The organism is Phytohabitans flavus, from assembly GCF_011764545.1.
GTDB classification, from domain to species: Bacteria; Actinomycetota; Actinomycetes; order Mycobacteriales; family Micromonosporaceae; genus Phytohabitans; species Phytohabitans flavus.
On record NZ_AP022870.1, the window covers coordinates 5,718,474 to 5,774,975 of the forward strand.

Genomic DNA, 56,502 nt, shown 5'->3' on the forward strand with positions numbered 1-56,502 from the left:
CGACGGCCGCCTGTTGGGCGTTGAGGCGCTCGTGCGGTGGCGCCACCCGAAGCTGGGAGTGCTGGGACCGGACAAGTTCATCGGGCTGGCCGAGGAGACCGGGCTCATCGTGCGGCTGGGCAGCTGGGTGCTCGCCGAGGCGTGCCGGCAGGCCCGCCACTGGATCGACCTGAGCCCGAAGGCGCCGTTCGTGAGCGTCAACCTCGCGGTCCGGCAGGTGCGCGGCCCCGGGCTGGTCAATGAGGTCACCAGCCTGCTGCGGGAGCACGACCTCCCGCCCGGCCGGCTTCAGCTGGAGATCACCGAGAGCGCGATGATGAACGGCGCGGACGAGTCCGTCGACATCCTCCGCTCGCTGGCCGACCTCGGTGTCCGGATCGCGATCGACGACTTCGGCACCGGCTACTCCAACCTGTCGTACCTGCGTACGCTGCCGGTCTGCGAGCTGAAGGTGGCTGGGTCCTTTGTGGAGGGACTGCGGGCACCCGCGGCCGAGCCGGCCAGCCTGACCGACGAGCGCATCCTCGCGACGCTCGTGTCATTGGCGCACACGCTCAATCTCACGGTGACGGCCGAGGGCGTGGAGACGGCGGCACAGGCGGACCGGCTGCGCGCCATCGGCTGTGACGCCGCGCAGGGCTGGCACTTCGGGTCGCCGATGCCGCCGACCCATGTAGACGCTCTGTTGTAGTTCCGACAGTGCCGTCACACGGGCCGTCACACGCCCGGCCCGCAGATTCGATGGCATGTCTCAACACGCTAGACGCACGATATCGACGCTGGTAGCCGTGGCAGCGGCTTCGGCTGCGATGCTCGGCACGCCGGCCTCGGCCGCGCCGAGCCCGCCACAGGTGCCGGCCGCCGTCCTCGCGCCGCCGCAGGTTACGGGTACCTCGGTGCAGCTCTCCTGGACCGACCAGTCACCCGACGAGGACGAGTTCTGGGTGTTCCGCCGGAACGCGGCCGGTGGGCCGTTCACCTTCGTCACGTCGGTGACCTCCACGAGCAAGGCCGGGACCGGCTCGGTTTACGCCGCGGCGGACACGATCCCGGCCGGGAGCCGGCAGTGCTACGCGATCACGACGAGTATCGTGTTCGGCCGCACCGGTGACGAGTTCTCCAACGAGCAGTGCACGAGTGCGCTGCCCCGGCTGCCCGTACCGCCGGCCGGACCGGGCGGCTTTCACACGGTCGACCTGCCAGGCCCGCTACCGCAGCAGGGCGCCATCCACGGGACCGACCCGGCGGGGGTGGTCGGCCGGGACGGTCGGGCGATCTTCGCGACCCACGCTCACGGAAGCAGCGACAAGCGGCACCTGCGGGTGTCGTACTGCCGCGACGAAGCCTGCGCCGAGGTGACCACGACCCCGTTCGACACGCTCGGGGAGACCGGGTACGAGCCGGCGATCGCCATCGGCAGCGACGGCCTGCCGGTCATCGCCTACGCCAGCCACCGGGCCAGCTTCGGCGGCACCACCACCGCGTACGACCTCAAGGTGGCCAGGTGCTCGACCGTGACCTGCACCAGCGGCGGCACGCGGTTCGTCGACCGCCCGTCCAACGTGCAGGGTGGCATCGCGATCGCCATCGGCCCGGACGGCTTCCCGCTGATCTCCTACCTGGATGGGCCGTCCCTCGGGCAGCCGGCCAAGGTCAAGGTGCGCCACTGCCTGGACCACGCGTGCGCGAACTCGCGGGAGTCCGTGGTGGACGCCGTCGACGCGGACGAGCGGAGCGGCACGGCGATCACCATGCTGCCGACCGGCCAGGCCCTGGTGGCGTACACCGACGGCGCGCCGTACGGCGATCTGAAGGTGGCCCTCTGCCGGGACGGCGACTGCGCCGTATCGACCAAGGTAACTGTGGACGCCTCGGGGACGGCCGGTAGCGAGCCGTCGATCACCGTCGGCCGTGACGGTCTCGCGATCATCACGCACGAGCGCAACGACCCGGACCGCAAGGTTGTCGTCTCGCACTGCGTGAACGTGCTGTGCACCGCGACGACCAACAGCGTGCTCGACACCACCGGCACGGTCGGCGGCACACCGTCGATCACGATCGGCGCGGACGGCTTCCCGGTCGTCGCGTACGCCCACGGGACGGGTCCGTCGCTGCGGGTGGCCCGGTGCGAGAACCTCGCCTGCACGGCCGCGACGAGGTCGACCGTCGAGACGAGCCCCTCGCTCGGGTCGCTGCGCCCGAGCGTCGTGGTCGCACCTGACGGCCGGCCGATGGTCGGCTACTGGCGCGAGTCCGAGGCCGCGCTGCGCGTGGTGGACTGCGGCAACGTCCTGTGCCGTCCGCCGTTCAGCTGACCGATCCGAAAACCGCAAGCCGGCCGCGCGGGCCTCAGCCCGCGCGGCCGGTCCGCTATTCGTGTTCGTGCAGCAGGTCGACCATGCGGGCGGCCTGGGTGTCCCAGCGCCACTCGCGCTCGACCCACGCCCGGCCCGCCGCGCCCATCTGGCCGGCGAGGTCGCGGTCGGACAGCAGGGTCGCGACGCGGTCGGCGATGGCGTCCAGGTCGCGGCCGCCGACCACGTATCCAGTCTCGCCCTCACGGACCGCGTCCGGCGCGCCACCCGAGTCGCCGGCCACCACCGGCAGGCCGGACGCGGACGCCTCCAGATAGACGATGCCCAGGCCCTCCACGTCCAGGCCGCGCTTGCGGGTGCGGCAGGGCATCGCGAACACGTCGCCGGCCGCGTAGTGGGCGGGAAGCTCCCCGGCCGGTACCGAACCGGTGAAGACGACGCCCTCCATGCCGGCGGCGAGCCCTTCCAGTGTGGACCGGTACGGACCGCCACCGACCACGAGCAGCGCCGCGTCGGGCACCCGGCGGCGGATCGCGGGCAGGGCACGGATCAGGGCATCCTGGCCCTTGCGGGCGACAAGGCGGGACACGCACACGACGACAGGGCGGTCGCCGAGGCCGTGGCGGCGCCGGATCTGGGTGCCGTCGACCTCCGGGTGGTACGCGTCCACGTCGACGCCGGGCGCCAGCCGCCGCAGGTCGGTCAGGCCGTGCAGCGCCTTGTCGAGCCGCACGCGGGTGTACTCGCCCAGGTAGGTCACCACGTCGACGCCCCGCGCGATGCGCCGCAGCAGGCCACGCGGGCCGGGCAGCGCGGCCCAGCCGATCTCGTGACCATGGGTCTGCGCGACCGCGCGCGAGATGCCGGTGCGCCGCCACAGCCCCGGCGCGAGCAGGCCAAGCGGCGCCGCGGCGCCGAACCAGACGGTGTCACAGCCAAACGCCCGCGCGATCTCCGCCGAGCGCCGGGCCGCGCGGCGGGTGGGCAGCAGCATCGAGGTCGCCTCGCGGACCACCTCGAACGGCTGCTCGGCGTCGAACTTCGCGGCGCCCTCCCAGGTCGAGGCGTACACGACGAGCGAGCCGGGCGGCTGCCGGACGGCCAGGCCGTGCACGAACGACTGGATGCCGCCGGGGCGGGGCGGGAAATCGTTGGTGACCAGGAGCGTGGTCATCGCTCGCCGCGCGCATATGCCCGCGCCGCCGCCATCCGCTCCACTGTGGACGGGTGGGAGGCGGAGTACAGGTACTCCCAGCGGGGCGGGTCGGGGTCACCGAGGTTTACCGTGGAGAGCCGGCGCTGCATCGACTCGAACGTGCCCGGGTCGCCGGTCAGCTCCAGCGCGTGCGCGTCGGCCCGGGCCTCGACCCGGCGGGAGACGAGACTCTGCGCCGGCGCGGCGACGATGCCCGCGAGGCTCACCACCGCGAGCATCAGCGCGAGCGCACGGGGCTCGCCTATCGAGTCGACGCCGGCCGTGCGCAGCAGCCACCCCAGCCGCCGAGCAGGTAGAGCGCCACGACCGCGGCGGCGGCACCGAGCGCGCCGAGCAGGCTACCGGTGAAGACGTCCCGGTCCTTGGCGTGCCCCAGCTCGTGCGCCACAACGCTCGTCACCTCCTCCGGCGGCGCCTCGCGCAGCAGCGTGTCGTAGACGACGATCCGGCGGGTGGGGCCGAGGCCCGACACGTACGCGTTGACCGCTCGGGTGCGGCGCGAGGCGTCGGCCACCAGCACGTCCTTGACCGGGACACCGTCGCGCTGGGCCAGGCTCATCAGCTCGGTGCGCAGCGGCCCTTGCTCCATGGGGGTGAACTTGTTGAAGACCGGCTCCACGAGTACCGGAAGGATGAACGAGAGCAGCACGACGAGCGCGGCCGCCCCCGCGGCGCCGAACGCCCACCACCAGCGCGGCGCCAGCCGCGTGATCGTGTAGAAGCCGAGCAGGGCGATCGCGGCGATGATCGCGCTCACCGCGTACGACTTCAGGACGTCGACGGCCCAGCCGGCCCAGGTCTGGGTGGAGAGGCCGTAGCGAACCACGATCGTGTGACGCCAGGCGGCGAGCGGGAGCGTGATGATCTCGGCGACGAGGACTACCGCGAGGCCGCCGAGCACCGCGCGCGCCACCCAGTTGTCACCGAATGGGCGCCCCACCAGCTCGACAAGGCGGCTGCCCAGCGGTGTGAGCCCCAGCGCGAGCGTGACCGCGAGCCCGAGCAGCATCGCCCCATATGACCCCGGGCGCAGTGCCGAGTGAAACTCGCGACCCTTTCGCACCTGCTCCTGCGGCAGGTCGCGGAGGGCGTCGAGCTGATCGGCGCGGGGGCGGGCGGGCGGTGCCACGGCACCAACAGCACGGCCGCGACCAGCAGCGCCACGACGAGCCCGCCGAGCGCGACGGCCGCCCAGAGCCTAGGGGTCATGCGAGCCGATAGTAGTGGTTAAGCCACGTGGCGCCGCCGGCGTCCGCCGGGCATGAGGCGCAGCCGGGGGCGGGCCGGCTCGGAGATGACCTCGACGTCGAAGCCGGCGCGGGCGAAGGTCTCGATCGCGCGGCGCTCGTCGCCGGTGAGGTCGGCGCGCTCAGCGGGAGTGTCGAGCAGGGCGCTCAACATGCACCCGCCGCACGCGGCTCCCCGAACCGCGCAGGTGTCGCAGTCGATGAGCATGGGTCCCCTCCTCAGGGTGGGCCGTCTGGCACCGTCCGTGACATCGACGCTATGCGAGGGGTACGACAAAACTGATTACACGCGGGACAGGCGGCGTAGGAGGGCGTCGGCACCCAGCGGATACGCACCGTGGCGGCGCACCCCGTCGGCCACCTCGCGGTCGGAGGAGACCACGACGACGGGCCGGCCCGAGGGCTCGGCGCGGACCAGGCGGCGGATCAGCTCGTCGGCCGTCTCGCCCTTGCGAGAGAAGAGCACCCGTACGTTGCGCGGCGCGGGCGGCAGCCCATGCACCCGCTCGGCGCCGTCGAAAACGACCGTCACCTCGTCGCCGGTCTGTGCCGCGATGCCGCCGAGGCCGGTGATCAGGCGTTTGCGCTGCTGCTCCAGCGACATCTCACCGAAGCCGCGCTTTGTCACGTTGTAACCGTCGACCACCAGATGGGCCCGAGGCAGGGCGAGCAGCTGGTCGAGACGGGCGGGGTCGTCGGCGTCCAGCGCGCGGGTGCTGGAGACCTCGCCGGGCCGGTCCGCGAACGTGTCGGCCACGAAGTCGGCCGGTCGCCGCTCGGCCGGGTCCAGCGCCAGCTCGCGGCGCAGCCCCACCGCGGCCTGGCCGATCGTCTCCAGCAGCAGCCACAGCCGCGCGTCGTCGACGGCACGCGCCTCCTTGGCGGTGGCCCGCGCGTTGCCGGCGATGGCTTCGGCCTCGGCGAGCTTCGCGCGTACCCGCCGGAGTTCGGCGTCGTGGTCGGCGGTGGTCCGCGTAGCGCGGCCCCGCTCGGTGGCCAGCATCTCGGTGGCCTTGCGCTCGCGCGCCTGCGTCTCGCGTAGCGCGCGGGTGGTCTGCCGCGCCTCCTCGCGGATCTGGCCCAGCTCCTCGCGGACGCGGGCCAGCTCGTCGCGGAGCTTCTCGGCCTCGACCTTCGCGACCGCGCGGTCGTGCTCGGCACGGGTGGCGCGATGCTCGGCGTCGCGGAGCAGCTCGGCGACGGCCGCGCTGTCGGCCTCGGCACGGACCGCCTCGCCAGCGGCGGAGACCAGGTCACGCCAGTTGTAGGGGCGGGCCAGGTAGGAGAGCGCGGCCACCTCGACCGGGTCGGCGGCGGCCGGGCAGACCCCCTCGAGCACGGCGGCGCCCAGCTCGCCGGCCTCGTCGAGCACCCGGCTCGTGATCCGCTGGCGGAAGAGCGGGTCGCCGGCCAGCTGCGTGGCGATCATGGGGCCGCCGTGGCGGGCGCGGCGGTTGGGCGCGAACTTCGCCACCCGGCGCAGCGCTACCGGCACCTCGTCGTTCGGGAGGGTGGGCAGGGCCGCCGCGGTCAGCGCGATCACCCGCTGGCGGACCGGCTCGGGCAGCACCGGCTCCGGCTCCGGCACTTCTACAACCGGGTCACTAGTGGGCATATCACCCGAAACGGGCTCCGACCCCCCATGAGCCGCGCCACCTGCGGGGCGGTCGTCGGGCGGAACCGGTACGGACATCCCACAAGTGTCCCACCACCAGCGCCATCCCCGCCCGGTCACGCAGGCGATCTTTTCCGGGTACCACTCGGATGTCGTACCTGTGTTCTACCGTGCCGCGCGTGACGAATGTGGACTACGTGCAGGGCACGCTCGACACCCTGCTCGACGATCCCGCCGCCCTCTCCCTGCGCGAGACCACGTTCGTCGTCGTCGACCTGGAGACCACCGGCGGGGCGCCGGACGGTGGCGGCATCACCGAGATCGGCGCCGTCAAGGTGCGCGGTGGCGAGGAGCTGGGCGTGCTCGCCACGCTGGTCAACCCGGGGGTGCCGATCCCGCCGTTCATCACCGTGCTGACCGGCATCACCCAGGCGATGACCTTCGAGGCGCCGCCGATCGAGCGGGTGCTGCCCAGCTTCCTGGAGTTCATGCGGGATGCCGTGCTTGTCGCGCACAACGCGTCGTATGACGTGGGCTTCCTCAAGGCGGCCTGCGCCAAGCACGGCTACCGCTGGCCCAACCCCAAGGTGCTCGACACGGTCGCGCTGGCCAGGCGGGCGATGACCCGCGACGAGGTGCCCAACCACCGGCTCGGCACGCTGGCCGCCCACTTCCACACCGTCCGCCAGCCCACCCACCGGGCGCTCGACGACGCGCAGGCCACGGTGGAGGTGCTGCACGCGCTGATCGGCCGGTTGGGCAGCTTCCGGGTGCACACGGTGGGCGACGCGATCGAGTTCGCCAAGGCGGTCACCCCCACTCAGCGGCGCAAGCGTCACCTGGCCGAGGGACTGCCGCACGTCCCGGGGGTGTATATCTTTCGGGCCGGCGACGGCCGCCCCCTCTACGTCGGCACGTCCGGCGACATCGCGACCCGGGTGCGCAGCTACTTCACCGCTGGCGAGAAGCGGGCCCGGATCTCCGAGATGCTGGCCGCGGCCGAGACGGTGGAGCCGGTCGAGTGCGCCCACTCGCTGGAGGCTGAGGTCCGCGAGCTGCGCCTGATCGCCGCGCACGCCCCGCCGTACAACCGGCGGTCCAAGTACCCCGAGCGGGTCGTCTGGCTGAAGCTCACCGCGGAGGCCTACCCCCGCCTGTCCCTGGTCCGCGCGGTGGCCGAGCCGGAGGCGGCGTACCTCGGACCATTCAGCTCGCGGCGCTCGGCCGAGCTTGCCGCGGCCGGGGTGCACGACGCGGTGCCGCTGCGGCAGTGCACGCTGCGCCTCTCGACGCGCACCAAGACGGCCGCCTGCGCGCTGGCCGAGTTGGGCAAGTGCCCCGCGCCGTGCGAGCACCGGATCTCCACAGCGGAGTACCTGGAGCGGGCCGCCATGCCATTCCGGGACGCGATCACGGGCGACCCCGGGCCGCTCGTCGACCCGCTGCTGGCGCGTATCCGCAAGCTTTCCGAAGCTCAGCGGTACGAGGAGGCGGCCGTGGTCCGTACCCGCATGGCGGCCCTGCTCAGGGCGACCGTGCGCATGCAGCGCCTCTCCGGGGTGACCGGCATCGCCGAGCTCGTCGCGGCCCGCCGCCACAGGTCGACCGGTGGGTGGGAGCTGGCGATAGTGCGGCACGGGCGGCTCGCCGCGGCCGGCGTGTCACCCCGCGGGTGCACCCACGGTCCACGATCGACATGCTCCGGCTCACCGCCGAGACCGTGGTCGAGCCCACCGCGTCCACTGAGGAGAGCGAGCGGATTCTGTCCTGGCTGGAGCGGCCGGACACCCGTCTGGTGCAAATGTCCGCTGGTTGGGCGTCACCCGTCCGAGGGGCAGCGCGCCTTCGTGATCTTCTCATTCGCGCCGAAAAGGCGGCTTCCGGTAAAGACTCGACCGAAAGCTCATGAGTAAGTAACCATTCGTACTACCGAGACTCACTTAGGCTGTTAGGCAAGTGCATTCCTGGGAGCCAACGCCCGGTTTACGGCATGACCGCGTGAGGGAGGTGTCTCGGTGGACGTCGACGCCGGCCACGGCGCCGCAATCGGACGTGCCCTGCCGACACAGACATCCGACCTTCCCCTCGCGACTCGGTTGCGTTCCTACCTGTCGTGGAGTTCGTCCTCCGACGACGACCCGGTGACGGTGCTGGCCAGGACCCACCGCACCATCCACCCGTATGCCGACGCCGGCGTGCTGCGGCGCGGCTACGCGATCGCGGAAAACATGCACCGGGGGCAGTTCCGCAAGAGCGGCGAGCCCTACATCACCCACCCGCTCGCCGTCGCGCAGATCTGCGCCGAGCTGGGCATGGACACCATCACGCTGGTCGCCGCCCTGCTGCACGACACCGTCGAGGACACGACGTATACGTTGCAGGCGCTCGACGGCGACTTCGGCCCCGAGGTGGCCCACCTGGTCGACGGCGTGACCAAGTTCGACAAGTCGTTCTACGGCAAGGCGGCCGAGGCCGAGACCATCCGCAAGATGATCGTCGCGGCCGGCAAGGACGTGCGGGTCCTGATCATCAAGCTCGCCGACCGCGTGCACAACATGCGTACGCTCGACGCCCGCTCCCCGCCTCCCGCGCCCGCATCGCGCGGGCCACGCAGGAGGTGCTGGTCCCGCTCTGCGACCGGCTCGGCATCCAGGCGCTCAAGCGCGAGCTCGACGACATCGTGCTGATGCACCTCCACCCGGAGGAGTTCGAGCGGATCGACCACCACGTGCGCAACCGCCCCGACTGGGCGGGCTACCTCGACACGGTCGTCTCCGACGCCCGCGTCACGCTCAAGCGCGGCAAGGTCACGGCAAACGTCGCGCCCCGCCCACGGCACTACTACTCGATCTGGAAAGACACCGTGGCCGGCAGTCACCGCGTCCCGTTCGACCTGCCCCGCATCGCGGTCGTGGTCGACGGACCGGAGGGTGACTGTTACGCGGCCCTCGGCGCGATCCACGGTCAGTGGCGGCCGGTGCCGGGCCGGTTCAAGGACTTCATCGCCTCCCCCAAGAACAACCTGTACCGCTCGCTGCACACCACCGTCATCGGGCCGGACGAGCGCACGGTCGAGGTGCTGATCCGCACGGAGTCGATGCACCGCGCCGCGGAGTACGGGGTAGCCGCCAACTACCGGTACAAGCGCCCGTCGGACCACAACGAGTCGGTGCGCCTCGACGAGCTGGCCTGGCTGCGGCGGGTGCTCGACTGGGAGCAGGAGGCGGCCGACGCGGCCCAGTTCCTCCACTCGCTGCGGTGTGACCTCTCCGAAGCGCAGATCCTCGTCTTCGCCGACGGGCGGCAGGTGCTGCTGCCGGCCGGCGCCACCCCGGTCGACCTGGCCTACGAGCTGTCCGCCGAGACCGGCGACCACTGCCTCGCCTCGAAGATCAACGGTCGTCTCGCCCCGCTCGCCTCCGAGCTACAGGACGGCGACGTGGTGGAGATCTTCACCGAGGCCGCGCACGGGCCGCAGCGCGAGTGGCTCGACTTCGTCAAGTCGCCGCACGCGCAGATGCAGATCAACCGGTGGTTCGCCGACCACGAGGAGCCGGGCATCAGCATCACCGACAAGGTGCGGCTGGGCCGGGCGACGATCGGGCTGGCGCTACGCAAGCACAACCGCGGCCTCGCCAGCGAGATGCCGCTGCGCACGCTCGCCGACGACCTCGGCTACCCCGACCTGGAGACGATGCTCGTCGCGGTGGTCGACCGGACGATCTCCCCCGACGACGTCGTCGACCAGCTGATCGCCCTTGTCGATCGGCGCGAGTAGACACCCGGCTAGCCTGGCAAAGTGAAAGCCATACGCGCCGCTACCTACGGAGTGTTCTACCGGCTGCCCGTCGGCATGCGCCGGTGGATCGTGCGGCGGGCCGTCCCCAAGTACGTGGTGGGAGCCGTCTGCCTGGTCCGCGACTCTGATGCTGACGGCGAGCGGCTGCTGCTGCTCCGCCAGCCGCCCGGTCGCGGGTGGAGCCTGCCGGCCGGCCTGCTGGAGCGGCGCGAGGCGCCGATCGTGGGCGCGGCCCGCGAGCTTGCCGAGGAGTCCGGCATCAGGCTGCGGCCGGAAGAGCTTCGCCCTGCGGTGCCCAACGCCATCGTCCACGCGCGGGGTTGGGTCGACGTCGTCTTCGAGGCCTCCGTGCCGGCGTCCACGACGACCCTCGAGGTGGACGGCGCCGAGGTCTACGAGGCCGCCTGGCACCGCCTCGACGACCTGCCCAAGCTGACCCGGGCCACGGCCAAGCTGCTCGCCTACTACGGCATCGGCCCGCTCACCGACCAGCCCGGCCCGTGGGCAGCGCTGAAGCCGTGAGTGACGTCTGCGCGGTGATCCTGGCCGCCGGCGAGGGCCAGCGGCTGCGCCCGCTCACCGCCCACGTGCCCAAGGCGCTCTGCCCGGTCGGCAACGTCCCGCTCCTCGACCACGCGCTCGCCCGCGTCGCCCGGCTCGGCTTCGCCGATCCGGCCACGGTCGCGGTCAACGCCAGCTACCTCGGTGACCAGGTGGTCGCCCACGCCGGAGGGCGGGCGCACGTCTCACCCGAAGAGCACCCATTGGGTACGAGCGGCGGGGTGGGCAAGCTCCGGACCTGGATCGACGGCCGGGGCGCGCTGGTGGGTAACGCCGACGCCTACCTCGCCGGTCCCGGGGCGGATCCCGGGGTGCTGCTGGACGGCTGGGACGGCGAGACGGTGCGCCTCTTCGGGCAGCCCGCGCCCGGCCAGCCGTACGGCTTCGCCGGCCACCGCTTCGCCGGCTTCTCGCTGCTCCCCTGGCGGTACGTACGCGACCTCACGCCCGAGCCCGCCGAGCTCGTACGCACGGTGTGGCGGCCGGCCGAGGCCGAGGGCGCGCTCGAGGTCCTGACGTTCACCGGCACGTTCCTGGACACCGGCACGCCCCGCGACTACCTCGCGGCAAACCTGCACGCCGCCGGCGGCGGCACCCTGATCGCCGAGGACGCAACGGTAACCGGTCCGGTCGGTCCCGCGGTGGTCGGCGCCGGCGCGGTCGTGGAGGGCGCACTGACCCGAGCGGTCGTCTGGCCAGGCGGCTACGTAGCCCCGGACGAGCACCTAGTAGACGCAATCCGCGTGGGCCGCACCCTGACAGTCCCCAGTTGATCAGGGAGTTGGTGGGCGTGTCGGCTGGTGTGTCGCTCCATCAAGTCCCTGATCAACTGGGGGACTAAGCGACCGCGCGGAGGGGCGGTCGGCCGGCGGGAGGCCTGCCGCCCGAGGCAGCCGGCACCCGTTCGTCCGAAGCGGGCTGCGGCCTTTCCTCCGAAACGGGCTGCGCCCCCTCCTCCGCCGCGGGCGCAGGACCGTCGTCCGAGGCCGGCGGGGGGCCGTCACCGGTGCCAGCGGGAGGACCGGCCGGCTTGGGGCGGGATGACAGCCACCAGGCTATGACCGCGGCGGCGACGGTGGTGCCCAGCGCGATGCCCCAGCCGCCCGGGCCGAGCGGCGACGAGCCCAGGAGCTGGCTCAGGCCAGGAATCTGTACGGCGGCGGCCAGCAGCAACAGCGAGGCCACGCAGGCGGTGGCCACGACCTTGTCGAGGCGGCCGGCCACGATGGTCTGGCCGAGCTGGGCACCGACCATGGCGACAAGCGCCACAGTGGACGTGTTCATGAGCGGGCCGGTAAACCGGGCGAGCGTCCAGGCCACGGCCGTCGCCGCCGCCGTGATCACCGCGCGCTGCCGGATGTCCCGGTTGAGTGCGGGTCCGAGCGAGGCGTCCGGGCCCTCGGCCAGCAGTGCTTCGGCCGTCGCCCCAGCTGGCGGCCGGGCGGCCAGCGCCAGCGCCGGTACGACGTCCGTCAGCATGTTGACCAGCAGCAGCTGCCGGGTGTTGAGCCCCGGGCCGCCGAGGATGCCGGCACCCACCGTGAAGCCGACCTCGCCAAGGTTGCCGCCGAGCAGCAGGGCCAGCGCGTCCCGGACCGACGACCAGAGGATGCGCCCCTCAACGACCGCGTCCACGACGGTCTCGATCCGGTCGTCCGTCACCACCACGTCAGCCGCGTCGCGGGCGGCCGGTGTGGCGCGCGAGCCGAGGGCGACGCCCACGTTCGCGGCGCGGATGGCCGGCGCGTCGTTGGCGCCGTCGCCGGTGACCGCGACGATCTGGCCGGCACGGCGCAGGAGGCGTACGAGGCGGACCTTCTGCGCCGGCGCCGTACGGGCGAACACCGTGACGTGCGGCAGGATCTCGGTCAGCTCGTCGTCGTCCATCCCGTCGATGTCTTCGCCGCTGAGCACCCGGCCGCCGTTCAGGAGGCCGAGCTCGTCCGCGACCGACTCGGCGGTGCTCGGGTGGTCGCCCGTCACCATGACGACCCGGACGCCCGCACGCAGCAGCTTCGCCACCGCCTCGGCCGCGGCCGGGCGCACCCGGTCCGCAATACCGACGAAGCCCAGGAACCGCAGCTCTCCGAGGCGCTCTTCGTCCAATGTGTAGTCGTCCGGCACCGAGTTCTCGGCGACCGCGAGCACCCGGTAGCCGCGCCGAGCCAGCCGGCCGGCCGCCTGGGTCAGCTCCTGCCGCGCCTCGTCGTCCAGCGGCTCGACGGTGCCGCCCACCAACCGGGACGTGCACCGGCCCACGACGATCTCCGGTGCGCCCTTGACGCTGACCACCTGCCCGTTCCCGGTGGTACCCGTGACCGCGTGCAGTCCCCGCCGTGGCTCGAAGGGCAGCTCCTGCTGCCGGTCCCAACCGGACAGTCCGTCGTGGACGGTCACGCCGGACTCCTGGCCGCCACCGGCCACCGCGCGGTCGGTGGGGTGCGGCAGGCGCTTGCCGGTACGGTGCGCCGGCGTGGCTCGCAGCGCCGCCGCCAGCACCCCGCGCAGGCCCTGCGGCAGCGCGTCCGGGTCGCCCTCGTCGGCGCCGTCGGTGACCACGCGCAGTTGTAGCCGCCCCTCGGTGAGGGTGCCGGTCTTGTCGAAGCAGAGCGTCTGCACTCGGCCGAGCGACTCCAGCGTGCCGGGGTTGCGCACGAGTACGCCGCGACGAGACAGCCGCCGCGCGGCGGCCAGCTGGGCGACGGTGGCCACGGACGGCAGCCCTTCCGGCACGGCCGCCACCGCGAGCGAGATCGCCGGTGACAACGCCTGGCTCATCGGCTGCCCGCGCAGCAGGTTGGCCAGCAGCAGCAGTATGCCGGCACCGACCGACAGCGGCAGGGCCTGGCGGGTCAGCTGGCCCAGCCGGTCTTGTACCGCACCCGGCCTCGGCGGATGGGCAAGGCTCTCCGCCCTGCGAGCCTCCGTGTCCGGCCCGGCCGCCACGACGATGGCGAGGCCGTGACCGGCCGCGACGGCCGTTCCTTCGTAGACCATGCTCACCCGGTCGGCCGGTACGCGCGCGGCGCTCGGCTGGGCCGTCTTCGTCACCGGCAGCGACTCGCCGGTCAGGTTGGCCTCGTCCATCTCCAGCCCGACCGCCTCGACGATCCGGCAGTCGGCCGGCACCGCGTCCCCGGCCCGCAGCTCGACCACGTCACCCGGTACCACTTCCTCGATCGGCACCGTGACCCGCTCGCCGTCCCGCAGCAGCGGTACCGGCACGGATGCGTGGCGGGCCAGCTGCCGTACCGCGCGGTCGGCGCCGAGCCGCTGGACCCCACCGACGATCGAGTTTATGAGCACCACGCCGGCGATCAGCGCGGCGTCCAATGTGGACCCGACAGCGGCGGAGAGGCCGGCGCCAGCCGCGAGGGCTGGCGTCAGTGGGTTGGCAAGCTCCTCCGCGACGGCGCGGCCGAGGCCTGGCGTATCGGGCTCGACCTCGGCCCGGTCCGGCTGCCGCTCGGCCGCCTCCTTCTTGCCCAGCCCTCGGGGCGACGAGCGGAGCCGGGCGAGTACCTCGCGCACAGGTATCGCGTGCCAGGGGTTGCGATCCACCGGGCGCGGCGGCCGCATGCGTACCACCGGGTCGGCGTGCCACACGCCGAGGGCGATGCCACCCAGCGCGGCCACGTTCGAGGCGATCAGGGCGTTGCGGGCGCCCATGGGGCCGGCGAGCCCGAGCACTGTCGCGGCGACGCTCTCGTAGACGGCGATGCGCGCACCCGATGCGGCGGCTTGGCGGGCGGCGGGGACCGCGCTCAGCAGCTGTACCACGTCGGCGAGACTCGGTCCGCAGACCAGGTGGCCGAGGCCGCGGCGGGCCGGGGTCACCGGGCCCCGGCCGATCACCGCGATACCGACGTCGGCGGCGGCGTGTGCGCTCCGGCCATGGCCGGCGACCAGGACGACACCCTTGCCGTCCCGCTCCAGCTGGCGGAGGGAGGCGGTCAGGTGTACGCCGCCTGGGAGGGCGCCGGTCACCTTGAGCCGGCGGTCGAGGCGGCTGGAGATGCCGGCGACGTAGACATCACCGACACCGGCGGCCGCGGAGACCATCGCCTCGGCGTACGGGTCCAGCTCGGTGACGAGCCGCACGTCGGCCACCGCGCGGTCGTGGTGGAAGAGCGTCACCGTGTACCGCTCGCCGCGCTCACCCGGTGCGATGCGCCAGCCGTGCCGCTGCCGCTCCTGGGAGGGTCGGCCGGGTCGAGGAGTTCGAGCGCGCGGGCGTGCAGGTCCGCGTCGTCGAGGTCCGGCTCGACACCGTTCGGCACCACCTCGTCGATCATCCACCGGCCGGTGACGAGTACGCCGGCCTCGACCACGACGGTGTTCACCCGGTCGAGCCGCCGCAGCGCCTCCCGGTCCTGCACCACGACGCCGTGCTCGGAGACGCACCGGCCGAGGCGGGCGCCGAACGACTCCTTCGCCAGCCGCGCGGGCTTCGGCGTGGTGGCGGCGAGGGCGGCCACGGAAAGCTGGGGCGAGGCGGCGAGCAGTGCGCCGGCCGTAGCACCAAGGCCGATGGTGGCCGCGCGCGAGGCGTACCGCTCGACCGGCCCCTCGGCCAACGGGCGGGGCCGGTCGTGGCTCTCTTCCTGCTCCTCCTCGTCCTCGTCCAGCACGGGCGCGTCGTCGGCGAACAGATCGCCCGCCCGCCGGGCCCACGCCGCCGCCCGGGCCCGCGCCTCCGTGAGCCGCTGCACGCGATGCACGGCATCGACCATCAGCCCCACCGGCTGTCCGGCCAGCGCGCCGAGCGCCGCCTCGCCGGCCGCCACGACAGGTTCCGACCACGTGGGCCCGAGCCTGGAACGGACCGCCGAGCGCAACTGCGGCACGTTCACGGCGGCCGAGATGAGTGCCGGTACGGCAGCGGGCAGCCGCGCCATCCTGGTCACGCCGCCCGCGACCGCGACGCCCGCACCGGTCAGGTTCAGACCCAGCGCGATCAGCTCGGTGGTGACGGCTGTCGGGGGTCGTCCGGTCTCTTGTGCCCTTCGGCGGACCGGTCGACCGCGGCGAGGAGGCGGGACGTCTGGTTGAAGGGAACGATGCGCGAGAGCAGGGCGGTGGGGCGATGCATGCCCGCTCCGATACCCCTCGCCTTAAAAACAAACCTCGTCAGGGCGACTTGACGTCAGGGTGCCTTGACGACATAGTGGGGTGCATGTCGACGCCGGACGAGCTGGAGCGCCAGCACACCCTGCATACCGCCGTGGCCCGCTACGACACTCTCCGTACCCGCGACGCGCTGGCCTCGCCGAACGAGGAGGGTGAGCCGCCCGCGGCACCGCCCCTGTCGAAAGAGGAGGCGCTGGAGATGCTCGCGCTTGGCGAGCTGATCGCGCGCAAGGCGGGCTACGGGCGCCAGCTCGGCGTGCGTTCGGCGCGGTCGGCCGGCGCCTCCTGGTCGCAGATCGGTGCCGCCCTCGGCACCACGAAGCAGTCGGCCTGGGAGGCGCACGCCCGTTGGCTCGACGAGCAGGGCGCCGGAGGGATGACGAGCCGGCCACCGATGCCGATAGGGTAAGCGCGTGATCACCGCGATCGTCCTGATCGACTGCGCCACCGACTCGATCCCCGAGGTGGCCGAGACCCTGGCCAACCTGCCCAACGTCAGCGAGGTCTACTCGGTCGCCGGCCACGTCGACCTCATAGCGATCGTGCGCGTGCGGGAGTACGAGCAGATCGCCGAGGTGATCGCCGGGTCCATCAACAAGACACCCGGCGTGATCGACACCGATACCCACATCGCGTTCCGCGCCTACTCGAAGCACGACCTGGAGGGCGCGTTCGCAATCGGCCTCGACGATGCCGACTGAGGAGGAATACCTCCAGGAGCACCTCGACCGCGGCTCCGACCGCCTCGGCCTCCAGATCTATCCGGAGCCCGATGGCGTCGAAAACGCTCCGGTTGTCGTGGTCTGGCCGGCCATGGGTGTGCGCGGCCGCTACTACCGGCCGCTGGCCGCGTCACTCCGAAGGGCCGGGCTGGCCGTCGTCGTGGCCGACCTGCGCGGCACCGGTGCCAGCACGCCGCCACCCAGCCGCTCCTCCCGGTATGGGTACGCGGACCTGGCCGCCGACATCGGCGCGGTGCAGGAAGCGCTGAAGCCGAGGCTGGACGGCCGCCGCAGGCTTGTGCTCGGCCACTCGCTGGGCGGCCAGGCGGCCCTGCTGCACCTGGCGCTGAGCTCCGGCGACTCCGACTTGGACGGCGTAGTGCTGGTGGCGGTCGGCCTCCCCTACTGGCGCACGTACCCGGGCCGCCGCCACGCCGTGCTGGCGATGACCCAGGTGATCGGCGCCACCGGCACGCTGCTGCGGGTCTGGCCGGGGTGGGGCTTCGGCGGCCGGCAGGCGAGGGGCGTGATCCGCGACTGGGCGTACACGGCACGGACCGGCCGCTTCCCCCACCTCGACGGCCTGGACGTAGAGGCGGCGCTGCACGGTGTACGCACGCCGGTGCTGGCCATCAGCGTCGACCACGACCAGTACACGCCGCACGAGACGGTCGACCACCTGTGCGCCAAGCTGGAGTCCGCCCCGGTCACCCGCGAGCGCCTCACGATCGCCGGCGCCGACCACTTCACCTGGGTCCGGTCCGCGGACGGTATCGCCGCGCGGGTCGCGCAGTGGTCTAAGGCCTGATCCCCGAGGCGCGTTCGGCCGCGCGGACCGCGTTGCGGAAGAGCATCGCGACCGTCGTGGGGCCGACGCCGCCGACCCGGGGCGTGATGGCGCCGGCGACCTCGGTACAGGCCTCGTCGACGTCCGGCAGGAGGCGGCGCCCGGCGTACCGCACTCCCGCCCCGATGACCACCGCACCCGGCCGCACGTGCTCGGGCTGGACGATGCCGGGCACACCGGCGGCCGCGACGAGGATGTCGGCCCGCCGGGTGTACCGGGCCCAGTCAGGTACGCCGGTGTGCACGACGGTGACGGCCGCGTTGGCGGTGGGCCTCACACCGAGCCGGCCCGGAAATGCGGAGGGTGAGACGGAAGAGGCCGCGGCCCGCTGATGCGGACCGCGGCCTCGTACCGCTTGGTGACCCTTACTTGGTGATCTCCTCGCGCTTCGACTTCGGCTCGACCGGCGGGTGGCCGGGCGAGACCGGGGCCTCGGCCGGCTTTTCGATCGGGAAGAAGAAGCCGCGGATCGCCGGGGCGAGCGCGCCAAGCCGGTTCATCTTCTTCGGGACGACCCAGCCCGCGTACTCCAGGTGGCCGTGTCCCTCGTCGTCGACCGGCGCGAGCGGCTGGTGCACCTCGATGAAGCGCCCATCCGGGAGCCGGCGGATGATGCCCGTCTCCACGCCGTGTGCCAGCACCTCGCGGTCGTGCTGCTGGAGGCCGAGGCAGATCCGGTACGTGATGTAGTACGCCAGTGGCGGCGCCAGCAGCAGGCCTATGCGGCCGGCCCAGGTCATCGCGTTCAGGCTGATGTGGAACTTGTCGGCGATGACGTCGTTGCCACCGGAGAGCGTCAGGACCAGCCAGAACGCGATCGCCATCGCGCCGAGCGAGGTGCGCGCGGGCACGTCGCGCGGGCGCTGGAGCAGGTTGTGCGAACGGTAGTCCTTGGTCAGCCTGGCCTCGATGAACGGATAGGCCATCGGCAGGACCGTCAAGAGCCCAGGCAGCACCACCGTCGGCCAGAAGATCGGTGGGACGGTATAGCCCTCACCCCAGCCCCATAGGTCGAAACGTAGCTCCCATGCCGGGAAGAGCCGCGTCGAGCCGTCGAGGAACATGACGTACCAGTCGGGCTGGCTGGCCGCCGAGACCGTGTACGCCTCGTACGGGCCGAAGAGCCAGATCGGGTTGATCTGGAAGAGACCGCCCATCAGCGCGATGACGCCGAAGACGATCATGAAGAAGCCGCCCTGCTTGATCGTGTACCGCGGCACGAAGCGCTCGCCGACCACGTTGTGCTCGGTGCGCCCCGGGCCCGGCCACTGGGTGTGCTTCTGCTTGAAGACAAGGCCCAGATGGACGCTGATCAGCGCGAGCAGCGCGAGCGGGATGAGGAACACGTGCGCGATGTAGAACCGGCTCATGATGACGTGGCCGGGGAACTCGCCGTTGAAGATCGACGTAGTGACCCACGAGCCGATCACCGGGATCGACAGCATGATCGCCGAGGCGATCCGCAGGCCGGTGCCGGAGAGCGCGTCGTCCGGCAGCGAGTACCCGGTGAAGCCGTTCAGGAAGCCCAGCCAGAAGAGCGTGAGTCCGATGATCCAGTTGGTCTCGCGCGGCTTCCGGAACGCCCCGGTGAAGAAGATCCGGAACATGTGCACCACGATCGCGGCCACGAAGGTCAGCGCCGCCCAGTGGTGCATCTGGCGCATGATCAGGCCGCCGCGCACGTCGAACGACAGGTTGAGGCTGGACGCGTATGCCTCGGACATGTGCACGCCGCGCAGCGGCGCGTAGCTGCCGTCGTACGTCACCGTCGTGAGCGACGGGGTGTAGAAGAACGTCAGGAACGTACCGGTCAGGATCAGCACGATGAACGAGAAGAGCGCAATCTCGCCGAGCAGGAACGACCAGTGGTCCGGGAAGACCTTGTTGAGGATGCTGCGCAGCGGCGTGGCCGCCTGGAACCGCTCGTCCAGCCCGCCGGCCACCTTGCCAGGTACCGCGTTGACGTCTACCTTTCGGCGCTTCATGGCCGCTCCCAAAATGCTGGCCCAACAGCCACCTTGTAGTCGGCCGTGGCCACGAAGAAACCTTCCTCGTCCACCGTGATGGGCAGCTGGGGCAGGCTACGCGTGGCGGGACCGAAGATCGGTCGGGCGTTGTCGGTAATCAGGAACTGCGACTGGTGGCACGGGCAGAGCAGCCGGTTGGTCTGCTGCTCGTAGAGGCTGGCCGGGCAGCCCGCGTGGGTGCAGATCTTCGAGAATGCCACGAAGTTTCCCCACTGGGCGCCCACGTTGATCGGCTTGGCGTCGGCGCGGGTCTTCTCCGCGTCCTTCGTCCGCAGGTGGATCAGGAGCGTGGGAGAGTCGGCGTGCTCGTTGGTCGCGCCGTCCGGGATACCCGGGAAGACCGTCATCTGGCCGCCCACGCTCACGTCCTCGGGGCGGATCGGCGTGCCGTCCTCGCGGGTGAGGCGCACCAGCTTGCCCCCGTTTTCGGCCGGGTCCCAGCCCGTACGGAAGAGGATGCGCTCCTTGGTCGGGTCCTTGATCAGGCCACCGATGAGCGGGGCGGCGGCCACCAGGCCGACCGGCGCGAGGCCGGCCAGTGCGGCCAGGCCGAGCCACTTGCGGCGCTTGATGCCCAGATCGTCCACCATGTACGCCAGCGTCTCGCCGGTCAGCTTGCGCTCTTGCCGGTCGGACGGGCCGTCGTGGCGGTCCTGGATCGCGATCTCTCGCGGCATGAGCTTCTTGCCCCAGCTCAGGATGCCGAAGCCGATGCCGAACAGCGCGATGCCGAGGGTGAGCCCGAGCAGCGGCGTGTAGAGCTTGCTGCTGTTGGCGCCCAGCTCGTACCGCCACGGCCACAAGATGTAGATGAGCATGAAGGCGGTCGCCGCCACACCGGTGATCAGGAAGAGCAGCGCCACCGTGCGGACCGTCCGGCGCTCGGCCTTGGTGCCCGGTATCGGGAACGGGTCCTCGTAGTGAACGATCTCGATGCCGTCCCGCCGCGCGCCCTCGCGGACGATCTCGAACCGCGACAGCCGCGGGTCGTCGATGTCGACCTCGTCCCGGTCGACGTCGTGGCCGTGTGTATCCGTGGTCATGACTTCCCCGCAATCCAGAGGGCCGTGAACACCAGCAGGACGATGCCGACCAGGAAGATCGCGAGACCCTCGGTCACCGGACCGAAGCGGCCAAGGCCCCAACCGCCCGGGTCCCTGTCCTGCTTGAGGGACTCCTGAACGTAGGAGATGATCTCCTTCTTCTGGTCCGGCGTGAGCTGGTTGTCACCGAAGACCGGCATGTTCTGCGGGCCGGTCAGCATGGCGGCGTAGAGCTGTTTGTCGGTGGCCTCGCTGAGCGACGGCGCGTACTTGCCGGACGACAGGGCGCCGCCGCCACCGCCGAAGGCGTGGCACGACGAGCAGTTGATCCGGAAGAGGTTGCCGCCGCGGGCGATCGTCTCCTCGTCGCCCTGCGGCGCGCGCAGGCCGCCCTCGGGGACCTGCGGGCCGCCGCCGAGCTCCTGGATGTACTGGGCCAGCTGGCGGGTCTGGTCGTCATCGAACATCGCGGGCTTGCGCGGCGCCTGCGCCTCTTGCCGCGCCATCGGCATGCGGCCGGTGCTGACCTGGAACTCGACCGCCGCCGCGCCCACGCCGATCAGGCTCGGCCCGCGGTCCGGCACGCCCTGCGCGTTGCGACCGTGGCAGCTGATGCAGCTCTGGTCGAAGAGCGCCTTGCCCTCTTCGGCCGCGGTCGACAACTGCGGCGTGTCGTCGGCCGACAGGCCAGGGGCGAAGACGGCGTACACACCGCCGGCGAGCGTCAGCGCGAGGGTGAGGCGCACCACCGTGCCCAGGCGCCGCCGCACCCGGCCGCGCGGTTGTGACCGCCTGCGGCGCAGCCGCGCCATCAGGCCGCCGGGGGTGTCAGAAGTCATGCCAGATGTCCTTCATAACTATGGGACGAACCAAGCGGGCGGGACGTGACGACCTGTTCACTGCAAGAGGTAGATCATCGAGAACAGCGCGATCCAGACGACGTCGACGAAGTGCCAGTAGTACGAGACGACGATCGCCGAGGTGGCCTGCGCCGGCGTGAACCGGCCCATCGTGGTGCGGGCCATGAAGATGAGGAACGCCACAAGGCCACCGCTCACGTGCAGGCCGTGGAAGCCGGTGGTCAGGTAGAACATCGACCCGTAGCCGTCCTCGTTGATCTTCACGCCCTCGTGCACGAGCGTGCGGTACTCGTTGGCCTGGCCCAGCACGAAGATGAGGCCCAGCACGAACGTGAGGGTGAACCAGCGGCGTAGCGAATGCACGTCGCCCCGCTCCGCGGCGAAGACGCCGAACTGGCAGGTCACCGACGACGCGACAAGGATCAGCGTGAACGTCGTCGCGTACGGCAGGTTGAGGATCTCGGTGTGCTTCTCCCACTGCTCGGGGCAGCCGCGCGGATCGAGAAGTACATCGCGAAGAGCGCCGCGAAGAACATGAGCTCGCTGGAGAGCCACACGATGGTCCCGACGCTGACCATGTTGGGGCGCGTCAGCGAGTGGATCCGGCTCTTGTCAATTGCTGAGGCCGCTGTCACGCGGTCATTATCGCCACCTCGTAGTACGACGTTGCGTCGGGGTCACCTACGACGGCGTGTCGTGGGTCGGTGGCACCCCGCCGACCTGCGTGGCCTAGCCTCGAAGGGTGGTCCCCTTCACCGTTTCGTCCGTCTTCACCGAGGCCAGCGTCGACAGCTGGATCGCGGTGGTGCTGGTGGTGGCGGCCGGTCTGTACCTGTACGGCGTGCACCGCCTGCGGGCCCGCGGCGACCAGTGGCCGCTGTCCCGCACGCTGCTGTTCATCGGTGCCGGGCTCGGCTCGATCGCCGCGGTGACGGTGAGCGGGCTGCACGCGTACGACACGACGCTGGTGTCCGTGCACATGGTGCAGCACATGGTGCTCTCGATGGTCGCGCCGATCTTCCTCGCCCTCGGCGCCCCGATCACCCTCGCGCTGCGCGTGCTGCGCGGTGCGCCCCGCAAGCGGCTGCTGGCGGTGGTGCACAGCCGGTTCGCCCGCGTCATGTCGTTCCCGCTGGTGGCGTACGCGCTCTTCGTGGCCAACCCGTTCGTGCTCTACTTCACCGGCCTGTACCGGCTGACGCTGGAGAACTGGTTCGCCCACGAAGTGGTACACGCGCACTTCATCCTCACCGGCTGTCTGTTCTTCTGGCCGCTGCTCGGCCTCGACCCGCTGCCGGGCCGGTGGCCGTACCCGGGCCGGGCGCTGCTCATGGTGCTGTCTGTGCCGTTCCACACGGTGCTGGGGCTGACCATCATGCAGAGCACCACGCTGCTCGGCGGTGACTGGTACCCGTCGCTCGGCCTCTCCTGGGTCGACCCGTGGAGCGACCAGAAGGTCGCCGGCGGCATCCTGTGGGCCGGTGGCGAGTTCGTATCGGTCACGATGATCGGCGTGCTGCTGCTCCAGTGGTTCAAGCAGTCCGAGCGGGAGGCGCGGCGCATCGACCGCGAGCTGGACCGTCAGGAGGCCGCGGCGGCCGCCGCGGCTGCCCGTACCGCGGCCGAGGGCGCCGCCTGACGGCGGGTACGATCAGGCCGCAGCTACATCGTCTCGTTGGCACTGGTCCTCGTCAGGCGGGCCGGCCAGACGAGGACCAGCGCGGGTAAGAAGTGTGGGAGCGCGATGACCGACCGTACGTACACCGTCCTGCTCTACAGCGACGACCCTCAGGTGCGCGACCGCATGCGGCTCGCGATCGGGCCGCGGCCGGCGGCCGATCTGTCGGTGGAGTTCGTCGAGGCCAGCGACTACGCGGAGTGCGTGCGCCTGGTCGACGACTACGAGATCGACCTGATGGTGCTGGACGGCGAGGCCACCCCCGGCGGCGGCATCGGCATCGCCCGCCAGATCAAGGACGATCGCGAGGACGCGCCGCCGACCTGCGTCGTGATCGCTCGGGCAGCCGATCGCTGGCTCGCGGCGTATGCGGAGGTCGACGCGACCCTGCTGCACCCGCTGGACCCGGTGACCACCGGGCAGACCGTCGCCGGGCTGCTGCGTTCGCACGCCGCCGCCTGACGTTCACTGCGCCCTGCCGTCAGGTGGGGCGAGGGACCTAACCTGGAGGCCTCCGTGGGCGAGCGGACCTGGCCCAACCTGATCTCCGCGCTGCTGCGCGCCGAGGAGCTGTCGACCGCCGACACCGCCTGGGCGATGGGCGAGATCATGAGCGGTTCGGCGACGCCGGTGCAGGTCGCCGGCTTCGCCACGGCGCTACGTGCCAAGGGCGAGACCCCGGCCGAGCTGAATGGCCTGGTGGAGACCGCGCTGGCCAACGCCGCGGTGGTCGACCTGCCCGAGGAGGTACGGGCCGACGCCGTCGACGTCGTCGGCACCGGTGGCGACCGCGCTCACACGGTGAACATCTCCACGATGACCGCGATGGTGGTCGCCGGCGCCGGGGTGCGTGTGGTGAAGCACGGCAACCGCGCCGCCTCCTCCGCATGCGGCGCCGCCGACCTGCTGGAGTTCCTCGGCATTCCACTCGACCTGGGCCCGGAGCAGGTGGTGCGGTGCGTGACCGAGGTCGGGATCGCCTTCTGCTTCGCCGCGCGGTACCACCCCGGGATGCGCCACACCTCGGTGCCGCGGCGCGAGCTGGGCGTCCCCACGATCTTCAACTTCATGGGCCCGCTCACCAACCCGGCCCGCCCGCGTGCCGGCGCCGTGGGCTGCTTCGACACCCGCATGGCCCCCGTGATGGCCCAGGTGTTCGCCCAGCGCGGCGACTCGGTGCTGGTCATGCGGGGCGAGGACGGCCTGGACGAGTTCAGCACGGCCGCGCCCACGCGGGTGTGGGCGGTTCGCGGCGGTACGGTCACGGAGATGGTCCTGGACGCGGCCGACCTGGGCATCGCCCGCTCCGCGCCCGGCGACCTGCGGGGCGGTGACGCCACGTTCAACGCCGACGTCACCCGACGCCTGCTGGCCGGCGAGACCGGCCCGGTCCGCGACGCAGTGCTGGTCAACGCCGCCGCCGCGCTGGCCGCCCACGCCGGCCTGCCGGGCGACCCGCTGGAGGCGATGCGGGGCGCCCTGTCCCGCGCCGCCGAGAGCATCGACACAGGCGCCGCCGCCAAGGCCCTCGACCGCTGGGTAGAGCTAGCCCAGTCCCTCGCCTGACCCACGACGGCGGCGGCTCGGGTAGCCGCGAGTCCGACGCGAAAGAACGCTGCCTCGTCTCCTGCGTGTCGACCGAGCGCTTGGTCGCCGACCACGGCAGCCAAAGAAATCGACTTGAGCTACCGCGATGTCCGCGGTGGTCCGGACCGCTGCTCCCGCAGCCTCACCCTCCGCCGTTCACAACCCAGCCCCGGCCGGCACGGCCGGGGTTGAGGCCGCGGTCCACCCGGCGCACTCGATACGCAGAACCGGCCGCGCCGAGCAAGGCGATGGTCGTGCATGGCTGGCTCTGCCGGAGGGGCAGGGCCTTGATCGGTAGGCGCTCTGGTCGTCCGTGTCGAAAAATTGCCCCTGGAGGGGTAATTTTTCGACACGGACGAAGCGCGACGCGGCGCCGCTTGCGGCGATCAAGGGGAATCCGAAGCCATCGGCTTGATCGGCGTCTCTTGTCTGGGGTTGCGACCCGTCAGCGTGGGTCGAGGGCCTCCGGCCCCCGGCCCCGAAAGATCTCTAGATCTTTCGGGAGGTCGTGCACCGCGATGGGTGAGGCCGCGGGAGCAGCGGTCCGGACCACGACGGACGTCGCGGTAGCTCAAAGCCCTGTCTTGGATCGAGATCTCTAGAGATCTTTAGTGCTCGGCGGTGCGGCGGGTGCCCGTGTAGTACTCGAACAGCAGGCCGCATGTCGCGGCGGTCACCGCGATGAGGCCGGCCGCGATCAGCCAGACCATCCAGAACACAAGCCCCAGCCCAGCCACGGTCGCGGCGAGCGCCAGGCCGAACGGCCAGTAGCTGCCCGGGCTGAAGAAGCCGATCTCGCCCGCGCCCTCGGAGATCTCGGCGTCCGGCCGGTCCTCCGGGCGCGGGTCGATGCGGCGGGAGACGAACCAGAAGAAGCCGCCGCACATCGTGGTGAGCAGGCCGGAGAGCAGCAGCGCGATCGTGCCAACCCAGTCGAGGTTCATGTCGTACCAGGTCCACCACGCGTACACCGCGCAGGCGATGAACAGGAACACCGACACGATGCCGAAGATCTTGTACTCGGTCTTCATCGCGCAGTCCTCATTCTCCGCCGGACGGGTTGAAATTCGACGCGGTGCGCTTGGTGTCGAACGGCTCGGTCTTCGTCGCCAACGGCTCCTCGCCAATCGACTGGAGCGCCTCCTGCGTCGTGGCGCCGTCCCGCTTGGCCTGGAGGAACCGCTGGTACTTGTCCGGCGACACCGCGCGCAGCTCGAAGTTCATCATCGAGTGGTACGTGCCGCACAGCTCCGCGCACCGCCCGACATACGCACCCTCTTGGTCGATGCTCTCGACCTCGAAGACGTTGCGGACGTTGCCGGGGAAGACGTCGCGCTTGAAGAGCAGCTCGGGCACCCAGAAGGAGTGGATGACGTCCTTGCTGGTCTCCTCGAAGCGGATGCGCTCTCCGGTGGGGAGCACCAGCACCGGGATCACGTCGCTCGAGCCGAGCGTGGAAGCCACAGTGTTGGCGTGCTCACCCTCGCCGTCGCGGTAGTTGAACTGCCAGTTCCACTTGAACGCGACAACCTCGACGGTGACCTTCGGCTCGGCCTTGGTCTCGTCGACGTTCGTCTGCACGACCGCGGTGTAGTAGAAGAGCACGCACACGACCAGGATCGGAGCGATCGTGTAGAGGAACTCCATCGGCATGTTGTAGCGCGTCTGCACCGGCAGCTCGTCGCCCCGCTTGCGGTAGCGGATCACGCACCAGAAGATCAGGCCCCACACCAGGACACCGACGGCGAGAGCGGCGATGACCGAGCCAATCCACAGGTCATACATGCGGTTGGCCTGCGGCGTGACGCCACCCTCCGGCCAGCCGAAGCCAGCGAACGTCGAACCGACGTCACAGCCGCCGAGCAGGAACACCAGTGCCAGAGCGCCGGCGCCGAGCCCGGCAAGCCGGCCAGCCCGACCCGTCCGGCCGTGCGCACCCCTTGCGATCACCTGGTCCTGCCTCCCTAGCAGTGCCTTAGCGAGCACCCGGCACATTACTCGACCATGCATCTACTACACGTCGTGGGGGTGGGTAGCGTGGCTTCCGTGCAGGCCTTCTTCGACGCTGCCGCGGGCGCGCCCCTCCACCCGGTCGCACGCCAGGCGCTGCTCGCCGCCCTCGACGACGGCTGGGCCGACCCGGGAAAGCTCTACACGCGGGCCCGCCGGGCACGCCAGCTCCTCGACGCGGCGCGGGCCGCGACCGCCGAGATTCTGCGGGTACGGCCGGACGAGATCGCCTTCACCCCAAGTGGTACAGCCGCGGCGCGGTTGGCCATCGAGGGCACCCGGCGCGGGCGAGCGAGGGTGGGTCCGACCCTTGTGCACTCGGCGATCGAGCACTCCTCCGTGCTGTACGAGGCCGGCGAGGACGCGGTGAGCGTGCCCGTGGACCGGCTCGGCCGGCTCGACCTCGACGCCTGGCGCGCGGCGGTGAGCCGGGCGGCATCGCCCTCGCCGCGCTGATCAGCGCCAGCCACGAGGTGGGCACGATCCAGCCGGTGGCCGAGGCCGCCGAGGCGTGCGCGGCCCACGGGTACCCCTCTATGTGGACGCCTCCCAGTCGGTGGGGCACGTACCCGTACCCGATGGGTGGTCGCTGCTCACCGCGAGCGCCCGCAAGTGGGGCGGCCCGGCGGGCGTGGGGCTTCTTGTCGTGCGCAAGGGGACGCGGTGGGTCTCGCCGTACCCGGATGATGGCGGCCGGGACACGGGCCGCGACCTGCCCGCGATCGTCGCGGCCGCGGCGGCCCTGCGCGCCGTGACCGCCGAGCAGGAAGCCGAGGCGGCACGCCTGGCGCCGCTGGTCGACCGCATCCGGGCCGTGGTGGCCGCGACCGTGCCAGATGTCGAGGTGGTGGGTGACCCGGAGGCGCGGCTGCCGCACCTGGTCACGTTCTCCTGCCTGTACGTGGACGGTGAGGCGCTGCTGCACGCGCTGGACCGGCACGGGTTCGCGGTCTCGTCGGGCTCGTCGTGCACGTCGTCCACGCTGCGCCCGAGTCACGTCCTGGAGGCGATGGGAGTCCTGTCGCACGGAAACGTACGGGTCTCGCTGCACCGCCAGACGACGGAGGCCGAGGTGGACCGCTTCCTGGCTGAGCTGCCCGGCATCGTGGCCGACCTGCGCGCCGAGGCCGGAGTGGTCGGGCTGTGACGGAGCACGTGCTCGACTGCCTGGGCCAGCGGTGCCCGCTCCCGGTGATCGCGCTGGCCCGCCGCCTGCCCGAGGTCGAGGTGGGCGCGGTGGTACGCGTCCTCGCCGACGACCCGGCCGCGGCCAACGACATACCGGCCTGGTGCCGGATGCGCGGCCAGGAGTACCTGGGCGCGACGACCGTCGACGGCTCACCCGCCTTCGACGTGCGCCGCGCCCACTAGCGATCACGCTCAGGGCAGGTGCGGGCGGACCTCCTCGGCCGCCTCGTCGCCGTACGCCACCGCGAGGCGCTTGAGGAACGCGTCCGGCTTGATCTCGTACTCCTGGGGGCCGACGGTCTCCAGCACCAGCGCGGCGACCAGCGAGCCGACCTGGGCGGAGCGCTCCAGGCCCAGGCCCCACGAGCGGGCGGAGAAGAAGCCGGCGCGGAACCCGTCGCCGACGCCGGTCGGGTCCTCGGTGCGCACGTCCGGCACGACCGGCACGTGGATGCGCTCGATGTCGCGGCCGGTGATCTCGGCGCCGTCCTTGCCGAGCGTGGTGACCCGGATGCCGACCATGTCGAGCATCTGCTCGCTGGAGAGGCCGGTCTTGTTTTCCAGCAGCGACTTCTCGTAGTCGTTGGTGAGCAGGTAGGCGGCGCCGTCGATCAGCTTGGTCAGGTCGCTGCCGTCCATCCGGGCCATCTGCTGCGAGACGTCCGCGACGAACGGGTAGCCGCGCTCCCGGCACTCCTGCGAGTGGCGCATCATCGCGTCCGGGTCGTTCGGGCTGACCAGCACGAGGTCGAGGCCGCCCACGCGGTCGGCGACCGGGGCGAGCTCGATGTTGCGGGCCTCGCTCATCGCGCCGGCGTAGAACGACGCGATCTGGCACAGGTCGTTGTCGGTCGTGCAGACGAAGCGGGCGGTGTGAGCCACCTCACTGACGTGGACCGACTCGCAGTCGACGCCGTGCCGCTCCAACCACGAGCGATAGTCGGCGAAGTCGGCACCGACGGCTCCAAGCAGCACCGGGTGGAGGCCGAGCTGGGCCATGCCGAACGCGATGTTGGCAGCGATGCCACCACGACGCACGACCAGGTCGTCGACCAGGAACGACAGCGAGATCTTGTGCAACTGGTCAGCGATGAGCTGTTCGGCGAACCGGCCGGGGAAGTGCATCAGGTGGTCGGTGGCGATCGAGCCGGTAACGGCGATCTTCATAGCGCCCTCACGATCGGGTACGGGGTCGTGCAGTGCGCGGACAGCGTACCCACACCCGTATCCGTGCAGTTAGTCGTCCGATTGCTCGGTGGTAGGCCGCCGGACATTGCGCCGACACGCAACGGGGCCACCGGCGAACCGGTGGCCCCGTAAACGCAACGTGAGGGTCGGACGGTGACCTAGTGGAACGAGTCGCCGCACGCGCAGGAGCCCTGCGCGTTGGGGTTGTCGATCGTGAAGCCCTGGGCGTCGATCCGGTCGGCGAAGTCGATGGTCGCGCCGGACAGGTAAGGCGCGCTCATCCGGTCGACAACGACCTCGACACCGCCGAAGTCGCTGATCACGTCACCGTCGAGCGAACGCTCGTCGAAGAAGAGCTGGTAGCGCAGGCCCGAACAGCCGCCCGGCTGCACAGCGACCCGCAGCCGCAGGTCGTCGCGGCCTTCCTGCTCGATCAGGGCCTTGACCTTCTGCGCCGCGACGTCGCTGAGGACAACGGTGGTCGGGGCCTTGGCCTCGGTCGACTCGGCCTGCGTCGGAGTGGTCACTTGGATGTCTCCCTGTGCCGGTGCGGATAGTTCGTACTTATCAGGCAACGCTAGCCCGCTGGCCGGCGATTCCCAATGGGCTGCCCTTTGAGTCTAGGTGAGTTTCACCCCTGAGATCAGGGTCACCCAGAACCTCGCTGAGGACGGCACGCTGCGTGGGTCGGGCGGCCTCCTGCCGGTGCCGGCCCGCCTCGGTCAGCGCGACGAAGACCCCTCGCCGGTCCTGCTCGCACAGGGCCCGGCAGACCAGACCGTCGCGCTCGAGCCGGGCGACTGCCCGGGAAAGCGCACTCTGGCTGAGATGGACCTGCTCGCCGAGCTCCTGCATGCGGAGCTTGGCCTCTGCCGCGCCGGCCAACCGGTCGATCACCTCGAACTCGCTCATGCCCAGCCCGTGCCGCTCCTGAAGCTCGCGCTCCAGCGCACAGGAGGCGTCGTGGTAGCGCTGTGCGAGCGCGCGCCACGTCTCGACGACGCCGGGTTCCTCGGACACGCCGAAACTTTATCAGATGTGTGCTACCACATAATTTGCTTGTGCATTAGATGCACGCGCACGTAGTTTCCGGCCCATGGCTTCTACCGCAACGACCCCTGTCCCCGATTCGGCGGCCGCCGAGCTACCGGCGCAGCAGATGCGCTGGACTCCCCGGCTCTGGGGACGCTCCTCGTGCTCTGCGGCGCGCTCTTCCTCGACGGCCTCGACGTCTCGATGGTCGGCGTGGCCCTCCCGTCCATCCAGGCCGACCTCGGCCTCTCGAACTCCACCCTCCAGTGGGTGGTCAGCGGCTACGTGCTCGGCTACGGCGGACTCCTGCTCCTCGGCGGCCGCACCGCCGACCTCCTCGGCCGCCGCCGGGTATTCCTCTGGTCGATCGCGATCTTCGCGGTCGCCTCGCTCCTCGGCGGCCTCGTGAACGACCCCGCGCTCCTCGTCGGCACCCGCTTCGTCAAGGGCGTCGCGGCCGCCTTCACCGCGCCCGCCGGACTCTCGATCATCACGACCACCTTTCATGAAGGTCCCGCCCGCAACCGGGCGCTGAGCTTCTTCACCGCCTGCGGTGCGAGCGGCTTTTCAATGGGCCTGATCTTCGGCGGGCTGATGACCGAGGTGGGCTGGCGGTGGACCTTCCTCCTGCCGGTGCCGATCGCGCTCGCCGTGCTCGTCGCCGGGATCCGGCTCATCCCGTCGGACGTGCAGGAGAACATTCAAAAGCGGGGGTATGACATCGCCGGCGCGGCGACGGTCACCGGCGCGCTGCTCCTGCTCGTGTACGCCGTCGTGGAAGCGCCGGCGGCCGGCTGGCTCTCGGCCCGCACGCTCGGCTCGTATGCGCTGGTCGTGGCGCTACTGGCCGCGTTCGTGGCGATCGAACGGCGGGTCGCCCACCCGCTTGTGCGACTGGGCATCCTGCGCAACCGCCGGCTGGTCGGCGCCAACCTCGCCGCGCTGACCGTGACCGGCTCGTACTTCGGCTTCCAGTTCCTCGGCACCCAGTACGCCCAGGTGGTGCTGGGCTGGTCACCGTTGACGATGGCGCTGGCGTTCCTGCCCGGCGGGTTGATCGTGGCGTTCGGAGGGCCACGAACGGCCCGGCTGATAAACCGCTTCGGCACCGGACCGCTCGTGGTGGCCGGCCTGGCGTCGTTCATCACCGGGTACCTGCTGTTCCTGCGCATCGAGGGCGAGCCGCGGTACCTGGCTGTGATCCTGCCCACGATGCTGCTGCTGGGCCTCGGTTTCGCGTTCGCCTATCCCGCGCTCAACATCCAGGCGACCGCCGGTGTCGGAGATGACGAGCAGGGACTGGCGTCCGGTCTGGTGCAGGCGTCGTTCCAGATCGGGGGCGCGATCGTGCTGGCCGGGGTCAGCGCGATGATCGCCACCGCCCACCCGACCCCCGGCGCGGTACCGGACTCGTACTACCCCGCGATCTGGTTCGTCACCGGCGCCGCCGTGTTCGGCCTGGTGGTCGCGCTGCTCGGCGTCCGCCGGTCGCGCGCCTGACCGCGTTTCCCTGGGCGCCGGTGGCGGTTCGCCGCCGGCGCCCTCAGCGGCTCCACTGGCGGGCCAGGCGGGTGGCGATCTCGCGCAGGCCGTCGGCCGGGCGGGCCATTGCCTCTTCTTTGCTGCCGAAGTGCTCGGTCAGCGACCACGACTCGGTCACGCCGGCGGCGGCGGCCTCGCGGCGGCCGGCACTCACCTGACCGGCCACCACCAGGCACGGCAGGCCGCGATCGCGGGCGGTACCGGCCACGCCGGCCACCACCTTGCCGCGCAGCGACTGGAAGTCGAACGAGCCCTCGCCCGTGATCACCACGTCGGCGGCGTCGAACGCGGCGTCCAGGCCGATCAGGCGGTTGACCAGCGCGATACCCGACTCGCACCGGCCGCCCAGCGCCAGGATCGCGGCGCCCAGGCCGCCCGCGGCACCGGCGCCCGGCACGTTCGCCACGGCGGACGGGCAGGTGGGGAGTGCCTCGAGCACCCCAGCCCACCGTTCCAGGGCGGAGTCGAGCAGCATGATGTCCTCGCGGGTCGCGCCCTTCTGCGGGCCGTACACGTTCGAGGCTCCGTGCAGCCCGGTCAGCGGGTTGTCCACATCCGTCGCGGCGACCAGCTCCACGTCGCGCAGCCTCGGCGTGTCGCCCAGCCCAGCGACCGCGACAAGCGCCGCACCGCCGTACGGCAGCGCGTACCCGGATTCGTCCACCGGCGGCGCGCCCAGCGCGGCGAGCATGCCGGCGCCGCCGTCGTTCGTCGCGGAACCGCCCAGCCCGACCACGACGGTGCGGGCGCCGTTCTCGACCGCGTGCGCGATCAGAGTCCCCAGGCCGTACGAGGTAGCCCGCCGGACATCGCGCTCGGCGGGGTCGACAAGGTGCAGGCCGCACGCCTGCGCGCTCTCCACGTACGCGGTGTCGCCCACCACCAGCACCGATCCGGCCGCCGGGCGGCCCAGCGGGTCGACCGTCTCCACCGGCACCACGCGGCCGGGCAGGGCCTCGGCGAGGACATCGACGAAGCCGGGACCGCCGTCCGACAGCGGCCGCGCCACCATCTCGTCGGCTGGGGCGGCCTCGCGCCAGCCCTCGGCGACCGCGGCGGCCACCTCGGTCGCGGACAGGGTACCGGCGAACTTGTCCGGGCAGATGAGTACACGCATGATTCCGCAGTGTGGCAGGACACAGCGTCGGGCCCGCGCTCGGGCGCATGATTAAGGACGTGACTTCCACGTGGATCGAGCCGTCGAGCACCGGTGCCGCCCTGTTGCTGCTGGGCCGGGGCAGTGACCCATCCGCCGAGAAGGGTGTGGAGTGTCCCGGCGAGCTGCCCTCGCCGAGCGACCCCACGCTTGTCGAGCGTGCCCAGCGGGCAAAGGCCGCGCTCGGCGACCGCCTGTTCGTACTGGGACACCACTACCAGCGCGACGAGGTGATCCAGTTCGCCGACGTGACCGGCGACTCCTTCAAGCTCGCGCGCGAGGCGGCGGCCCGGCCGGAGGCGGAGTTCATCGTCTTCTGCGGCGTGCACTTCATGGCCGAGAGCGCCGACATCCTCACCTCCGACACGCAGAAGGTGGTGCTCCCCGACCTCGGCGCCGGCTGCTCGATGGCCGACATGGCCGCGCTCCCCCAGGTGGAGACCGCGTGGGAGCTGCTGGAGGACCTCGGGATCGCGGAGTCGACGATCCCGGTCACGTACATGAACTCCTCGGCCGACATCAAGGGCTTCGTCGGCCGCAACAAGGGTGTGGTCTGCACCTCGTCCAACGCGAAGCGGGCGCTGACCTGGGCGTTCGAGCGGGGTGAGAAGGTTCTCTTCCTCCCCGACCAGCACCTGGGGCGCAATACCGCGGTCCTCGAGATGGGCTTCGACCTCGACGACTGCGTCCTCTACAACCCGCACAAGCCCAATGGCGGCCTCACGCCGGAGCAGCTGCGCGACGCCAAGATGATCCTGTGGCGGGGACACTGCTCGGTGCACGGGCGCTTCACGCTCGAGTGCGTGGAAGAGGTCCGCGAGCGGGTGCCGGGCGTCAACGTGCTGGTCCACCCCGAGTGCCGCCACGAGGTGGTCACGGCCGCCGACTACGTCGGCTCGACCGAGTACATCATCAAGGCCATCGACGCCGCGCCGGCCGGCTCGGCGTGGGCGGTGGGGACGGAGCTCAATCTGGTACGGCGTCTCGCCAACGCCCACCCGGACAAGCAGATCATGTTCCTGGACCGGAATGTCTGCTACTGCTCCACCATGAACCGCATCGACCTGCCGCACCTCGTGTGGGCGCTGGAGGAGCTGGCCGCCGGGCGGCTGGTCAACCAGATCACGGTGGACGCCGACACGGCACGCAACGCGCGTGTCGCGCTTGACCAGATGCTCGCCCTGCCGTAACGCTGTGTAGCTCGACGCTTACGGTCTCCCCGTTTCGTGCCACCTCATGCGGTGTGCACCCCGCCCGATAGGTCACGGAGCGCTATGCTCCTGGCGCGGCAATCGGGGGCAGAGTGCCGCACTAGGGGCCATCTGGTGGAGGTTGTGCGTTGACCGTCAATGACGTCCTGACCGTGCACGGCGGCACTCCGCTGCATGGGCGGATCCGAGTCCGCGGTGCCAAGAACCTCGTCTCCAAGGCGATGGTGGCGGCACTGCTGGGCGACGCGCCGAGCCGGCTGTACGACGTGCCGCGCATCCGCGACGTCGAGGTCGTGCGAGGCCTGCTGGAGCTGCACGGCGTCCGGGTCAGCGACGGTGCCGAGGACGGCGAGTTGGTCCTCGACCCGGCCAACGTGGAGAGCGCCACGACCGACGAGATCAACGTGCACGCCGGTTCGAGCCGCATCCCGATCCTCTTCTGCGGGCCGCTGCTGCACCGCCTGGGCCACGCGTTCATCCCGGACCTCGGCGGCTGCCACATCGGGCCGCGGCCGATCGACTTCCACATCCAGGCGCTGCGCCAGTTCGGCGCGGTCGTGGACAAGGCGCCCGAGGGCATGCACCTCACCGCGCCGACCGGGCTGCACGGCACCAAGCTGGAGCTGCCGTTCCCGAGCGTGGGCGCCACCGAGCAGGTGCTGCTGACCGCGGTCCTGGCCGAGGGTGTGACCGAGCTGCGCAATGCGGCCGTCGAGCCGGAGATCATCGACCTCATCTGCGTCCTCCAGAAGATGGGCGCGATCATCAAAGTGCACACCGACCGGGTCATCGAAATCCAGGGCGTGCCCCGCCTCGGCGGGTACACCCACCGCCCGATCCCGGACCGCATCGAGGCGGCCAGCTGGGCCGCGGCGGCGCTGGCCACCGGCGGCGACATCGAGGTGTACGGCGCCGAGCAGGTCGACATGATGACCTTCCTCAACGTCTTCCGCTCGGTCGGCGGGGCGTACGAGGTCACCGACATGCGCCCGCCGCGCGAGGGCAGCGCCGGCACGGAGGGCAAGATCCGCTTCTGGCACCCGGGCGGCGAGCTCCAGGCCGTGGCACTGGAGACCGACGTGCACCCCGGCTTCATGACCGACTGGCAGCAGCCGCTGGTCGTCGCGCTCACCCAGGCGCGCGGGCTGTCGATCGTGCACGAGACCGTGTACGAGCAGCGGCTCGGCTACACCGAGGCGCTCAACTCGATGGGCGCCACGATCCAGGTGTACCGCGACTGCCTGGGGGGCACCCCGTGCCGCTTCGGCCGGCGCGACTTCAAGCACTCCGCGGTGATCGCCGGGCCGAGCAAGCTGCACGCCGCCGACCTGGTCATCCCCGACCTGCGGGCCGGCTTCAGCCACCTGATCGCGGCGCTGGCGGCCGAGGGCACCTCCCGGGTGTACGGCGTCGACCTGATCAACCGGGGCTACGAAGACTTCGAAGCGAAGCTGGCCGCCCTGGGCGCGCACGCCGAGCGCGCCTGATCCCGGTACCCTCGTGAGCGTGCCGTCACTGTTCCGCCGCAAGCCCGCCGACGTCGTCGAGGACGAGTCGCCGGACGAGGTGATCTCGTCCGGCGAGGAGACCGAGCCCTCGCGCCCGAGGGGGTATACGCCGAGCAAGAAAGAGCTCGGCGTCGAGACCCCCAAGCGCGTCAGCTCCAACCGCCGCCGCGCGGCCGAGCCGGCCCCGGCCAACCGCCGCGAGGCGTATCGGCGGATGCGCGAAAAGCAGCGGGAGGACCGGGCCGAGGCCGCGGCCGGCATGCGGGCCGGTGACGAGCGTTACCTGCTCGCCCGCGACCGCGGCCCGGAGCGGCTGTTGGTGCGCAATATTGTCGACTCACGGCGCACGGTGGGCACGTGGTTCTTCGGCGGCGCGCTGATCGTGCTGATCGGCTCGTCAGCCGCGATGCCGCCTGCCGTGCGCCTGGTCTCCAACCTGCTGTGGGCGGCCTTGGCGCTCGGCGTGGTGGTCGACTCCGTGCTGATCTCGCGCAAGGTCAAGCGCCTGGTCAGGGAGCGCTTCCCGAAGACGACCCAGCGGATGGGCTCGCTGTACCTCTACGCGATCACCCGCTCGATCACCTTCCGCCGGATGCGCACGCCGAAGCCCAAGGTGCAGATCGGCGACGCGGTCTAGACCGTGGCGTTCGCCGGCTTTCCAGCCGAGGCCTTCGCGTTCTACGAGGGGCTCGAGGCGGACAACTCGAAGACGTACTGGACCGCGCACAAAGAGGTGTACGACACCTGCGTGCGCGGTCCGATGGACGCGCTGGCGGCGGAGCTGGCGCCCGTGGTGCGGGCCGAGCCAAAGGTCTTCCGCCCGCACCGGGACGTGCGCTTCTCCAAGGACAAGTCGCCCTACAAGACCCATCAGGGGGCGTTCTTCGAGGTGGCCAGCGGCGTCGGCTACTACCTGCACGTCGACGCCGAGGGCCTGTTTACGGCGGCCGGGTTTTACGCGCACACGCGCGACCAGACGGCACGCTTTCGGGCCGCTGTTGACGCGCCCGGCACCGGCGTCGAGCTGGAGAAGATCGTGCGGACGCTGACCCGCCAGGGCTTCGAGCCCGCCGGCGACCGGGTGAAGACGCGGCCGCGCGGCTGCCCGCCCGACCACCCGCGCCTTGAGCTGATGCGGCACGAGGCCCTGACCGCCGGACGCCGCCATGCCGCGGGTCCGGAGCTGGAGGGGCGCGCCTCCTTCGACCTCGTACGCGCCGACTGGCGGCGCCTGCGCCCGCTCGTCGACTGGGTGGAGACAAACGTCGGCCCGTTCGAGATGGAGTAGCGGGGCTCGCCCTCTGGGCTCGGCACAGCCCGGCGAGGATCGCGCAGCCGGCCCTGGCGCGGTCCGCGCCAGCCGTCTGCTCGGGCGGCCAGCCGCGCGCTCCGCTCCCGCTGCGGGCGCTGCGGGCCGGCCGCCCGATGCTTGGGTAACTCCCGGCCAACCCGCGACCGTGGAGAAGCGCCAGGTGTTGGCGGCCAGTGCCTGGGCGAGCGCGGAGGCGGCCACCCAGTGCCGGGTCCGAGCCGCCGGCTGGCCAGGCCGGAGCGCGGCCCGCCAGTGGTGCCCGGCCCGCACCGCGCGGGGCAGGCGCGCGTAGACGACCTGGCGAACGGCCGGGTCGGCGAACGCGTACCCAGCACCGGGCCGCGGCACCAGCAGGTCGCCAAGCCGGGCGAACGCCGCCCGCACCGCGACCGGCTCCCCGTCCAGCAGTGCCGCGACCGCCTCCGCGGAAATCGGGTCGTCGAGGGTCGCGGCGGCTCCGAGCACCGCGGCGTCCCGCTCGTCCAGCCGGCCTAGGCGGGCGGAGGCGATACCGCGCACGCGCGGGGCAGCGGCGGCTCACCCTGCTCCGGCCAGCCGTCCACGGCGACCGCGCGCGCGTACTCAGCGGCGTAGCCGGGAATGCCGCCGCACAGCGGGACGAGGCGCCCGGCCAGGTGCCGGGGCGAGCGAGACCGGTCGAGGAGGTGCCGCAGCAGTTGTTCGGTGTCGGCCTGCCCCAGCGGCCCGAGCACGACAGCCGGCGCCGCCGAAGGGGCGCGGTCTGTGGCCACGACGGCAAGTGGCAGGGGCCGAGCCGTCCGGGAAGCTCGGCCACGAACGCCCGGGTCGCCGGGTCGGCCAGGTGCATGTCGTCGAGGAGCAGCGCCAGCGGGGCGCGGGCCGCGCCACCCCGGAAGACCGCCAGCAACGCCGCCTCGACGGCCGGGTCACGCCCCACGGACGCCGCGGTTGCGGGCAGCGCGGACGCTGTGGGAGCAACCAGCCGGGAGAGTCCGTCCAGGACGGACGCCAGCTCGCCGGACGCCACAAGGTCGCCGGCCCACGCGCGGAGGCGGCTGCGCACGGCGGCCGGGCCGCTCGACTCCGCCAGTCTGGCCTGGCGGCGGACCAGGTCGGCCAGCGGCGAATACCGGCCGCCGCATGGCGTGCCGTAGCCCACCCACCACCGCGCGCCGGCCGTCGCGAGCGCCTCGCGGGCCAGCCGGGACTTGCCGACCCCGGCGGGGCCGGTCACCCAGACGAGCGCGGGCACCCGCTCGCCGAAGGCCCGCGCCACCCGATCGACCACAGTGGACAAATCGGCGTCGCGGCCGACGAGTGGGACGGAACGGTCGGGCGCGGCCGGCGATACCGGGGCGAGGGCCCGCCACACGTCGACGGGCGCGGGCTTGCCTGCCGGGGTGATCGCGGGAAGCGGCGCGTAGTGCACCCACGGCCCGGTGGCGCCCCGCGTCGCGGCGGTGACCACGACCGTGCCCGGCGCCGCGTGGGTCTGCACCCGGGCCGCGGTGTTGACGACGTCGCCGCAGACCAGTGCCTGTCCCCCGTCGCGCACGGCGGCGAGGTCGACGACGACCTCGCCGGTGGCCACCCCGACCCGGGCCCGCAGCGCCGTGCCGTCGGGCCAGGTGAGACCGGCGAGCTCGCGCTGCACGTGCAGACCGGCGAGCACCGCCCGGAACGCGTCGTACTCATCGGAGTCGGGCGCGCCGAAGACGGCGAGCACCGCGTCGCCGATGTACTTCTCCACCACGCCCCGCCAGCGACGGATGGCGCGGGTGACGCGGCTGAAGTACTCCCGCTGGAGGGCGCGCACGTCCTCCGGATCGAGGCGGTCGGCGCGGCGGGTGAAGCCGACCAGATCCACGAAGAGAACGCTGACCCAGCGCCGCTCATCCCGGCCGGCCGGCGCATCGGCCGGCGAGAGGCGGAAAGCCGGGGAGCGGTCGCCACGGGACCACGTCATGGCAATCATGATTGGCCCGGAGCTGTCCCGAATCGAAGGTACCCATGTCCCGAAGCCCGTGGCCGGACGGCGCCAATAAGTCGTCGTATCAGAAGTGGCGGTAGTGCCTCCCCCGTGGGGAGGCCTAGCCTTCGATGCCGGCGTCGCGGGCTCGGAGGGCGGCTTGGACGCGGCTGTCCACGCCCAGCTTTTCGAAGACCCCGGTGAGGTAGTTGCGCACGGTCTTTTCATTGAGACGCAGGCCGCGGCCGATCTCCGCGTTGGTGGCGCCGCGGACCAGGCCGGCGAGGATCTTGCGCTCCTGCGGGGTCAGCTTGTCGAACGGCGGCGGCAGCTGGGTGGGGGTGCCCTGAAGCGTGGTCAGCACCTCAGGCCCCACCTTCGGGCCGAGCACCACGCCACCGTCGGCCACGGTGCGGAGCGCGTCGACGATCGTGTCGGGCTCGGTGTCCTTGAGCACGTATCCCCTGGCACCCGCCTTCAGCGCCCGCGCCACCTTGTCCTTGTCGTCGTAGAGCGTGACGATCAGCACCCGGACGCCCGGGCAGAGGGTCACGATGCGCCGGGTCGCCTCGATACCGTCGCCGTCCGGCAGGTTGATATCCATGGCGACGACCTGAGCCTGGTGGCTGACCGCCTCGCGGACGGCCTCCTCCACAGTGGACGCTTCGGCCACGCTGCCCACCCAGTCCTCGTGTTCGAGCATCGCCCGGAGCCCGCGCCGCACGACAGGGTGGTCGTCGACGATCAGCACCCGGCAACGCGGCAGCACGTTTCACCTCGGCGGCAAGGACGGCAGTGGCCGTCCGCATGTTATCGCCGGGAAAGCCGGAATGCGTACCCTCAAACGGGAGAATCGGCATCTCTCCGGGCGCGTCGCCCAATCGGGATCGGGAGCTGCACCCGGACAGCCGTGCCGCGCGCGTCGCCGGGTGTGACCACGCACTCACCGCCCAGCTCAGCGGCCCGCTCCCGCATGGACTCCAGGCCCACACCGATGTTCCCGTTGCCGCCGGACATGATACCGATGCCGTCGTCGATCACGTCGATGCTCAGCGCACGGTCGGCGTCGATGGTGATGCGACAGCTCTCCGCTTTGGCATGCTTTACGACATTGGTCAGGGCCTCGCTGACGATGCGGTACGCCGCCACCTCGATCGCCGCCGGCAGGCCGTCGAGATGCGCGGCCACGTGCAGGTCCACGCTGAGCGAGGCGCTGTGGAAGCGCTGGCACTGGGCGCGCAGCGCGGCCTCCAGCCCCCGGTCCAGCTCGGCCGGGCGGTGCAGGTGGTCCAGCAGCTGCCGCACCTCGGATCGGCACGTCTGGAGGTCGGAATTCATGTCCTCGAGGATCCGGCTCACCCGGTCCGGCTCGCTCGCCGCCTTCCGGGCCGCCCGCACCTGCATACCGATACCGGTCAGCGCGGGCCCCACGCCGTCGTGCAGGTCGCGACGCAGCCGCTTGCGCTCCTCCTCGCGTGCGGTGATCAGCCGCTCGCGGGAATCCTGAAGGTCACGGATGAGCCGGGTGGCCTCGGTCACCGCCGCGAAGTACTGCGCCACGTCGCCGAGCAGTCGCCGCTCCCGCTGGCTGAACCTGTCGCCCACGCCCCGGGTCGCGACAAGCAGCTGGCCGAGCGTCTCGCCGCGCGCGACCATGTCGAACTCCTCCAGGTACGTACCGGTGCGCCCGTGCTCGGCGACCAGCCGCGGCCCGTCCGGCGTGGCCACCCGCACCGCCACGTACGGGACCCGGAGCGAACCCGCGATCGCACTGCTGAGCAGCGGCAGCATCGCGTCCGGGTCGGTGGTCTTCCCGTGCAGGTCGGCGAGGTCGATGATCACCTTGTACGGGTCGTCGCGCTGGCCATACAGCAGGCGGTCGACGATGCGCTGCACCCGCCGGCGGACCGGCTCGAAGGTAACCGCGATCATGCCGGTCGCGACCAGCGAGGCGTTCGATGTACTGCCGTGCATGACCAGGTCGCGCAGGATCGCCACGATCGCCACGAACCCGCCGATCAGCAGCAGGCTCATCACCAGCCACACGACCGAACGGTTGATCACGCGGTCGAGGTCGTACAGCCGGTAGCGCAGCACGGCCACGGTCATCGCCAGCGGCACGACGGCCGCGGCCAGCGCCCACGACCCGGCCAGGCCGAAGCCCTCCAACACGAGCGCGACCGGGAAGAGCACGGCGGCGGGCAACAGGCAGGCCAGCTGCTGGCGGGTCTCACCGACGGACCGGCGCCACCGCACGACCAGCGAGGCCACGACGCCGACCAGGCCGGCGCCCACCGCGAGCACCGCCACCTTCGCCACCTGGTCGAGCACCTGCGCCCGGCCGGTGAGCGTGGTGCCCGCACTGGTGACCAGGTCGCGCGGGTGGTCGAGCGCGGCCACCGCGAGCGCCACCGCCACGACGGCCGTGGCACCCGCGATCCCGATCGCCAACACCCGCCAGCGCGGCGAGGGCAGCCGGCCGTCCGGGAAGTACAGCAGGGCGAGCACGAGAAGCCCCAGCGGCGGCCAGCCGGACCACTGGCTGAACCACGCGAACGGCAGCCAGCCCGCCCAGCTCGCCGCCACAAGTGACGCGCAGGCGACGGCGCCTGCCGCGAACATGAGCCGACCAACCGGGTGCCGCGGGACGCCGGCGAGGACCAGCGCGCCCAGCGGTGCGAACACCGCCAGGCCCGCCGTCAGCACCAGCGCCCGCAGCCCGATCGCACGGTCGTCGAGCAACTGTCCAATGAGCACAAGCAGCACGACTGCCATCCCGGCGGCCACGGCGGCAGCCCGCCGGGGCTTTCGTCGCGCGCCGGGAATGCCACCCATCACGCCTCCAACCGAACGCCGATCACCACCGCACGCGGGCGCTGCCAGACAGGCCCCTTACGGTCAGTGCGCCCAGAAGTTGTGCCACCAGCTGCCGTCGTGCCGCGGCTGGCGTCCGGCGTTAGCGTACGAGTGGGAGAAGATCGGTTCGAGTAGGACGTAGCAATCTGGCAGGCTCCGACCCTCCAGGACCGCGAGGTTGCTCAACGCCTCGTCCCTGGTCACCTTTGGCTGGTGCTTGGCGATGCGGGCGTCGACGCTGCTGGCCAGGTTGGCCCGGGTGGTGTAGAGCCGCTGCTGGACGCCCGCCGTGTCCGGCGGGTTGCCCGAGTCCTTGAAACCGGTCAGCGCCCCCGTGTCGCTGAGCACCGGCACAATCTTGCGGCCCTGCACGTCGAAGAACTCGACCGACTTGAGCTGGTCCGGCTTGATCTCCCGGGCGTCCAGAAGGCTCTGCACATCCCGATAGACGTGAACCATCGCGTTGTTGGTACCGACCACGAAGATTGGTCCCCCGCTAGCCTGCTTCGGACTTGTCATCGCGCGCTCCTCCCGATCGGTGAGAACCGTCCATTGGAGACTCGCCCGCAACTAGTCCCGGCGGCGCCCGACAGATGTCCCGCAACTTCCGGGACCCGCGCCCCCTTCCCCGTTGATCAGGGACTTGGTGGAGCGACGCGCCGCAGGACAAGCCCACCAAGTCCCTGATCAACGGCGAGGGGGTGGGGTTAGGGGACGCCGGCTAGGCGGAGCAGTGCGGCGGTCGTCGCCGCCGCGAGGACGACGACCACGAAGGGGGCCTTGCGCCAGGCCAGCAGCGCGCCTACCGCGACCCCCAGCGGGCGTGAGATGCCGGCGAACCCGCCGGAGTCGGTCAGCGTCGCCGTGCCGGCCAGCGCGGCCAGCAGCGCCGCGGCCGCGAGCGGCAGCATCCGCCGCAGCGGCGCGGGCAGGTCGAGCCGGTCGTGCAGCACCACGCCGGCCAGGCGGAAACCGTACGTACCGACCGCCAGCGCCACGATCACCGCGATGAGCATCAGGCTTTCCTCCGCATCAGCAGCAGGCCGCTCAGGGCGAGCAGCACCGGCAGGCCGGCCGGCAGCAGGGGCGTCGCGACCACGGCGACCGCCGCGCCGGCCAGCGCCACGTTCCGCGTCTCCTTGTCCCGCAACGAAGGCAGCAGCAGCGCGATCAACCCGGCCGGGAACGCCGCGTCCAGCCCCAACGCGTCCGTGTCGCCGACCGCCTCGCCCAGCAGCACGCCGAGCACCCCGCCGATGTTCCAGGAGACGAAGAGCGTCGCGCCGGTCATCCAGTACGCCCGGCTCCGGGTCGCCGGATCGGGCTGGGCCATCGTGAACGCGACCGACTCGTCGACGAGGATGTGGCTGCCGACCAGCCGGCGGCGCCAGCCGGTGCCCACCGCGTCCGCGATGGCCAGGCCGAAGGGCAGGTGGCGGGCGTTCAGCAGCAGGCCGGCGAAGACCGCGGCGAACGGGTTGCCGGCCGCGACCAGCCCCACCGCCATAAACTGGGCACCGCCGGCGAAGACCACCAGGGACATCGCGATGGCTGCCCAGGCCGGCAGCCCGGAGGCCACCGCGATCGCGCCGAACGACATGCCGACCGCGAACACCGCGAGGCCGATCGCGGCCACGTCCCGAACCAGTGAACGGTCAGTCGTTCGCTCTGCCGTACGCATAGTACAAAATAGTGAACACGTAGCCCGTGTTCGTCAAGTCGAACGGATCGGACGATGGACCGAACAGCACCGCCGCTCGCCACGATCGCCGCCGCGCTGCGCCGCGAGCGGGAGCGGGTCGGCATCTCCCTCACCGAGCTGGCCCGCCGCGCCGGGATCGCCAAGTCGACGCTCTCCCAGCTGGAAGCGGGCACCGGCAACCCCAGCGTGGAGACGCTCTGGTCGCTCGGGGTGGCGCTGGGCGTGCCGTTCAGCCGGCTGGTCGAGCCGCCCACCCCGCCGGTCCGGGTCATCCGCGCCGGCGAGGCGCCCGGGATCCGGTCGGAGCAGGCCGACTTCACCGGCATCCTGCTCTCCGTCGGCTCCCGGCACGCGCGGCGGGACATCTACCTGGTGGAGCTGGACCCGGGCGCGCTCCGGAACGCGCAGGCGCACATCCCGGGCAGCGTCGAGCACATGATCGTGGCGCGCGGACGGGTGCGCACGGGCCCGGCCAGCGAGCCGATCGAACTCCGCCCGGGTGACTACGCCGCGTTTCCCGGCGATGTGGAGCACGTGTACGAGGCGCTGGAGCCCGACACCCTCGTGGTGCTCGTCATGGAGCATCCGGACTGAGGTAGAGGCGGGTCACCACGTCCTCGATGTCGGGCTCCACGATGGTCAGGTCGCGGAGCGCGGGGAGGGCGGCCAGCCGCGCGATCACCGGCGCCACCGGACCGTCCACTGTGAACACGAGCCGCCGTCCGTCCGACTCGACCACCGCACCCTCCGGCGGCTCGCCGACCGGCTCGTCCAGGTCGACCACGACCCGGCGGCGCGAGCCGTACCGGGCGTGGAGCGCCTCGATGCTCCCGTCGTGTACTACCCGGCCGTGGTCGATCACGACGAGCCGCTGGCAGAGCCGCTCGATGTCGGCCAGGTCGTGCGTGGTGAGTACGAGCGTGACGTCGCCGCTCGCGCCCAGCTCGGCGAGGAACGAGCGGACCGCCTGCTTGCTCACCACGTCGAGCCCGATCGTCGGCTCGTCCAGGAAGAGCACCTCGGGGCCGTGCAGCAGCGCGGCGGTCAGCTCGCCACGCATCCGCTGCCCCAGCGACAGCTGGCGCACCGGCGTATCCATGAACTCGTCGAGGTCGAGCAGCCCGCGGCAGCGGGCTAGCCGGACGGCGTGCTCCGCGGCGGGCACCCGGTAGATGTGGCGGAGCAGGTCGAACGAGTCACGCAGCGGAAGGTCCCACCACAGCTGCGATCGCTGCCCGAAGACCACGCCGATCCGCCGCGCCAGCCGGGTGCGCTGTGGGACCGGGACCAGCCCACACACCCGCGCCTCGCCCGCCGACGGGGTGAGGATGCCGGTCAGCATCTTGAGCGTGGTGGACTTGCCCGCGCCGTTCGGCCCGATGTAGCCGAGCATCTCGCCGCGCTCCACCCGCAGGTCCACGCCGTCGACCGCGGCGACCACCCGTTTCTCCCGCCGCAGCCGCCCAGCCTTGACCCGTACCGTGAACTCCTTGCGCAACCCGTGCGCCGCGATGACCACCGTCATGACCCCGTACTCCGGTAGTGCCTGATGCCGACCCGCCACACGGCGCCAGCGGTCACCGCCGCGACCACCGCCACCGACGGCGCGGCGTAGCCCACCCAGCCGGGCAGCCCCAGCGGGTCGGCGCGGCCGAGGATCGCCAGCGCCGGGTAGTAGGCGACAAAGGCGAAGCCCATGCCGTACGCGAAGAGGCGGCGGAACCATCCACCGTAGACAGTTATCGGGTACGACGTGAAGTCGCGCCCGCCGTACGTGAACGCGCTGCCGATCTCCCCGGTCTCCACCCACCAGAACGACACCGTGGCGCTCACCACGAAGATGGCGGAGAAGAACACCGCGCCGGCCAGCGGGGCGATCACCACGAGCAGCACCCGCCCGGGCGTCCAGTCGATGCCGGCCGTTACCGCCGCGACGACGAGCACGCCGGTACCGAAGACACACCGCGACAGCTTCCGCAGCGGCAGGTCCATGAGCAGCAACTGGGGCAGGGCGCCGAGCGGGCGGATGAGGACCGCGTCGAGCAGCCCGGTGCGCACGTACAACTTGATCCGCTCGATGTTGCCGACGGCCAGGTCCGCGGTGGCGAACGCGCACGAGGAGAGCCCCACCATCAGCAGCGCCTCGTGGAACGTGAAGCTGCCGAGCGTACGGCTGATCCGGAAGAGTACGAGCACGGTCAACACGTCCATGACCGTGGCGAAGACGTTGGTGCTCAGCTCCAGCGCGAACGACGCGCGGTACGACGTGAGCGAGCGGGCCTGGCCACGGAAGAGCGCCGCGTACGGCCGCAGGTCAACCACCCTGGATCACCAGCTTCCGCTCGGCGCGCCGCTGCACCCGGTCGCACGCGGCGAGCAGCAGCACCACCCAGACCGCTTGCAGCGCGACAAGACCCGCCTGGACGACCGGCGGGTCCCGCTCCACGACCACGTCGAGCGGCGTCTGTAGCAGGCTCGGGAACGGTGTGCCCACCCACAGCGCCAGCGTGGCCCAGTCCGGCAGGAAGCGCAGCGGGAAGTACAGGCCGGCGAGCACACCGGAGCCGAGGGTCCAGGCGATCATCGGCCCGCGTACGTCGTGCAGCCAGTAGGCGGAGGCGTTGACCAGGTACCGGCAGGCGAAGCAGGCCAGCACCGCCAGGACGATCGAGACCACGAAGAGCGGGGCGGTGACCCACCGCCGGGGCAGGTACATGTCGAAGAAGATCAGGCCGGTCACCACCGGCGGGATGAACCGGGTGAGCGTGGCGTGACCGGCCCGTCCAATGTCGGTCGCCAGGTAGCTGAGCACAGGGTTGACCGGGCGCAGCAGGTCACCGGCCACGTCGCCGGTACGGATGCGGTCGGCGAGCTCGGTCCAGCCCCAGAGGAGTACCACGGCAAGCAGACCCTGCCCGACCCAGACGAAGGTGGCCAGTTGCGCGCGGTCGTAACCACCGGCCAGCCCTTGGGCCGTCGCGTCCGCGACGGCGAGCAACACATAGCAGCGGAGGAAGCCGAAGACCGTGTTGGTGAACGCGCCAGCGAAGGTGGCCTGACGATAGGTGGCGTAGCGCCGGAAACCCGATCCCGTTATGGCGGCAAATGTCCGAAAGGACACGACAACGTTTTGATGTACCCCCCGGCGGCCAGTGGCGTTGACCGAATCCACGCCGATACCCTCTTTCACGACCGCCAGCACCCGAGCCGGGCGACTCTACCCGGTGTGTGCGGGGGCAAAGCGATACATTTTCCGACGAGGTGAGATCGGCCGTGAGCGAAGCCATCAGGGGCTCGCGGCCTAGCGTGACCGCCAAACTTGGCCTTCACCTCCCGCGGGGGTGACATGAGCGACGACTTCCTCGGATACCGGCGCGGGCCAGACGAGCCCACGTGGATCCACGAGCGGACCGACGAGTGGGAGGCTCTCCACCCCAGCCTGCGGTATCCCGGAGACACGGGCCGCGACCAGCTGCCGCCGGAGGAGATCGACGACCTCGCCCCGCGCCGCCCGACTGCCTCGGGCCGCGGTTCCGCTTCCGTGCCGCCTCGATCCGGCACGGGTGTGTACCCGGCGAGCGCCCGCCCCGCCGACCTGCCGGCGGCCAAGCCGGTCTCGGCCGCCGAGGACCGCGGTCTTCCGGTGCCCCCACCGAGCGGCGGCGGTATCCGCTGGTCACCACCGCCCGCACCGGGCCGGCGCCCCGCCGCCGCACGCGGCCGTAGCCAGCCCGGCGACCCCGGCCCCGCGGCGCCCGTCGACCCTCGTGACGGGCAGCGCGGCCGTGGTGGTCCTGAGCAGGATCCGCGGTACGGCCCTGGCCGCCACGAGGAACGCCGACCCGCGGGCGGCCAGCGCGGTGACGAGCGCTGGCCCGGCTCGGACGGCGGCGCGCCCGGTCGCGGCCCCGGAGAGCCCCGGACGAGCGCTGGGCGGCGGAGGGTCGCGGCGGTACCGGTCGTGACGGCTGGGCCGAGGATGGCTGGGGCCAGGACCCCCGTCCCGTGTCCCCCGGCCGCGGCGGCCGCGGTAGCGCCCCGGTTCCGGGTGGAGCCACCGCCGGTCCTGGCACGGGAGGCGGCCGCGGCGTCGCACCTGGTCCGGGTATCCGCGGCGGTGCGTCAGGCCCCGGCACCCAAGGCGGCGGTCCTGGCGGGCGCGGCGGCCGGGACGAACGGTGGCCGGACGCGCCCAGCGACAGACGACCAGCCGCCGCTGGGCCCTCTACGCCGGACGACCGCTGGTCCGACACCGGCGCTGGCCCCGGGGCACGCGGCCGGGTAGACGAGCGCTGGTCCGACCCGGGCGCTGGCCCCGGCGGGCGCGGCCGGCCAGACGACCGCCGGTCCGAGGCGGGCGCTGGCTCTGGCGGACGCGGCCGGCCAGACGAGCGGCGGCCCGAGCCAGGCGCTGGCTCTGGCGGACGTGGTCGGCCAAACGAGCGTTGGTCGGACGCGGGCGCCACGCCTGGTGGACGCGGCGGCGCCGACGGGACATGGGGTGAACCCGGCGCCGGGTCGGGCGGGCGCGGACCGGCCGAGCGCTGGTCGGACGCGGGTGCGGCGCCCAGCGGACGCGGCGGCGGCGACATGGCACGGGGCGGTCCTGCCGCTGGCTCTGGCGGACGCGGCCGGCCAGACGAGCGCCGGTCCGAGCCGGGCGCCGGCTCTGGCGGACGCGGTCGGGCAGACGAGCGTTGGTCGGACGCGGCAGCCGCGCGCGGCGGACGCGGCGGCGCCGACGTGACATGGGGCGATCCTGACGCCGGACCGGGCGGGCGCGGACCGGCCGAGCGCTGGGATGACCCCGGTGCCGGAGCGGGTGGACGCGGGCCGGACGAGCGCCGGGGCGGTGACCGCCGGCAGCCGGCCGCGCGCGAGGGCTGGGGTGCTGAGCCGGCTGGCGGCCGGCCGGTGAGCGGGCCACCAGACGGTCGGTCCACTGCGGAGGCTGGCGGCGATCGCTGGGTCGGTCCAGGTGCCGGTGGCGACCGCCGAGCCGGACACCGGGACGAGGCGCGGGCGGCAGGCGAAAGCCGCCGTGCACCTGGCTTTGAAGGTGCTGGCGGCTTCGAGGGTGCCGGCTCTGAGGGTGCCGGCGGCCGTTCCGGCTGGGACACCGCTGCGGCGGCGGGCCGCGCGGCAGCGCCCGGTCGCGCGCAACCGCCGGTTCCGGGTCGCGGGCAGCCGGGCCGCGCGCAGCCAGGCGGGTACGAGCAGCCAGCCGCGTACGACCAGCCCGGCAGGCACGAGCAGCCCGGCAGGCACGAGCAGCCAGGTGGCTACGACCAGCCGGGTGGGTATGAGCAGCCCGCCGCACGCGAGCAGGGTCACGCACAGCCGGCCACCGGCCGAGCGCAGCCGGGCCACGCCCAGCCGCCGGGCAACGCCCAGGGTCCGGGGTCGGGTCGCGGCCAGGTGCCGGGTCAGGGGCAGGGGACGGCTGCTGGTCGGGTCCCACCCGCGGCGGCCCCGCAGGCGCCACGCCTCGCCGAGCCGGCCAGGCGTGCCGAACCGCCACTCATCGAGTCCTCGCGGCCCGCGGTCGCCCCGTTCCCGGAGCCGGCCGGCCCGATGCGCTGGGTGCCGCCACCGACCTCCGGCGACCGTCCGCCGGCCGAGCGTGACCGCCCACCCACCGACCGCGGTGCCCAGCCACCCTCGGACCAGGACGGACCCACCGCCGAACGCGGCAGCCAGCCACCGTCAGACCGGGACCGACCCACCGCCGAACGCGGCAGCCAGCCGCCCTCGGAGCTGGACTGGCCGCCCACCGACCGCGGTAGCCAGCAGCCCTCGGACCGGGATCGCTCGCACGCCGACCGCGATGGCCAGCAGCCCGCCAACCGGGACCGATCGACCGCCGACCGCGATGGCCAGCAGCCCGCCGACCGGGACCGATCGACCGCCGAACGCGGCGGCCAGCCGCCGAGCGAGCGTGAAGCGGCCACGGTCCACGCTGGTCCCCGCCCGACCGCGAGTGGCCACCGGTCGACCGCGGCAGGCCACAGCCCGACAGCGGCACGACGCCCGCAGACCGCGAGTGGCCACCCGCCGATCGCGGCACGCCACCAGCCGAAAGCGACCGCCCACCCACAGACCGCGAGTGGCCTCCGGCGGATGCCGGCCAGCCCGCGGCCCGGCGCCATGACCCGGTGCCGGCCGACGAGGCTGGCTGGTTCACGCCTCCCAAGCCCTCGGCGCCGCCTGCGCCGCCGGAGGACACCGGAAAGGTGTCGATGGATCGCTCCGAAGTCGCCCCGGCACCTCTGGTCTCCCCCGCCCAGCCCGTGTCGCCGGCACCGGTGTCCGGCGTCCCGGTCTCGCCGGCAGCCGCGCTGGCCAGTCCGGTGTCCGCCCCACCCGGTGGCGGGCCCGACACCGGCCAGTGGCCCGGCACGGGCAGGCTCGACCAACGACCGGGTGGGAGCGGACCGACCGAAACCGGATCGGACGCCGGCACCTGGCCCGACGCGAGCAAGGCCGACCAGCGACCGGGCGAAAGCGGACCGACGGACGCCGGCGCCTGGCCCGACGCGGGCAAGGCCGACCAGGGACCGGGCGGGAACGGACCGACGGACGCCGGGCCGGACGCCGGCCAGTGGCCGGACGCGGGAGGCGCCGCCGGTATGCCGGGCCTGAGCGGAACGACCGAAGACGGGCCCGGCACGGCGGAGGCGTGGACGGACGCCGCCGAGTCGAACGGCGAGGCCTACACCGATGCGGAGGCGCGGGTCGACGTGCCAGGCGAGAATGCCGCGTCCCTGCGCCGTGACGAGACCGGCGCGGCGGACGCCTGGGACGAGCCGGCCGACCACAGCGGCGCAACCGGGCCGCCGGCGCCTGACGGGCCGGAGGCCGAGCAGGAAAGCGGCGACCCAGGAGCGGCGGCCGGCGGCGACGACTCGGATGCCGATCCTTCGGACACGGTGGACGGGCCGATCGCGGAAGCGAGCCCGGACACGGTCCTCCCCGCCCCCGCCGGTCCCGCCGCGGGTACGGCCACCGCGTTGCGGGCGCCCACCATGCTCGCGCCGCTCGTGCCCGTCGTGCCGCGCGACGGTGCCGCGAAGGGCGACGCCGGCGACAAGGCGGGCGCCGGTGGGCCGCAGCCGGGTGGCGATGCCGACGACGAGGCGGGCGAGGCCGCTGACAACGCGCCGGATCCGGAGCAGGTGCTCGCGTCGTACGAGTGGCGCTTCCACCACGAGACGCTGCGCGAGCTTGTGGAAAACCCGGAGGAGCTACGGGAGATCCGCGACCGGCTGACCGAGAAGCTGGAGCCGGCCACGGACAACCGCGCGCGGGCGCGCCTGCTCAGCCTCCGCGCCGTGGTCTCCCGCATCCTCGGCGACCTGGGCAAGGCGCTGTCGGACGGCAAGCTGGCGCTGGCCCACGCGGAAGCCACCGGCGAGCTGCGCCGGATCGCGATCGCGCAGGCGCGGCTGGCGCACGTACTTCAGTGGCGGGGTGACTTCGCCGAGGCGGACCGGCTCTTCGAGGAGGCCAACTCCTCCGAGCTGCCCGACCGGCTGCGCGCCACGATGCACGAGCACGCTGGGCGGTCCAGCTACGACCAGGGCCGGTACATGGAGGCGTGCAACCACTTCGAACGCGCTCTGGAGCTGCGCAAGGTCGAGGACCCGGACCTCATCGCGCGTACCGAGCTCGCTCTCGACGCGGTCTTCGCCAAGGTGGCGGAGAACGGGTGGGGGCCGTACCCCCGTACCAAGGACGAGATCCTCCAGATCCACCGGCCGCCGGCCCCGACGTTCCACGACCGGGTGCAGCGCTGGGGGTACGCGAACGCGGAGGGCGAGTTCGTCGTGCCGCCGGAGTACGCGGACGTGCAGCCCTTCCGCGACCAGGTGGCCTGGGTACGCCGCCCGGAGGCGCAGACCTGGGAGCTGATCGACGAGCAGGGGCAGCAGCTCATCACCGCCTCGGCCGGCTACTTCGGGGTCGGCTCGTTCTCGGACGGGCTGGCCTGGGTGTCCCGCGACGGCGCCGGCGGCTGGATCGCGATCGACAAGAGCGGCCGCATCGTCATCTCCGAGGGCTTCGACGACGTACGCCCGTTCCGGCGGGGCATCGCGGCGGTGCGCAAGGGTGGCTGGGGCGCGGTGGACAAGACCGGCAAGGTCGTGCTGCCGACCCGCTTCTCCGGGTTCGCGACCGCGCTCACGGACGGCCGGTACGTGGACGGCTTCACCGACGAGGGTCTGGCCATCGTGGACGGTGGTGGCCGCAAGGGCGTGGTGGACAAGGCCGGCCGGCTGATCGTGCCACCGGTACACCCAGCGGTGGTCATCCATCCCGTGGCGTTCCTGGTCGGCAACGGCAACGGCCAGTGGGGCGCCCTCGACCGCCGCGGCGAGCCGCTGATCGCCCCCGTGCACCCCAGCCGCGGCGACGTGATGGACGAGATTGATCGACTCCTCGCGGATACCAAGCCAGTCCTGTAGATAGGGTCTGACCATGGAGTTCCGTCACCTTGGCCGCTCCGGGATGCTCGTCAGCGAGATCTCGTACGGCAACTGGGTCACCCACGGCTCACAGGTCGAGGAAGATGCGGCGGTCGCGTGCGTGCGGGCCGCCCTCGACGTGGGCATCACCACCTTCGATACCGCCGACACGTACGCAGGCACCCGCGCCGAGGCCGTCCTCGGCCGCGCGCTCAAGGGCGAGCGCCGCGAGGGTCTCGAGATCTTCACGAAGGTCTTCTGGCCCACCGGCCCGGGGCCGAACGACCGCGGCCTCTCCCGCAAGCACATCATGGAGTCGATCAACGGCTCGCTGCGCCGGCTCCAGACCGACTACGTCGACCTCTACCAGGCGCACCGGTTCGACGTGGCCACGCCGCTCGAGGAGACGATGGAGGCGTTCGCCGACGTCGTGCACTCGGGCAAGGCGCACTACATCGGCGTATCGGAGTGGAACGCGGAGCAGATCCGCGCTGGGCACGCGCTGGCCCGTGAGCTGAAGATCCACCTGGTGTCGAGCCAGCCGCAGTACTCGATCCTCTGGCGGGTCATCGAGTCCGAGGTCGTGCCGATGTGCGAGGAGCTCGGCGTCGGCCAGATCGTGTGGTCGCCGATCGCGCAGGGCGTGCTCACCGGCAAGTACCTGCCGGGCCAGCCGCCGCCGGCCGGGTCGCGGGCCACGGACGACAAGTCGGGTGCGGGCTTCATCGCGCGGTTCATGAGCGACGAGGTGCTCACCACCGTGCAGCGGCTCAAGCCGATCGCCGAGGGCACCGGCCTCACGATGGCGCAGCTCGCGATCGCCTGGGTGCTGCAAAACCCGAACGTCTCCTCCGCGATCGTCGGCGCCACCCGCCCCGAACAGGTGCACGACAACGCGAAGGCGGCCGGCGTGAAGCTGGACGCCGACGTGCTGAAGGCGATCGACGAGGTGGTCAACCCCATCGTCGAGCGCGACCCGGGCAAGACCGCACAGGTCGCCCGCCGCCCCTGAACGGCGCTCAGCCGCAACAGCCGGTGCGGTGCGCGACCACGAGAGGTTCTGGGGCAAGGACGGCGGGTCGTCCTTGCCCCAGAACCTTTAGAGCAGGGGGTCACTGGGGCGTCCACGTTCTCTTCTGGATCCAGCCCACGACGGAGATTCGAGCTACCGCGACGCTCGCGGTGGTCCGGACCGCTGCTCCCGCGGCCTCACCCTCCGCGGCACACAACCACACCCCCTTCTGGGGCACCCGGCGGCGGGCCTGCGGCCCGGTAGGGCTCCGGACCGGGGCGCACCACCGCCCACCCACCCCGCCCGCAGACAAGCCCACGCCGCTGCGCGGCGATCAACCCCAGCACGTACCAAGATCCCGACAAAATCCCTGATTTTGCTGCCTCAGCAGCAACGGGACCCAGCAAAATCAGGGATTTTGCTGGGTCCAGCCGGAAGCGGCGAAGTCTCTGGAGCCTCGCTTTACGACCAGAAGCGGATCAATGCGAAGCCGTCGTCCCTGAGCCACTCGGGGAGGCCGAAAACGTTGCCTACCGCGTTTACCCCGCCGAAGAACCAGCCGGAGATGCGCGGGTTCCACAGCAGGGCGAAGAGCAGGATGAAGCCGTACGGCGCGAGGATGTCGTAGCCCCGCTTCCACTGCGGCGAGAGCCACGGCTGGATGATGTTGCCGCCGTCGAGGCCCGGCACCGGCAGCAGGTTGAGCACGCTGGCGGTGAGCTGGAGGAAGCAGAGCAGCGCGACCGCCGCCCAGAAGTCGTGATGCGCGAAGGCGTCGACGCCGACCGCGAACGGGATCACCAGCAGCAGCGCGAAAACCACATTCGTCGCCGGGCCGGCGAAGCTGACGAGCGTGTGCCGCAGCCGTCCGGGTATCTCGTGCCGGTCGATCCACACCGCGCCGCCCGGCAGGCCGATGCCGCCGAGCAGTACGACCACCACGGGCAGCACGATCGAGAGCAGCGGGTGGCTGTACTTGAGCGGGTTGAGCGTCAGGTAGCCGCGGTGCGCCACGTTGCGGTCGCCGGCCATGAAGGCGACGACCGCGTGCGCGTACTCGTGCAGGCAGAGCGAGACAAGCCAACCCGAGACCACGAAGAGGAAGACGTCGAGGCGGACGTTGCCGAACTCGATCCAGGTCATCCAGCCGCTGGTCAAGAACAGAGCGACAAGGCACAGGAACACCACGCTCGGCCGAAAGGCCTCCCGCGGGATACCCGACACGACAGCCCCTCTGCGACTCGCGGTCATTCCGCGCTCGGCAGCAGGCTCATCTTGTACTCGACGCGCTCGTCCTCGGTCAGGATCACCGAGGTCACGCCGGCGGTGGCCAACTCGCGCCAGGTCTGGCCGATCCAGGACTCGGCGTCGGCCTGGCTGCCGAACTGCTCGGCCGGCCCGACCACCGCCCGCCCGTCCGTGCCTTCGTACCGCCAGCTCCACGGCATCTCTCGGGCCCTCCCGTTTTCGACGAAACCCCACGAACCCCCGCCAGCCTAGTGCCCCACCGACAGGGTTCAGGCAGCCGATCTAAGGTACGACCATGTCCGTTGAGGGATGGCGTACCGCACTGGTTCTCGGTGGCATCCGATCAGGCAAGTCGGAGTTCGCCGAGTCGCTGGTGGGCAAGGCGCCCGTTGTCCGTTATGTGGCGACCGGTACGTCCAATGACGACGACCCGGAGTGGACCGCACGCATCGAGGCGCACCGCGAGCGGCGGCCTGGTTCGTGGGTCACCGAGGAGGTCGGGCCCGACCCGGCCCAGCTCGTCGAGCTGATCGCCGCGGCCGAGCCGGAGGAGACCCTGCTCGTCGACGACCTCGGCGGCTGGGTGACCGGGCGGCTGCCGGAGGGCGGCCGGCCCGACGCGCTCGCCGACGCGGTACGGGGCTGCCGCGCCCGGCTTGTCGTGGTCAGCTCCGAGGTGGGGCTCTCGCTCGTACCGACCACGAAGGTGGGGCGGGCGTTCGCGGACGCGCTCGGCGCGGCAAACCGGGCGGTCGCCGAGGTGAGCGACGCGGTCGCGCTTGTCGTGGCCGGACAGCCGAGCTGGCTCAAGCTCGACGCCGCCAACGCGCGGCCGATCCCGCTGCCCGAGGTGATCACGCCGGTAGCCGCCGCCGTGCCGGTCAACGGCTCTACGCCGGCACCGAGCGAGGCGCCGCTGCCGACCGAGGCACCGGCCCCGGCCGACGCGCTCACCGCGCCCACGATGACGCTCCCCATGATCGCTACCGGACTGGTGATCCAGCCGGGCATGGACCTGCCGATGCCGGACGAGTACGCCGGTCCGCAGGCCACCGACCGGCTCGCCACGCTCGACTTCGCCGGTGCCGGGCTCGGCGCGCTGGCCGACGTGGTGTCGTTCGCGGCGGGCACCCAGGGAGTCGCCGTACCCGTGCCGTGGGCGTCGGTGCGCGTACTCCTGCTGCATGGTGACCACACCGGCGGCGCGGCGGCGGGAACGACGGCGGGTGAGTCGACCCGGCGGGCCGAGGCGGCGCGGGCCGGCGAGGGCGCGCTGGCGCGCCTCGCCGCGGAGGCCGGCGCGAGCCTCCAGGTCGTGCGGGCGCCGCTCGCGGCGCCGATCGAGTACGGTCCGGCGCTCACCGCGGACGAGGTGGAGTCGGCGCTGCGGTACGGCTGGCGGCTCGCCGAGGAGGCCGTCGACTCCGGGGTCGAGATGATCGTGCTGGCGGCCTGTGGCAGCGGTACCGAGGCCGCGGCGGCGGCCGTGCTCGCGGCTGGTGCCGGCGCCGAGCCGTCCACCGTGCTGGCCCGGGTCGTCACGCCGGGCGGGCGGATCGACGACGCGTCCTGGATGGCCCGCTGCGCGGCGGTACGGGACGCGATGCACCGCACCCGGGAGAGCCCGCGCGGCGCCAAGGACATCCTCGCCGAGCTCGGCGGCGGCGACATCGCGATCGCCGCGGGCGTCCTGCTCGGCGCGACCGCCCGCCGCACGCCGGTGCTGCTCGACGGCCCGGTCGGCGTGGCCGCCGCGATCGCGAGCCGCGACCTGGCCGGCCAGGCGCGCCACTGGTGCCTGCTGCCCGACCACGGCGGCAACCCCGCGGTCAAGCTCGCCGCCGACGTGCTCGGCCTCAAGCCGCTGCTCGACCTCCGCCTCGACCTGGGCGAGGGTGCCACGTCGCTGGCCGCGCTCCCGCTGCTGCGGGCCGCGGTGAGCCTGGGCGTCTCGCTGCCCGCGCACCCGGCGGCACCTGAGCCCGAGGTGGCCGCCTCCTGACCGTGTGGTGGGCGGGGGTCCGGCTGGCCGTCACGACGTTCACCGTCCTGCCCGTGCGGGCGGGGCGGATCGACCGGGCCGCGGCCGGCGCGGCGATGTCGCTCGCCGCCGGTGTGGGCGCGGCCCTCGGCGCGGTGCTGGCCGGCGCGCTCCTCGTGCTGGCGGCGGCCGGCGCGCCGCCGCTGGTCGCCGGCGCGGTCACGGTCGCGCTGGGTGCGCTGCTCACGCGCGGCCTGCACCTGGACGGGCTGGCCGACACGGCGGACGCGCTCGGCTCGTACCGCTCCGGCCCGGCCGCGCTCGACATCATGAAGAAGCCGGACGTCGGCCCGTTCGGCGTGGCCACCCTCGTGCTCGCGCTCCTCGTGCAGGCCGCCGCGCTGGCCGCGCTCCCCGACCGCCCCTGGCACGCCACGCTCGCCTCGGTGGTCACCGCCACGGCCGTCGGCCGCCTCGCCGCCACTTGGGCCTG

Annotated in this window: 50 protein-coding genes and 8 pseudogenes (2 of these 58 running past the window's edge); 27 read left to right on the top strand and 31 right to left on the bottom strand. The window is 72.1% G+C overall.

Annotation, left to right across the window (positions count from 1 at the left end; translation table 11 throughout):
* Nucleotides 1-691, top strand: partial view of a putative bifunctional diguanylate cyclase/phosphodiesterase gene (locus Pflav_RS24995; RefSeq protein WP_173042621.1) — the 3' portion only. It extends 1,121 nt beyond the left edge of the window; the window shows 691 of its 1,812 coding nt (coding positions 1,122-1,812); its start codon lies off the left edge, out of view; its stop codon occupies nucleotides 689-691.
* Between the two features lie 97 nt (nucleotides 692-788).
* The gene (locus tag Pflav_RS25000) at nucleotides 789-2,315 is read left to right on the top strand and encodes a hypothetical protein (RefSeq protein WP_173038682.1); all 1,527 of its coding nucleotides are present in this window, start codon (nucleotides 789-791) and stop codon (nucleotides 2,313-2,315) included.
* A 55-nt stretch (nucleotides 2,316-2,370) separates the two neighbouring features.
* Here Pflav_RS25000 and Pflav_RS25005 read toward each other — a convergent pair whose 3' ends face one another.
* The 4 genes and pseudogenes from Pflav_RS25005 to Pflav_RS25020 all read right to left on the bottom strand — a co-directional run bounded on the left by Pflav_RS25005 (nucleotide 2,371) and on the right by Pflav_RS25020 (nucleotide 6,393).
* Complete coding sequence (locus Pflav_RS25005; protein WP_173038684.1) at nucleotides 2,371-3,489, bottom strand: glycosyltransferase family 4 protein; 1,119 nt, start codon at nucleotides 3,487-3,489, stop codon at nucleotides 2,371-2,373.
* Nucleotides 3,486-4,740: pseudogene (locus tag Pflav_RS25010) on the bottom strand (M48 family metallopeptidase). The gene Pflav_RS25005 and the pseudogene Pflav_RS25010 overlap by 4 nt, the downstream one beginning before the upstream one ends.
* Before the next feature lie 18 nt (nucleotides 4,741-4,758).
* Nucleotides 4,759-4,986: a hypothetical protein gene (locus tag Pflav_RS25015; protein ID WP_173038686.1), complete on the bottom strand. Its 228-nt coding sequence runs from the start codon at nucleotides 4,984-4,986 to the stop codon at nucleotides 4,759-4,761.
* Between the two features lie 75 nt (nucleotides 4,987-5,061).
* Nucleotides 5,062-6,393 carry an NYN domain-containing protein gene (locus Pflav_RS25020; protein ID WP_232071884.1) on the bottom strand — a complete coding sequence of 444 codons (1,332 nt, stop codon included), beginning with the start codon at nucleotides 6,391-6,393 and terminating at the stop codon, nucleotides 5,062-5,064.
* A gap of 149 nt (nucleotides 6,394-6,542) precedes the next feature.
* Between Pflav_RS25020 and Pflav_RS25025 the strand changes: the two are divergent.
* From Pflav_RS25025 to Pflav_RS25040, 4 genes and pseudogenes are all read left to right on the top strand, one after another.
* Nucleotides 6,543-8,302 (top strand): annotated as a pseudogene (locus tag Pflav_RS25025) (DEDD exonuclease domain-containing protein).
* 106 nt (nucleotides 8,303-8,408) lie between these two features.
* Nucleotides 8,409-10,171 (top strand): annotated as a pseudogene (locus tag Pflav_RS25030) (RelA/SpoT family protein).
* Between the two features lie 21 nt (nucleotides 10,172-10,192).
* Nucleotides 10,193-10,714: an NUDIX domain-containing protein gene (locus Pflav_RS25035; RefSeq protein ID WP_232071885.1), complete on the top strand. Its 522-nt coding sequence runs from the start codon at nucleotides 10,193-10,195 to the stop codon at nucleotides 10,712-10,714.
* A complete protein-coding gene (locus Pflav_RS25040) occupies nucleotides 10,711-11,526 on the top strand; it encodes a nucleotidyltransferase family protein (protein ID WP_173038690.1) in 816 nt (271 codons plus the stop codon). Before Pflav_RS25035 ends, Pflav_RS25040 begins: the two co-directional genes overlap by 4 nt.
* A gap of 64 nt (nucleotides 11,527-11,590) precedes the next feature.
* Here the strand turns inward: Pflav_RS25040 and Pflav_RS25045 are convergent, their stop codons facing one another.
* From Pflav_RS25045 to Pflav_RS47610, 3 genes are read right to left on the bottom strand one after another with little or no spacing between them, the layout of a single operon-like run.
* Complete coding sequence (locus tag Pflav_RS25045; RefSeq protein ID WP_173038692.1) at nucleotides 11,591-14,890, bottom strand: HAD-IC family P-type ATPase; 3,300 nt, start codon at nucleotides 14,888-14,890, stop codon at nucleotides 11,591-11,593.
* The gene (locus tag Pflav_RS25050; protein WP_173038694.1) at nucleotides 14,887-15,660 is read right to left on the bottom strand and encodes a hypothetical protein; all 774 of its coding nucleotides are present in this window, start codon (nucleotides 15,658-15,660) and stop codon (nucleotides 14,887-14,889) included. The genes Pflav_RS25045 and Pflav_RS25050 overlap by 4 nt, the downstream gene beginning before the upstream one ends.
* Nucleotides 15,661-15,710: 50 nt before the next feature.
* Nucleotides 15,711-15,845 (bottom strand): hypothetical protein, encoded by a 135-nt coding sequence (locus Pflav_RS47610; RefSeq protein ID WP_269474538.1) that lies wholly within the window; start codon nucleotides 15,843-15,845, stop codon nucleotides 15,711-15,713.
* Nucleotides 15,846-15,929: 84 nt separating this feature from the next.
* Here Pflav_RS47610 and Pflav_RS25055 point away from each other — a divergent pair, with 84 nt between their 5' ends.
* From Pflav_RS25055 to Pflav_RS25065, 3 genes are read left to right on the top strand one after another with little or no spacing between them, the layout of a single operon-like run.
* Complete coding sequence (locus Pflav_RS25055; protein ID WP_173038696.1) at nucleotides 15,930-16,292, top strand: hypothetical protein; 363 nt, start codon at nucleotides 15,930-15,932, stop codon at nucleotides 16,290-16,292.
* Nucleotides 16,293-16,296: 4 nt separating this feature from the next.
* The gene (locus tag Pflav_RS25060) at nucleotides 16,297-16,584 is read left to right on the top strand and encodes an Lrp/AsnC family transcriptional regulator (protein WP_173038698.1); all 288 of its coding nucleotides are present in this window, start codon (nucleotides 16,297-16,299) and stop codon (nucleotides 16,582-16,584) included.
* Nucleotides 16,574-17,413, top strand: coding sequence for an alpha/beta hydrolase family protein (locus Pflav_RS25065; RefSeq protein WP_173038700.1), 840 nt, complete (start codon nucleotides 16,574-16,576; stop codon nucleotides 17,411-17,413). The genes Pflav_RS25060 and Pflav_RS25065 overlap by 11 nt, the downstream gene beginning before the upstream one ends.
* Here the strand turns inward: Pflav_RS25065 and Pflav_RS25070 are convergent.
* From Pflav_RS25070 to ctaE, 5 genes and pseudogenes are all read right to left on the bottom strand, one after another.
* Nucleotides 17,403-17,726: pseudogene (locus tag Pflav_RS25070) on the bottom strand (bifunctional 5,10-methylenetetrahydrofolate dehydrogenase/5,10-methenyltetrahydrofolate cyclohydrolase); the annotation flags it as partial. The gene Pflav_RS25065 and the pseudogene Pflav_RS25070 overlap by 11 nt on opposite strands.
* A 91-nt stretch (nucleotides 17,727-17,817) precedes the next feature.
* On the bottom strand, nucleotides 17,818-19,437 hold the full coding sequence (qcrB, locus tag Pflav_RS25075; protein ID WP_173038702.1) for a cytochrome bc1 complex cytochrome b subunit: 1,620 nt from the start codon (nucleotides 19,435-19,437) through the stop codon (nucleotides 17,818-17,820).
* On the bottom strand, nucleotides 19,434-20,522 hold the full coding sequence (qcrA, locus tag Pflav_RS25080) for a cytochrome bc1 complex Rieske iron-sulfur subunit (protein ID WP_173038704.1): 1,089 nt from the start codon (nucleotides 20,520-20,522) through the stop codon (nucleotides 19,434-19,436). The genes qcrB and qcrA overlap by 4 nt, the downstream gene beginning before the upstream one ends.
* Complete coding sequence (gene qcrC / locus Pflav_RS25085; protein WP_173038706.1) at nucleotides 20,519-21,361, bottom strand: cytochrome bc1 complex diheme cytochrome c subunit; 843 nt, start codon at nucleotides 21,359-21,361, stop codon at nucleotides 20,519-20,521. The genes qcrA and qcrC overlap by 4 nt, the downstream gene beginning before the upstream one ends.
* Before the next feature lie 57 nt (nucleotides 21,362-21,418).
* Nucleotides 21,419-22,017 (bottom strand): annotated as a pseudogene (gene ctaE / locus Pflav_RS25090) (aa3-type cytochrome oxidase subunit III).
* 107 nt (nucleotides 22,018-22,124) lie between these two features.
* Between ctaE and Pflav_RS25095 the strand changes: the two are divergent.
* From Pflav_RS25095 to trpD, 3 genes are all read left to right on the top strand, one after another.
* Entirely contained in the window at nucleotides 22,125-23,021 is an 897-nt protein-coding gene (locus tag Pflav_RS25095; protein ID WP_173038708.1) for a cytochrome c oxidase assembly protein, read from the top strand.
* A 105-nt stretch (nucleotides 23,022-23,126) separates the two neighbouring features.
* The gene (locus tag Pflav_RS25100; protein ID WP_173038710.1) at nucleotides 23,127-23,522 is read left to right on the top strand and encodes a helix-turn-helix domain-containing protein; all 396 of its coding nucleotides are present in this window, start codon (nucleotides 23,127-23,129) and stop codon (nucleotides 23,520-23,522) included.
* Nucleotides 23,523-23,576: 54 nt separating this feature from the next.
* Complete coding sequence (gene trpD, locus Pflav_RS25105; protein ID WP_173038712.1) at nucleotides 23,577-24,626, top strand: anthranilate phosphoribosyltransferase; 1,050 nt, start codon at nucleotides 23,577-23,579, stop codon at nucleotides 24,624-24,626.
* Nucleotides 24,627-25,255: 629 nt separating this feature from the next.
* Here the strand turns inward: trpD and Pflav_RS25110 are convergent.
* Nucleotides 25,256-25,678 carry a cytochrome c oxidase subunit 4 gene (locus Pflav_RS25110; RefSeq protein ID WP_173038713.1) on the bottom strand — a complete coding sequence of 141 codons (423 nt, stop codon included), beginning with the start codon at nucleotides 25,676-25,678 and terminating at the stop codon, nucleotides 25,256-25,258.
* 10 nt (nucleotides 25,679-25,688) lie between these two features.
* A complete protein-coding gene (ctaC, locus tag Pflav_RS25115) occupies nucleotides 25,689-26,597 on the bottom strand; it encodes an aa3-type cytochrome oxidase subunit II (protein ID WP_415624333.1) in 909 nt (302 codons plus the stop codon).
* A 54-nt stretch (nucleotides 26,598-26,651) separates the two neighbouring features.
* Between ctaC and Pflav_RS25120 the strand changes: the two are divergent.
* Nucleotides 26,652-27,804: pseudogene (locus tag Pflav_RS25120) on the top strand (cysteine desulfurase family protein).
* Nucleotides 27,801-28,028: a sulfurtransferase TusA family protein gene (locus tag Pflav_RS25125; RefSeq protein ID WP_173038715.1), complete on the top strand. Its 228-nt coding sequence runs from the start codon at nucleotides 27,801-27,803 to the stop codon at nucleotides 28,026-28,028. The pseudogene Pflav_RS25120 and the gene Pflav_RS25125 overlap by 4 nt, the downstream one beginning before the upstream one ends.
* Before the next feature lie 9 nt (nucleotides 28,029-28,037).
* Here the strand turns inward: Pflav_RS25125 and Pflav_RS25130 are convergent, their stop codons facing one another.
* From Pflav_RS25130 to Pflav_RS25140, 3 genes are all read right to left on the bottom strand, one after another.
* Nucleotides 28,038-29,012: a carbohydrate kinase family protein gene (locus Pflav_RS25130; protein ID WP_173038717.1), complete on the bottom strand. Its 975-nt coding sequence runs from the start codon at nucleotides 29,010-29,012 to the stop codon at nucleotides 28,038-28,040.
* 179 nt (nucleotides 29,013-29,191) lie between these two features.
* Nucleotides 29,192-29,560: an iron-sulfur cluster insertion protein ErpA gene (gene erpA, locus Pflav_RS25135; protein WP_173038719.1), complete on the bottom strand. Its 369-nt coding sequence runs from the start codon at nucleotides 29,558-29,560 to the stop codon at nucleotides 29,192-29,194.
* Nucleotides 29,561-29,600: 40 nt separating this feature from the next.
* On the bottom strand, nucleotides 29,601-30,053 hold the full coding sequence (locus tag Pflav_RS25140; protein WP_232071886.1) for a MarR family winged helix-turn-helix transcriptional regulator: 453 nt from the start codon (nucleotides 30,051-30,053) through the stop codon (nucleotides 29,601-29,603).
* A gap of 174 nt (nucleotides 30,054-30,227) precedes the next feature.
* Between Pflav_RS25140 and Pflav_RS25145 the strand changes: the two genes are divergently transcribed.
* Nucleotides 30,228-31,565, top strand: coding sequence for an MFS transporter (locus Pflav_RS25145; protein ID WP_232071887.1), 1,338 nt, complete (start codon nucleotides 30,228-30,230; stop codon nucleotides 31,563-31,565).
* Nucleotides 31,566-31,608: 43 nt separating this feature from the next.
* Here Pflav_RS25145 and Pflav_RS25150 read toward each other — a convergent pair whose 3' ends face one another.
* A complete protein-coding gene (locus Pflav_RS25150; protein WP_173038721.1) occupies nucleotides 31,609-32,724 on the bottom strand; it encodes a glycerate kinase family protein in 1,116 nt (371 codons plus the stop codon).
* 59 nt (nucleotides 32,725-32,783) lie between these two features.
* Between Pflav_RS25150 and nadA the strand changes: the two genes are divergently transcribed.
* The 5 genes from nadA (at nucleotide 32,784) to Pflav_RS46190 (ending at nucleotide 37,289) form a co-directional block, all read left to right on the top strand.
* Nucleotides 32,784-33,953 (top strand): quinolinate synthase NadA, encoded by a 1,170-nt coding sequence (gene nadA, locus Pflav_RS25155; protein WP_173038722.1) that lies wholly within the window; start codon nucleotides 32,784-32,786, stop codon nucleotides 33,951-33,953.
* Between the two features lie 149 nt (nucleotides 33,954-34,102).
* Nucleotides 34,103-35,461, top strand: coding sequence for a UDP-N-acetylglucosamine 1-carboxyvinyltransferase (gene murA, locus Pflav_RS25160; RefSeq protein ID WP_173038724.1), 1,359 nt, complete (start codon nucleotides 34,103-34,105; stop codon nucleotides 35,459-35,461).
* 19 nt (nucleotides 35,462-35,480) lie between these two features.
* The gene (locus Pflav_RS25165; protein WP_173038726.1) at nucleotides 35,481-36,119 is read left to right on the top strand and encodes a DUF3043 domain-containing protein; all 639 of its coding nucleotides are present in this window, start codon (nucleotides 35,481-35,483) and stop codon (nucleotides 36,117-36,119) included.
* A gap of 3 nt (nucleotides 36,120-36,122) precedes the next feature.
* The gene (locus tag Pflav_RS46185; protein WP_232071888.1) at nucleotides 36,123-36,770 is read left to right on the top strand and encodes a DUF2461 domain-containing protein; all 648 of its coding nucleotides are present in this window, start codon (nucleotides 36,123-36,125) and stop codon (nucleotides 36,768-36,770) included.
* 228 nt (nucleotides 36,771-36,998) lie between these two features.
* Entirely contained in the window at nucleotides 36,999-37,289 is a 291-nt protein-coding gene (locus Pflav_RS46190; protein ID WP_232071889.1) for a hypothetical protein, read from the top strand.
* Here the strand turns inward: Pflav_RS46190 and Pflav_RS46195 are convergent.
* The 7 genes and pseudogenes from Pflav_RS46195 to Pflav_RS25195 form a co-directional block, all read right to left on the bottom strand.
* Nucleotides 37,286-37,546 carry a hypothetical protein gene (locus tag Pflav_RS46195; RefSeq protein WP_232071890.1) on the bottom strand — a complete coding sequence of 87 codons (261 nt, stop codon included), beginning with the start codon at nucleotides 37,544-37,546 and terminating at the stop codon, nucleotides 37,286-37,288. The two genes, Pflav_RS46190 and Pflav_RS46195, sit on opposite strands and share 4 nt — an antisense overlap.
* A gap of 32 nt (nucleotides 37,547-37,578) precedes the next feature.
* Nucleotides 37,579-38,973 (bottom strand): annotated as a pseudogene (locus Pflav_RS48945) (adenylate/guanylate cyclase domain-containing protein); the annotation flags it as partial.
* Entirely contained in the window at nucleotides 38,867-39,514 is a 648-nt protein-coding gene (locus tag Pflav_RS25175; protein ID WP_173038730.1) for a response regulator transcription factor, read from the bottom strand. The pseudogene Pflav_RS48945 and the gene Pflav_RS25175, both read right to left, overlap by 107 nt.
* A gap of 71 nt (nucleotides 39,515-39,585) precedes the next feature.
* Nucleotides 39,586-41,580: a sensor histidine kinase gene (locus Pflav_RS25180; protein WP_232071891.1), complete on the bottom strand. Its 1,995-nt coding sequence runs from the start codon at nucleotides 41,578-41,580 to the stop codon at nucleotides 39,586-39,588.
* 63 nt (nucleotides 41,581-41,643) lie between these two features.
* A complete protein-coding gene (locus Pflav_RS25185) occupies nucleotides 41,644-42,120 on the bottom strand; it encodes a hypothetical protein (RefSeq protein WP_173038732.1) in 477 nt (158 codons plus the stop codon).
* A 188-nt stretch (nucleotides 42,121-42,308) separates the two neighbouring features.
* Nucleotides 42,309-42,617, bottom strand: a complete 309-nt coding sequence (locus Pflav_RS25190) for an AzlD domain-containing protein (protein WP_173038734.1) — start codon at nucleotides 42,615-42,617, stop codon at nucleotides 42,309-42,311.
* The gene (locus Pflav_RS25195; RefSeq protein ID WP_232071892.1) at nucleotides 42,617-43,237 is read right to left on the bottom strand and encodes an AzlC family ABC transporter permease; all 621 of its coding nucleotides are present in this window, start codon (nucleotides 43,235-43,237) and stop codon (nucleotides 42,617-42,619) included. The genes Pflav_RS25190 and Pflav_RS25195 overlap by 1 nt, the downstream gene beginning before the upstream one ends.
* A gap of 99 nt (nucleotides 43,238-43,336) precedes the next feature.
* On the opposite strand from Pflav_RS25195, the gene Pflav_RS25200 reads away from it, so the two are divergent.
* Nucleotides 43,337-43,897, top strand: coding sequence for a helix-turn-helix domain-containing protein (locus Pflav_RS25200; protein WP_173038737.1), 561 nt, complete (start codon nucleotides 43,337-43,339; stop codon nucleotides 43,895-43,897).
* Here the strand turns inward: Pflav_RS25200 and Pflav_RS25205 are convergent.
* From Pflav_RS25205 to Pflav_RS25215, 3 genes are read right to left on the bottom strand one after another with little or no spacing between them, the layout of a single operon-like run.
* Entirely contained in the window at nucleotides 43,878-44,828 is a 951-nt protein-coding gene (locus Pflav_RS25205) for an ABC transporter ATP-binding protein (RefSeq protein WP_173038739.1), read from the bottom strand. The two genes, Pflav_RS25200 and Pflav_RS25205, sit on opposite strands and share 20 nt — an antisense overlap.
* Nucleotides 44,825-45,625 carry an ABC transporter permease gene (locus Pflav_RS25210; protein WP_173038742.1) on the bottom strand — a complete coding sequence of 267 codons (801 nt, stop codon included), beginning with the start codon at nucleotides 45,623-45,625 and terminating at the stop codon, nucleotides 44,825-44,827. The genes Pflav_RS25205 and Pflav_RS25210 overlap by 4 nt, the downstream gene beginning before the upstream one ends.
* Entirely contained in the window at nucleotides 45,618-46,424 is an 807-nt protein-coding gene (locus tag Pflav_RS25215) for an ABC transporter permease (RefSeq protein ID WP_232071893.1), read from the bottom strand. The genes Pflav_RS25210 and Pflav_RS25215 overlap by 8 nt, the downstream gene beginning before the upstream one ends.
* 225 nt (nucleotides 46,425-46,649) lie before the next feature.
* Here Pflav_RS25215 and Pflav_RS25220 point away from each other — a divergent pair, with 225 nt between their 5' ends.
* Complete coding sequence (locus tag Pflav_RS25220; protein WP_173038746.1) at nucleotides 46,650-47,588, top strand: hypothetical protein; 939 nt, start codon at nucleotides 46,650-46,652, stop codon at nucleotides 47,586-47,588.
* A 273-nt stretch (nucleotides 47,589-47,861) separates the two neighbouring features.
* A complete protein-coding gene (locus Pflav_RS25225; protein WP_173038748.1) occupies nucleotides 47,862-48,050 on the top strand; it encodes a hypothetical protein in 189 nt (62 codons plus the stop codon).
* A gap of 959 nt (nucleotides 48,051-49,009) precedes the next feature.
* Here Pflav_RS25225 and Pflav_RS25230 read toward each other — a convergent pair.
* The gene (locus Pflav_RS25230; protein WP_173038750.1) at nucleotides 49,010-49,291 is read right to left on the bottom strand and encodes a hypothetical protein; all 282 of its coding nucleotides are present in this window, start codon (nucleotides 49,289-49,291) and stop codon (nucleotides 49,010-49,012) included.
* Nucleotides 49,292-49,542: 251 nt separating this feature from the next.
* Here Pflav_RS25230 and Pflav_RS46200 point away from each other — a divergent pair, with 251 nt between their 5' ends.
* Nucleotides 49,543-51,768 carry a WG repeat-containing protein gene (locus tag Pflav_RS46200; RefSeq protein ID WP_232071894.1) on the top strand — a complete coding sequence of 742 codons (2,226 nt, stop codon included), beginning with the start codon at nucleotides 49,543-49,545 and terminating at the stop codon, nucleotides 51,766-51,768.
* Between the two features lie 13 nt (nucleotides 51,769-51,781).
* Entirely contained in the window at nucleotides 51,782-52,780 is a 999-nt protein-coding gene (locus tag Pflav_RS25240) for an aldo/keto reductase family protein (protein ID WP_173038752.1), read from the top strand.
* A gap of 462 nt (nucleotides 52,781-53,242) precedes the next feature.
* Here Pflav_RS25240 and Pflav_RS25245 read toward each other — a convergent pair whose 3' ends face one another.
* Both Pflav_RS25245 and Pflav_RS25250 read right to left on the bottom strand, forming a co-directional pair.
* Nucleotides 53,243-54,031, bottom strand: a complete 789-nt coding sequence (locus tag Pflav_RS25245; RefSeq protein WP_173038754.1) for a site-2 protease family protein — start codon at nucleotides 54,029-54,031, stop codon at nucleotides 53,243-53,245.
* A complete protein-coding gene (locus tag Pflav_RS25250; RefSeq protein ID WP_173038756.1) occupies nucleotides 54,028-54,228 on the bottom strand; it encodes a hypothetical protein in 201 nt (66 codons plus the stop codon). The genes Pflav_RS25245 and Pflav_RS25250 overlap by 4 nt, the downstream gene beginning before the upstream one ends.
* Before the next feature lie 95 nt (nucleotides 54,229-54,323).
* Between Pflav_RS25250 and Pflav_RS25255 the strand changes: the two are divergent.
* Both Pflav_RS25255 and Pflav_RS25260 read left to right on the top strand, forming a co-directional pair.
* Nucleotides 54,324-56,021: pseudogene (locus tag Pflav_RS25255) on the top strand (bifunctional adenosylcobinamide kinase/adenosylcobinamide-phosphate guanylyltransferase); the annotation flags it as partial.
* Between the two features lie 11 nt (nucleotides 56,022-56,032).
* Nucleotides 56,033-56,502, top strand: partial view of an adenosylcobinamide-GDP ribazoletransferase gene (locus Pflav_RS25260; protein WP_377308093.1) — the 5' portion only. It continues 289 nt past the right edge of the window; 470 of the gene's 759 nt are visible here — the first part of the coding sequence; the start codon lies at nucleotides 56,033-56,035; the stop codon falls past the right edge of the window.

Excerpts from the sequence above, each read along its gene's own strand:
- Pflav_RS25205 (WP_173038739.1), bottom strand. The coding sequence starts at position 44,828 with ATGACGGTGGTCATCGCGGCGCACGGGTTGCGCAAGGAGTTCACGGTA.
- Pflav_RS25220 (WP_173038746.1), top strand. The coding sequence starts at position 46,650 with ATGAGCGACGACTTCCTCGGATACCGGCGCGGGCCAGACGAGCCCACG.
- qcrC (WP_173038706.1), bottom strand. The coding sequence starts at position 21,361 with ATGACTTCTGACACCCCCGGCGGCCTGATGGCGCGGCTGCGCCGCAGG.
- Pflav_RS25065 (WP_173038700.1), top strand. The coding sequence starts at position 16,574 with ATGCCGACTGAGGAGGAATACCTCCAGGAGCACCTCGACCGCGGCTCC.
- Pflav_RS25190 (WP_173038734.1), bottom strand. The coding sequence starts at position 42,617 with ATGCTCATCGCGGTGATCGTGGCGCTGGCGGTCGGTACGTACGGTTTC.
- Pflav_RS25130 (WP_173038717.1), bottom strand. The coding sequence starts at position 29,012 with ATGAAGATCGCCGTTACCGGCTCGATCGCCACCGACCACCTGATGCAC.
- Pflav_RS25185 (WP_173038732.1), bottom strand. The coding sequence starts at position 42,120 with ATGACAAGTCCGAAGCAGGCTAGCGGGGGACCAATCTTCGTGGTCGGT.
- Pflav_RS25015 (WP_173038686.1), bottom strand. The coding sequence starts at position 4,986 with ATGCTCATCGACTGCGACACCTGCGCGGTTCGGGGAGCCGCGTGCGGC.
- Pflav_RS25005 (WP_173038684.1), bottom strand. The coding sequence starts at position 3,489 with ATGACCACGCTCCTGGTCACCAACGATTTCCCGCCCCGCCCCGGCGGC.
- Pflav_RS25110 (WP_173038713.1), bottom strand. The coding sequence starts at position 25,678 with ATGAAGACCGAGTACAAGATCTTCGGCATCGTGTCGGTGTTCCTGTTC.
- Pflav_RS25250 (WP_173038756.1), bottom strand. The coding sequence starts at position 54,228 with ATGCCGTGGAGCTGGCGGTACGAAGGCACGGACGGGCGGGCGGTGGTC.
- Pflav_RS25245 (WP_173038754.1), bottom strand. The coding sequence starts at position 54,031 with ATGACCGCGAGTCGCAGAGGGGCTGTCGTGTCGGGTATCCCGCGGGAG.
- Pflav_RS25055 (WP_173038696.1), top strand. The coding sequence starts at position 15,930 with ATGTCGACGCCGGACGAGCTGGAGCGCCAGCACACCCTGCATACCGCC.
- Pflav_RS25240 (WP_173038752.1), top strand. The coding sequence starts at position 51,782 with ATGGAGTTCCGTCACCTTGGCCGCTCCGGGATGCTCGTCAGCGAGATC.
- Pflav_RS25020 (WP_232071884.1), bottom strand. The coding sequence starts at position 6,393 with ATGCCCACTAGTGACCCGGTTGTAGAAGTGCCGGAGCCGGAGCCGGTG.
- Pflav_RS47610 (WP_269474538.1), bottom strand. The coding sequence starts at position 15,845 with ATGCATCGCCCCACCGCCCTGCTCTCGCGCATCGTTCCCTTCAACCAG.
- Pflav_RS25100 (WP_173038710.1), top strand. The coding sequence starts at position 23,127 with ATGACCGACCGTACGTACACCGTCCTGCTCTACAGCGACGACCCTCAG.
- qcrA (WP_173038704.1), bottom strand. The coding sequence starts at position 20,522 with ATGACCACGGATACACACGGCCACGACGTCGACCGGGACGAGGTCGAC.
- qcrB (WP_173038702.1), bottom strand. The coding sequence starts at position 19,437 with ATGAAGCGCCGAAAGGTAGACGTCAACGCGGTACCTGGCAAGGTGGCC.
- Pflav_RS25180 (WP_232071891.1), bottom strand. The coding sequence starts at position 41,580 with ATGGGTGGCATTCCCGGCGCGCGACGAAAGCCCCGGCGGGCTGCCGCC.
- Pflav_RS25200 (WP_173038737.1), top strand. The coding sequence starts at position 43,337 with ATGGACCGAACAGCACCGCCGCTCGCCACGATCGCCGCCGCGCTGCGC.
- Pflav_RS46200 (WP_232071894.1), top strand. The coding sequence starts at position 49,543 with ATGGATCGCTCCGAAGTCGCCCCGGCACCTCTGGTCTCCCCCGCCCAG.
- Pflav_RS25150 (WP_173038721.1), bottom strand. The coding sequence starts at position 32,724 with ATGCGTGTACTCATCTGCCCGGACAAGTTCGCCGGTACCCTGTCCGCG.